The following is a 57,671-nucleotide window of genomic DNA, read 5'->3' on the forward strand; positions in this document are numbered from 1 at the left end:
TGCACCAAGGTCTCGGTGGTCTCATCGAGGTACCACTGCAGATGGCAGATCAGGCGCGAGTGATCGTCGATGACCGCCAGCAGCAGGGGCTTGACCCAGACGCCACCCCGGGTGAGGACGTTGCGCGAGCCATGATGAAAGTCCAGATGCCACAAGGCATGGACATACTGGGCTTCATAGCTGCGCACCTCGCAGGCCTCCAGGCGCCGCGCGGCCTGCTCGGCCCCGGGTGTCTTGCGCGCCGGGACACGCCGGCGGTGCAGGCCCGCGCGCTTCATGAAGCGGCGCACGGTGGCATAGGAGGGCAGCGGCCCCAGGGTTTCATCGCCCGCGCACAAGGCGGCGAGGTTGTCGTAATGCAGCTGCACCGTCCAACCGGGGTAGTCGCGGTATTGCGCCTGTACGGCCTCCATCAGGCGCGGGCTCAGCGCGCGCTGCTCCCCGGCATCGCTGCGCCGGCGCGGGCGCAGTGCGGTCACCGGGTCTTGGGCATCGCGTGCGAGGTAATACCAGCGCTCCAAGGTCCCAAAGCTAAAACTGACCGCCCGCCCAGTCACCGGATGACGCCATGACTTGGCCGCCAGCGCCTTCAGCCGCGCGCCCAGCGCGTTCGCCGGCGCAGGATCAGCCAATAAAGGACCAATAATGGCAAAGCGCAACCGCGCCCAACCATCGGGATCACCGAGGCCGTTGTCATCGGACATTCGTCTTCACCTCCCAGTTGTTTCACACATCACCGGGAGTCTAGAAGGCGCCGCCCAGCGGCGCGATGAGGTCTTCTGCGGGTTGGCGTTGCCCTACAGCAAGCCTGTCGCTGTCGTGCTCGGGGCGATCAATATCAGCAGTTGCACGACGCGCTCGGACAACGCTTTTGCGCTCAATTTTTCCAGCAGGGATCCTGGCAGGTGCTCGGTGGCGATCGGCGGCATCAACAGACCAGCCAAGGATCGAAAGCAGCGGGTTTGCACAAACTGCTCACGCCACCAGTGCTGCCACCGCCGCAGGGTTTGGACGGTGACACCAAGCGTCTTGATCAAGCGCCGGCGACGCGATGCGCTCAGTCCGTCATGCAGGGCCGAAATCAGCACGACGATGACCCCGAGATAGACCTTGCGGCCCAGAAACCGAACGGAAGGCGGGGTGCTGCGCCGCCGGCACCCGTCCGCGGCACAGCAGAAACTCAGACGGCTCTGGTAGCTCTCATCCAAGACGCCACGCACAACACCTCGGGGCTTACGCGGATAACGGGCGCTGTGCAACGCACCACCGCAGTCACAGCCGCCCGCGCGGACTTCCTCGGCAATCGACTCGTCGATCCGGGTGAGCAGTTGGTAAAAGTTCGTGTCGGCAAGAAAGGCGTGACACACTGGGACTGTCTCCTGGTTTTTGGCGAAATTCGGAGACAGCCCTCTCGGACAACTTGCGTCAAGTTGTTTGAGGGGGTTTTTTGTTTTCCCTCACTGAATTTGCTCAGAATCGCGGCCGATTCCCGCAAATAGTCTGCTCAGGCTCAGTGCGAATAACGATAGATCGGAAATGCCAATTGATCATCGGGTCTGCTGGAACAACACTGTCCACATTGGTTCACTAATGGGTACCCGCATGGAATCTCTCAGTGACATCGCGGTTTTTGTACAGGTCGTCCAGTGCGGCAGCTTCACCGCTGCGGCGGACAAGCTGGTGATGTCCAAGTCAGTGGTCAGCAAATACGTCACTCGGTTGGAGGATCGTCTAGGCGCGCGTCTACTCAATCGCACCACGCGCCGGCTCAGCTTGACTGAGGTGGGTCAGGCTCTGTTTGAACGGTCCCGGCGTGCGCTGCTGGAAATAGAAGAGGCGGAGGCTGAGGTTTCCCGGCTACAAGGCGAACCACGCGGAGCCTTGCGTCTGAATTGCCCCATGTCGTTCGGCGTGTTGCACGTGGCGCCTTGGCTGCCCGAGTTTCAGGTCCGCTACCCGGAAGTGAGTCTTGACTTGGTGTTGGACGATAGGCGGGTGAATCTGGTGGAAGAAGGCTTCGATTTGGCCATCCGCATCGGTGAGCTGCCTGATTCATCGCTAGTTGTCAGGCGCCTGGGTCCTTGCCGTCATGTGGTGTGCGCAACGCCTGAGTATCTGGCCCGACATGGTGTTCCCCAGACACCGCAACAGCTTACCAAGCACTTGGCTTTGACTTATCGCTATCAGGACTCGCCGAATGAATGGCGCTTTATCGCGCCGGATGGTGAGTTGTTGCAGATTCCAATGGTCAGTCGATTGCAGATGAACAACAGCCTGGCCTTGCGCCAAGCCGTGCTCAGAGGGGCGGGCATTATACTCACGCCCACCTTCATGGTGGGCGCCGATCTTCGCAAGGGCCGGCTCAAGGCGGTGCTGCCGGAGTATCAGGTGCTGGAGGTGTCGATCTACGCGCTTTACCCACAGCGCAAACACCTGTCGCCCAAGGTGCGGGCGTTCATCGGTTTTCTGGCCGAGCGAATTCAGGATCCTCCTTATTGGGAGACCGAGCCTTGAATCGCCGAAGTCTGGGCAATTCCGACCTCATTCCTCGCGCCGCTGGGCGATGATGGTGACCGCGATGCCCATTGCGATGATCCCCGCGCCGAGCCAGGTCATCAGGCTATATCGCTCGCCCAGAAATACGGTTGCGGCAATCAATCCCACGGCGGCCGCCACATACCCGATCTGGCTGAGCAGCACAGGCCCGCCCTGTTGCTGCAAGCGAAAGAAGGCCGGAAAGGTCATGCCGGCGACCAGCATCTGGATCAAGGCCGCACCGGCGGCTGGGGCGATTTCGGCGAATGGCAGACCGCCCCGAGTCAACAGGAGAAGGAGCAAAAACACCACACTGGAAAAGGCATGACCCCAGAATGCCAGTATGTTTGGCGGCGTTCCCTCTGGCCAGTCCAGGGTGCGATAGACATTGCCCATGGCCAGCGCGACCGGAATCGCCAGGGCTGCCAGCAGCCATTCGATAGGCGGTCCATCCGGTTGCGTTCCCCGGGTCAGGCTGACCAGTGTCGCACCTGCAAGGCCGATTCCGATCCCAGTGCGCCCCAGACGCCCCGGTGTCTTCAGGTGGAACAGCGATGCGAGCAAGAGCGTGAAGACTGGTGACAAGGCGAACAACAGACCCGTGTAGCCAGCTCCAGCATGAGGGATCACCGTGAACAACAACAAATTCGGAGCAACAAAGGACACGAGCGACGAAATCACCGTATAGCGCCAAATACGCGATCCGGGCAGCATCAATCCGCCCGTGGCAGCCATGAGCGGCAACAGAATGGTGCTGGCGCCCAGCGAGATCAAAAACGCCCAAATCAGCGGTGAGACCCCCGCGTCTCCAGCGATTTTGCCAAGCGGAAAATTGAACCCGATCAGGGTACCTGTGATCAGCAACAGCGCGACCGGACTTTGCAGCAGGTCGAACCGAGCACTGTGCCCTGCCAATGCAGTGGAATGCAGACGTGCTTTCATTGGTCTGTTCCTCCGCGCGTCGCCGCTGGTTGACAAGCGAAACGCTCCGGAAAGACGATCTGATTGAGCGGCAGCCGGGAACTGGGCTGCTCTCGCTCGCGCAAGGTTGACGGAAGAGTGGCAGGGTCGGCCTGCCGGCCAATGGCCACGGCGATCTCGACCCGGTAGTCGTCTGGCACGGCCAGCTGCCGGCGGATTTCGTCAAAGCGGATACCGGCCATCGCGTGGGCCTGATAGCCCAAAAGCGTGCTTTGCAATGACAGGTTTGCCCAGGCCGCACCGGCATCGAAGCTATGCGTGTTTGACGGATTGGTTGAATTCTTCTCCTGGGCCGGGCACAAGCGGTTGGAAACCAGAAACACCAGGGCAGAGGCGTTCTTTGCCCAGCTAGCATTGAAGGGGTCGAGTAGGTTCAAGTATTGGTCCCAGTCCCGGTTACTCCGCAGCGCATAAATGAAGCGCCAGGGCTGGATATTGAAGGCGGAAGGCGCCCAGCGGGCTGCCTCGAGAATGGTAAGGAAATCAGTCAATGGCATGGCGAGCGGCACAAAGGCGCGCGGCGACCAGCGTTGCAGGAAGACATCGGCGATCGGGTGCCCAGCTTGACGTGGCGACAGCGATTTCAGGACTTTTTCGCTTTGGTGATTGTTCATGTGAGTGCTCCTCGACTGGCGGTACCCTGTGAACCGCCTCTATCGAGCACTCTAGCCGGCAGTCCAGCGGAGATAATCCGGGTTGGCGGCAAAACACTGTTCGCAAAGCTTGATCAATAAGGCAGCACCGAAGCCAGGGATGATGAATATGTCCGTGAGCTTCACAATTTGTTGAAGCAAGCCTACTTTGCTGAGACTTGGCTGAAGGAAGACCAAAAGGTTAGAAGTACATAGCTTGATGAAAGCGTCGGCGCTAAAATTTGATCGATTCCCCCGTATATCGATATGCGACAGGTCCATAAGACTGGATCGCTAAACGATGCGACCCACTCCTTCTCGAATGTCGGCTGTTGGCCGGCAAGCGCCCTGCGAAGGATTCGGTGCTAATCCAGAAGAATCGCGAGCGCTGCGTCTTGCCTCTGGGGACGGTTGCCGACCCAAAGGAGACATCGAAGCTTCCATCGTTGGTGGCGTCAACCGAAACGGGGTTTTGGCTGACGTTGTCGATGTTCGCAGTCCTCTGCCTGGTTTAGTCATTTCCTCAAGCGCCGACATCGAGCTTTTTGGACCTCTGTTGCCGAAATGCCGAGCGCTGCATCAGCTGCGAGTTACACTGGAGTCCTTACGCAGTCTTCGAACCATCATCGACATCCGCGCCCCCCCAGAACCTAGGGGGCATTGCCCCAGTTGACATTCGATTACTTGGAAATCGATCCCTTTGCCAAGATTGCCGGCTATTGGGTGTGCCACGCATAGGACGAGCCGAGGGGGGCGGGCTCGCTTGTCGGGATTCTCGGGGAGTGCCCAGATAGTGTTGCTGGCGACTCGGCCAGATTGCCCACATTGCTCTCCAATCGCGGGGACAAACGCAGCAATTCCCGTTGAAGAATTATTTGCTTTAAAAACAATGCACTGCATGATTGTGGGAAAAATGTTTTCGTAAACTTTCTCACAGAATCAGGGTATTATCTCGCAAAGCTCAGGTTGCGAGGTAAGAACTGATGAGTGCGCCTTTTGGTCGTCAATCGCTGAGTGCCGCCGGACTGCTGCGCACCGCGCGATCGGTCTTCGGGAAAATCCCGGATGAAGCGGCGAGCGACATCCCGCTGGTCGATCACCTGATGTCCGGTCTGGCGCTGTTCGGACTGAAATACCCCTCCTTGCTGCAATTCGACCAAGACCGCAAGGATGCAACCAAGCGAGCGAATCTGCGCACGCTCTACGGCATTGAGCGCGCCCCGAGCGATACCTGGTTTCGCCAACGTCTCGATGTGATGGACCCCAAGCATCTGCGCCCCTTGTACAAGGCGTTGTTGGCCGCCTTGCAGCGGGGCAAGGGCTTGGAAGGGTTTGCCTATCTGCACGGGCACTACCTGCTCTCGCTCGACGGCACCGGGTACTTCTCCTCACAGAGCATCCATTGCCAGCACTGCGCCGAGAAACACCACCGCGACGGCACCATCACCTACTACCATCAGGCGCTGGCGGCGGTGTTGGTCCACCCCGATCAGCGCGAGGTCTTTCCCTTGGCACCAGAGCCCATTATGCGCGCCGATGGGGCGAAGAAAAACGACTGCGAGCGCAACGCCAGCAAGCGGTTGTTAAGCGATGTGCGTCGCGAGCATCCGCACCTGAAACTCATCGTCATTGAGGATGCCTTGGCGTCCAACGCCCCGCACATCCGCCATCTTCAGGCGTTGAACATGCGCTTCATCCTCGGTGCCAAGGAAAGCGACCATGGCTTTCTGTTCGACTGGGTGGCCAACACCCCAACGACGATCGTGCGCGAGTACAAGGACGAAGACGGCACGCGCCACCGCTTTCGCTCTCTCAACGGTGCCCCATTGAATGAGTCCAATTTTGACCTGGAGGTCAATTTCCTCGAGTACTGGGAGCACGCCCCGGATGGCAAGGTGACCCATTTCTCCTGGGTCACCGACATTCCCATCGACGACACCAACCTGATGACTTTGATGCGAGGAGCCCGCGCCCATACCATTACCCATAACTATCCCTGACGCTGCGGTAAGCCTCCAGCGCCATGACAAAATCGGGGATGCGCTGCAACCCAATCCAGAGCGTCTTCGGTCCCGGGAACCCATCGGATTTGCGGTTGAGAAAGCCGCCCAGGGAGGCGACCATGCGCACCATGGTATCGAGCGAGGGCGGCTGCTCGGGTGGCGCTTGTTTCTGGGTGACCAGATAGACCGCCTTCCATTCCTCCTCGGCAAAGACCGCATCGCAAGGCAACTCCGGGCACTCGCGCCCGAGCATGGTCAGGTACAGCACCCGCCACGCGATGATCATGTACAAAGCGAGCGCCGGCTCCAGGCGCTCGCGCGTCTCGAGCTGCAGCTCCTCGATGCGGCAGCCACTTTTTAAGATCCGGAAAAAAATTTCCACTTGCCACCTGCAAAGATACCAGGAGAGCGTCTCGATGGCCTCTTGGGCGCTCTGCACCGCCAGATTGGTCAGCAACAGCCAGTTGAGTGGCTCCTCGCCGGCGGGCGGATTGACCTCGGTGGCCAGCAAAGCCGTGACCGTGACATCGGGCAAGGTGCGATCCGGGCGCCAGGGTGCCTTCAGGGTCACGCGCACCACCTTGATCTCCTGCGTGACCTGGCGTGCTTTGGCCCCCTTGGTGGCGGGACGCTCGAAGGTGATCTCGGTGAGCACCGGGGCGGCGTCCAGGGCCTCATTGAGCTTTCTGCCATCGGCCAAGCAGCGGTCGCGATGCTGCACCCGTACCAGCCAATCGGCGCTGTTCTCGGGGATGGGCGCTTCAACAAACAGGTCGTAGATGTCGCCCTCGCGATCGGCAACATAGGTCAAGCGCGTGTCGCTCAGTTCCTCGGCCAGCGCATTGACGCGCGCGTAGCCATCGACCCAGCGCACGCTTTCTTTCTCCTCCAGTGGGCGGCGCGAGTCTTTGTCCTGGCCCAGGCTACCGGGCTCGCGCACAAAAGTGTGCAAATCCAGCAGCCCCAGCGCGAGGCGCTCGGGCGTGACCGCCAAGGTGGGATGGATGTACATCCCATAGCGGCTCTCAAAGTTCAGTGGCCCAAGACCGACAATGCCTTTTTTGGTTGTATAGTCCAGCTCGCTGGTATCTTGGATACACAGCACCCGCGGATGCTCGCGCAGACGTTCTTCGGTACAAGCAAAATGGGGTGCGAGGATCTGCTCGGCGGTGACCGTGGGATGATCGAAAAAGCGATAGGCGGCCCGGGTCTCATACCAACCGTTGCAAGCCCCGGGAATACTTTGTGTCGGCTTGGCGCCGAGGGTTTCAAGCACCTGTTGGGCGCGATGATTCAGGCGCTTGTCGCCCAGAGAGATGTCCTGCAGTTCAGAGGCCAGCGCGATCATGCCACCACCCCCAGGGCGGCGCGGAAGTCCGCCGCCAGCGGGTAGACATAGATCGCCTTGCGCGGCAGCGCGGCCCGATGGGTGCGGTCGCACTTGCCGCGCCCGGTGGTTTCGCCCAAGTCGTGCCAGTTGGCGGCACGGTAACAGGTCCCGGCAAAGCGTGGGGTCTCGACAAAGGTCTCCAGCAGCACCAGACGCTCGCCATAGCGGGCGGGAAAGTCGACACTGACTTGCCGCGCGGCCAAGGACAGCACCTTGGAGGCGAGGTGTTTGACCTGCACCCAGGGCAGGATGAGGAAGCGGGCGTTGTTGAGCACCCGTCCCAGGTGTGCTTGGCGCTGCGCGGGCGTCCAGCCAATCCAGCGGTCGCGGGCAGCGACTTTCCAGGCCGCCGCGCCAAAGCCGATGGCGCCGAGCAGACCGCCATCCCACTGGATCAGGTAGCGCAGCTGCGCACCAGGCAGGGGACTGTAGCCGAGGTAGTGGTAGCGCTCGATCAGGCCGTTCCATAATTGCGAGGCCCTTCGATCATCAACGCGCGCCAGGCGCAAGCCGCTGAGCGCGCGCAGCGGGACGGACACTGGGATCGGTTCGGGCCGGGACTCGGGGCGCGGGACGAAGCGCCGCCCATTGCCATTGCCGCAGGTCGGTGGCGGCAGCACAATGAGCCCGGCACGATGCAACCGCAGCAGTCCCACCCGGGCACTCATGAGCTTGGGGCGGCCTTGGATATCGGTCCACTCCAGCGCGCGGCACACCCGCCGAGCGATCTCCGCGCGCAGCGGCGGCTGCGCCAGCGCGATCTCCTGGCGAATGCGCGCTAAGTCGGTCTCGTTGAAAGGGCGCCCACATAAACGGCTTGGAATCGCTTGGTCCATGGTCTCCCGTCCCCTTGCTGAAGATGAAAGGGCATCTCAGCAGAACTCGGGAGCTGTGTCCAGCCCCGGACGACGCTGGGGCGGGGAGATATGGGTAATGGTATGGCCCGCGCCCGCTGGAAAATCGAGAACGAAACCTTTAACACCCTGAAAAATCAAGGCTATCACTTCGAGCACAACTTCGGTCACGGCGATCAACACTTAAGCACCGTGCTGATGCATCTGATGATGCTGGCGTTTCTCATCGACCAGATCCAACAACGCTGTTGTCGGCTGTTTCAAACCGCAATGACAGCGGCGCAGAGCAAGATCCGGTTGTGGGATCAGCTACGCCATCGCTTCAATCTCTGCCTGATCCCAAATTGGGAGGCCCTGTATCGCTCCATCTTCGATCCGCCCAAACTCGTCCTGACCTGGGATACTTCCTAGACGACCGCCGTGACCGAGCGCTCGTGTGATGATGTTCAGGGGATAACCAACAGCCAGCTTGCACCATCACGGCTTACCCGTGAGGTTTTCCTCTGCCCAGGGGTTTCGCAACGCTCGCTCAATCGACGGGCGCGCGACCGAATGGGGAGCAGCGGGAATTGCTGGGACAAACGCGTCATATTCGCTGACAAAGCTCAAAGTGCGCATAATGGTGCGTTTGCCCAAATCGAGCGAACCGCTGCAACCATACTTCTCAGTGGTGCCGTGATAACGAACCAAGGGATATCAATTTGACATCGATCAACGCGATTTTTTCAGAGCGCTCCGGCGCGGAGCGCGCCGCTTGGCTTGACGCCCTCTTCAATCGCGCGCCGATCGGCCTCGTCGTAACGGTCGACCGGGTGTTGACCGAGGTGAACGATTACTTCTGCACCTTGATCGGCTATCAGCGCTCAGAGCTGATCGGCCAGTCGACACGCATCCTGTATCCATCCGATGACGACTACCGCCGCGCTGGCGAGGTGATCTATCAGCAGCTTCGTCATCAGCCGGAGGTGCGCATCGAAACGGCAATGCGCCGCAAGCACGGCCAGATCCTCAATGTCACCTTTTCGGTTACCCTGGTCGACCCTGATCGCCCAGAGCTTGGTGCCATCTCAACGCAGCTCGATGTCACCGAGCAACGACGCTTCGAGCAGTTGCTCCAAGCGCGCATCGCGCTCTCGCTGCACGCCGCCCGAGGTGAGCATCGCGACCTCGTCGCGCGGGTGTTGACCGATGCGCTGGCCTTGACCCAAAGTGCCACCGCGCGGCTTGATGTTTCCAGCCTCGATCAGGCAGCACTGGCCTGTACCGCGCTGGCCACCCAAGGCGAAGGAGGCTACGAGTTCTCCATCGAAGGGCCACCGGGATGCCCTTGGGGCGAGGAGCCATTGCCGCCGGGCAAGACGCGATCAGTCGGCGGTGGCCACTGGACGGCGGGTGTGACCGGAAAGGAACCACCGAATCTCTTGCGCGGCTCGCGTCTGGATTTCAGCGCCCTGAGCCAGACCAGCGGTGCCCCGGACGTGCGTCTCACGGTCAGCGGCAGGGCCGGTTCATTCACACCAACCGACAGGGCCACTCTCGAACAGCTCGCGTCCATGGCCCAGGACGCCATCGGCACCCTGCAAGCACGGTCGGCCCTGCAGATCAGCGAGAGACGCGCCCAACTTGCCTTGGAGGCCGCCCGGGACGGTATGTGGGACTGGGATGTTCCAAGTGGCCGCATCAGCGTCAACGACGCTTACTTCGCCATGCTCGGGGAAGGCAACGCCGGCGGTCACTTAATGATCGCGGAATGGCAATCGCGGATTCATCCGCATGATCAGCCCAAACTGCGGCAGCGGGTCGAGACGCTGGTGAGCGAGGCGGCCTTCATGGAGGCCGAGTACCGCTTGCGTCACGCCGACGGCGGCTGGTGCTGGGTCCAATCGCGGGCCGAGATTGTCGAGCGCGATGCGCAAGGACGCGCGCGCCGGGTCGTCGGCACCCATACCGACATCACCCGGATCAAAGAGGCCGAGCGTGAGGCAGTGCAGGCGCGCATCAAGCTTGAGGCCGCTTTGGCGAGTATGAGCGACGCGGTCTTCATCAGTGATATGCACGGCAACCTGGTCCACATGAACCAGGCGTTCGCGACCTACCATCGCTTTGCCAGCCTGAGCGAATGCGCCGAGCGCCTTGATGCGTATCCGGACATTCTCGAGGTGTCCCGGCTCGACGGAACGCGCGTGCCGTTGTCGCAGTGGGCGGTACCGCGCGCGCTGCGCGGCGAAACCGCAGTCGATCAGCGCTATCGGCTGCGGCGCAAGGATACCGGCGATACCTGGGTGGGGAGCTACAAGCTCGGGCCCATCCGCGATGCCGACGGGCGTGTGGTCGGCGCTGTCGTGACCTGCCGTGACATAACGGAACAGCACGCAGCCGAACAGGCGTTAAGAATTTCTGAAGAACGCCACAGGCTATTCTATAACCCTGTCTTCGGCGGCAGCATCATTCACGATAAAGGACATGTTCTCGATTGCTCAAAAGGCATCACGAATGTCACAGGCTACTCCTATAACGAACTGATCGGCATGAATGGCCTTCTCCTGATCGCGCCGGACTGGCGTGAATTCGTGAAAGAAAAGATCGCGTCTGGGTTTGAAAAAGCGTATGAGGCGGAAAGTATTCGAAAGGACGGCTCAATTTTTCCGGTGCGGCTTCATGCAGCAGCTACCCACTATGATGGAAAGCCGGCTCGAGTCGTCGAATTTCGTGATATTACCGAAACGAAAAAGATCGAACGCGCATTAAAGAAAAGTGAAAATTTATTGCGTAACGTTATCGACTCTTCAGTTGATTACATTTTTGCAAAAGACACGCATTTACGGACAATCTTATGTAATGTCAGGTTCGCTCAATCAGTCAATGCAAAACCGTCTGATTTAGTGGGTAAAACTGATATTGAAAATGGTTGGGATGCTGATCTGGTGAAAGGAAATTCCGACAAAGGGATTAAAGGCTACGAAAAAGACGATCTTGAAGCACTCAACGGAAATATTGTTCGCATCACGGAGACAGCGAGAATTGCCGGTCAAACACTTTTACTGGATACTGTGAAAATCCCTCTGAAAGACGAGAATCATCAAATATTTGGTGTCCTTGGAATAAGCCGAGATGTGACAGCGCAAAAAAGAGCGGAACAATGTCTGAAAGCGAGTGAAGAACAGTTCCGCACACTCGTTAATTCCAGCCCATTCCCGGTTGTTATTGTCGATACGAAGAATGAAAAAATTCAGTATTGGAGTGACAGCGCAGAAGAGCTGTTTGGGCATCGGCCCCAAACGCCTGCCGAATGGTTCGCCCTTGCTTATCCCGATCCCGATTACCGCCAAGCCGTCATCGAGCGCTCGACGCCCTATCTGGAACGCGCGCAACAGACGACAACAGCGGTGAATACCGGCGAGTACGAGATCCGCTGCCGGGATGGGGCCGTCAAGATCTGCGAAATCTACGCGCAATCTATTCCCGGTCATATGGTGTTGATCAATCATGACATCACCGAGCGCAAACAGGCCGAGCGCCAGCAGCGCCTGGCCGCCAGCGTCTTCGCGCACAGCCTCAATGGCGTGGTGATCGCCGATCCCGAGATGCGCATTCTCGACGCCAATCGCACCTACTGCGAGCTGACGGGCTTCACCAAGGCGGAATTGCTCGGCCAGCCCCTGGCCCGTCTGGTCGCGGGGGACGATGATCGGTCCCTGCCCGACACCCTGCGCGCGGATCTCGACGAGCAGGGACACGGTCAAACTGAGATCGACGCGCGCAGCAAGGACGGTGCGCCCTTTCCCGCCATGCTGTCACTCTCCTGCGTCAGCGATGCCGACGGCGAGGTCCAAAACCATATCGCCAGTGTTGCTGATATCAGCGCGCTCAAGGCGCACGCGGCCGACCTCGAGCGTCTCGCGCATCACGATGCCCTCACTGGCCTGCCCAACCGCCGTCTGTTGCTCGATCGGCTCGCGCAGGCCATCGCCCTGGCCGATCGCACCGGCGGGTCGCTCGCGGTCTGCTATCTCGACCTCGATGGCTTCAAGCCGATCAACGACCGCCATGGCCACGAGGTTGGGGATCAATACCTGATCGCGGTCGGCGGGATGCTGCAAGCCAACTTACGCCGGCACGATTCGGTGGCGCGCATCGGCGGTGATGAATTCGTCTTGATGCTCACAGAACTTCAGCGCCCCGAAGAAGACTGCTCCGCGCAGCTTGATCGCATCCTGGCCGCCATCCATGAACCGGTGATTTTGGACGGCATTCGCCATCAGGTCGCTGCCAGCATCGGCGTGACCCTCTATCCCGGCGATCACGCCGACGCCGACGACCTGCTGGACCATGCCGACCAGGCCATGTACCGCGCCAAACAGTCCGGCGGGTGCTGTTATCGGATCTATCAATCGGAGCGGTAATAGGCATTGCGGGCATGCGCCATCTTCGGCGACCGAGTCACAGGGCCGCGCCATTCGACGAGTCGGCCAGAACGACCGAGAAGACCGGGTTGGATGCGCTGAGCTTTAGAGGGTCTAGAGATTGAGCAGTGACCGGCGAGTGGCCCCACTTCCTGAATGTCTGGAGCTGGCCGGTAAGCGACCAGAAACGCTGGCAGCATACATTCGGAAAAATCGCGAGTACTGCTTTTCTTAGGCCTGGGGACGGTTGCCGACCCGGAGGAGACCTCGGCCCTGCAAGCAACGGCGGTGGCAATGCGCTCCAAAGCAGACATTTGCGAGCATCATCGCCTTCGTCACTGATGTCGATCCCATCGAGCGGATTCTTACCCACATCGGTGAGCGGCCATGCCCACTATGGATCACTCCCCTTTTCAGGATTTCGTCCGAACAGCGTCGGAACTCGCAGCGGATAAAGCGACCGCAATTTTCTTTGTGGCACCGCTATCGCAGCAATGATCCAATCCTGCGCTGCCCGCCGTGAATGAGTAGAGAGCGGGCGGTGTCGCCGTGTTTTGTCTTGATGCCCGGATCGGCGCCGCTTGCCAGCAATGCGCTGACGGTGTCCTGCTTGCCTACCCAAGCGGCGAACATCAGCGCTGTCCAGCCATTGTGCGCCTGGGCGTTGATTCCGATGCCCTGTTCCAGCAAAACTCTGAGTAGCCTGGGTGACCTTTTTCCGCTGCATGTGAAGGGCGTAGCGCCTGTCGCGATCGATCTGGTTCAGGCGGGCGCTGCTGGCGATCACCAGCGCCGTCGAGTCATCGCGTCCTTGCATGGCGGCGATCATCAGGGCGCTCCAGCCATATTCGTCCTGAATATTGAAAGGCTGGCTTTTTAGACAGCATCTCAGATCGGCTCCGGCCTCAAGAACCATCTTGACCAGTTCGGCACCCCAAGCGCGGACCTTTCCGGCTGGTTCCAGCTCAGTCCCCACCGGAGCGCAGGCGAATCGCGGCGCGCAGAAAGCCGATCTGCGTTCTGAAATTGCGGCAACCGCTGCACATCATCAGATGGAATCGCAGTGCGACCTGTTCGTGCCACCGCAGTGGACGGTCCAAATCCTCCGACATCAGGTGAGTGGCCTCTTTGCAGTTCATCGTCGATATGGCTCCGGCAGCATCGCTTAGCGGGTAAACCAGGTCTCATCGAGACACAGACGCAGGCTCATCCGCGCGCGGTGCAGGATGACCCAACAGTTGGAGGTGGTGATGGCGAGTTCCTGGCAGATCTCATCGGTCTCCAGTTCCAGGAACTCGCGCATCATGAACACCCGGGATGTGCGTTCGGGCAGATGATCGAGACACAGCTCAAATACACGCCAGAACTGCTTCTGCTCAAGTGAATCATCAGGGTTGGCCCAGCGGTGCGGCTTGTGCTCATTGGCCCAGAAACCGCGCCGATCAAACAAGTCGTTGTGGCCTTCGGTCTCTTCATCGCCGCTTCCGAGTTGCGAGATGGGGACTTCACGCTGGCGCAGGCGCAGTGCATCGATCACCTTGCGCTTGAGGATGGAAAAGACCCAGGTCTTGACGCTGGAACGATTGGCGAACGCATTGTGGCCCTTAAGAACGGCGATCAGCGTCTCCTGCACCACGTCTTCCGCCATGGCGGGATCGCGCAGTTGGATGCTCGCGAAGCGGACCAGGTCGGGGCGGTGCTCCCCGAAAAAGCCCTGAATCTGTTCGGGGACGTCCACAGATGGGTCGGCGGGCGGGTCAGCTTGCGTCATGATGGCATTGAGTTTGGTCACGATCTCGGTGCCTGAACGATAACATCATGGCGCAGCGGTTCGTCCGACTTCGACCAATCGCCGTATCAAGCAGAAAGAGCGGCCGTCGTCAGGGGCAAGCGCCAATCACCAAGCTGGTGTTTTGCCGTGATCGCCGGAATATTCTGAAAGACTGGCTATTTCTGCCAGTGCTGCGCGATTTTTTCACCACCGGAGAATGTCCCCCATGAGAACAAAAATGCAATCAGACCTGACCAACCCCATGCTGCGATTCATCCTGCTACTGCTGTTGTTCGCTCCCCTGGCTGCACTGGCCGGCGACGACACCCTGAGCCGGCGGGTCAGCCCCTATTCGGTCAGCGATACCGTTGATCGACTGGAAGCCGTGTTGCGCGAGAAGGGCGTCACCATCTTTGCCCGCATCGACCACAGCGCCGGGGCCAAGGATGTGGGGTTGACGCTGCGTCCTACCGAACTGCTGATCTTTGGCAATCCCAAGGCCGGCACCCCGCTGATGCAGGCGGCGCCCACCATTGGCCTTGACCTGCCACTGAAAGTGCTGGTCTGGGAGGATGATCAGGGACAGGTTCAAGTGATCTGGAATACGCCGGCATACCTCATCGAAAGGCATGGCTTGGATGCTAGCTATACCAAAAATCTGGCCGCCGTTGACGGGCTGATCGATGCGGCCCTGAAGTAGCTCGAGCCGACTGCGTGGTGCGGATGCTCATGGCGCCGCGCGGTCGGAAGGCGTCTTCAGGTTTGGGACTCGTGCAAACCGGGTCTTGATCCAGGCATCGACCGAGAGGTGCCCCGGCCCGGTGGCCGCCAGATAGAGCAGAATCGTCGCCCAGGTCCCATGCACCGGCCAGGCGTCCGGGTAGACCAGCAACTGAATGACGGCGGTCATTCCCAGCAACGCCAGCGCCGAGAAGCGGGTGCCCAGACCGATGAGCAGCAGCAGCGGAAACAGGTGCTCGGCGGTGGCTGCGGCATAGACGGCCAGCTCGGGCGAGATGAGCGGGAGGCTGTACTGAGCGTAATCACGATAATTGCGGGACCCATTTCCAAGCCATTTGAAGGACATGGAATGCGTGTGGGATCACGGGGGCCGTTACTGGCCGACAGCGGGAAGCCGGAATCGTGAACCACGCTCCCCCCCTGAGGGGGGAGAGACGCAGCGGGTTCAGTTGCCTCTAGCGCTCTGGCGAATGGCGCGAGCGAGGGTGTAGCGGGCATAGCGCTCGGCATCGGCTCCGCGACGCGGGGACGCGCGCTCGAGCAAGCGTTGGTAGACCGTGGTCGGTGCAAGGCCGGCCTCAAGAGCGCCGCAGACCCAGCCCCATTCGCGGGCAGATTCGGACGGATCACCGGTGGATAAGCGCGCCCGTGGAGCGCAGTTGACGACCGGCGGCGGAGCCGGAGCCATCGTTGGCAAGGCCGGAGTTGGATCCCAGACGCGCTCCTGCGGGCTTGGTCGCCGAAGGACATTGACCCACTCCCCGCCACGCTTGGCATTCTTCATCCCGGCGAGCCGACCGAGGTGCTCACCGGAGACCGAGCCCGGATCGGCGCCAACGCGCGGGATCAGCCAACGCTGCACATCACAGCGCTGCGCCTCATCGAGCGCGCGGGTCAGCCGTAGCCACAGGTGGCAGCCCCCGAGCGTCGAAGTCTGCACCACCAGGGCCGCATAGTGCCGAGCGATGCGCTGCGCCATCGGCCGTGCGACATCATCGAGAAACACCATTGGCCAGGGATAGCCGCGGGCTGGACGGATATAAATATCGGCCTGTTGGACATTGCGCGCTCTGGCCAGCCCCAACGGAAGCTGATCCAAAGAGCGATCATGGAACCACAGCATCGTCGCCTTGGCGGTGCGCACCGCCAAATCGGCACGCACGATGCCAGCGTCGTGCCATGCCTCAAGCATCACGGCGGTGTGTCTTGCCGCTGTCATGGCCTGGTGCGGGCGCTCAGCGCTCAAGCGGCTCATCAGGCGCCCGCCCTGGCACTCGGGCGTTGGCGGGCGTTGCCCGCCGCTGAACCAAACACCTCAAGGTAGAGTTGTTCATCGAGCTGCGCGCGTTCGAGCCGAGCAGCCTGCGCCAGCAATTCTGCCGCCATGGTCGTAAGCACGCGATAATTGCCCAACGCATGCTCAGCGAGCGTCTTCATCAGCCCTGCGCTCATCAGACTCGCATTGCCGGCACTGTGTTGTAAATGCTCCAGGCAGGCGACCAGCGCCTCGCGACTGGCATACTCCATACTCAGGCGCGTACGGATACGACTGCCCAGCGGCAGCAACTCCTCACGGCGCAGCTTGGTCGCCAGGCGGCCATCGCCGGCCAGGATCACGCTCAACAACGTGCGCGAATCGAACTGCATGGAGGTCAGCAGACGCAGCTCATTGAGCACCGTCGGATGCATCTCCTGCGCCTCGTCGATGAGCAACACCGGGCGCAACAGCGTCGTCTCCAGATGCGCCAGCCAGCGCTCGCGCAGGATCTTGAAGCCACCCCAGCGGTTATGGGGCTTGAGGTCAACGGCGAACAGATCGCCCATCTCGCGGTAGAAGTCCGCCACCTTCGAGCTGGGATGCGTGAGCGCCCCAACGCTGATATCGGGCAGCTGGCGCAGACGCTCATCGAGCAGGCGCAGTACCGCACTCTTGCCGGTACCCGGATCACCTTGAATGAGCGCAAAACCGCCTTCGCGGATCAGGCTCTGCTCGATGCGCCAGCAAAACTGCTCCACCGGCGCGCTGCGATGCAGTGCCGCCGTCGGCAGCTCCGGGGAGAACGGATTGAACTTCAGTCCATAGAGGGCCAGCAGGGTCTTGTTCATCGACTGGATTCCAGGTCATCGTGTTTTGGCAGATAGGCCGGCGGCAGACCGGTGGCGGCATACTCGGCGAGCAAGTCGCGCAGCAACGGTGGCAGCGTCGTGGCGCGTTGTGATGGCGGTGGCGGTGCGCCGGCGGGCTCAAGGCGCCGACGCTGCCCGGAGGCATTGGCGGCTTTATCGAGGGGATAGAGGCGGCAGAGGATGGCGCCCGAGTGGGGATCAACCACGTCCACAGCACTCAGATCCCAGCGGGCATAAGCGATATGCAGTTGCTCAAGGTGACGCAAGCGCGCCGGCACCTCGAAGCGCTTGCCCGCCAGGCTGAGCGTCCCATCGCTGCGGCGCTGACGGCGTTGGACGCGACAACGAAAAGCGGCGCGGACCTGCTCGCTGTCCGGACAGGGGCGCCCCACGTTGGGCGCATCGAGAAGACGCGCAAGCGGCGTGGCGGCGGTCTCACTGTGGACCTTGCGGTGGTACTCCTGCTCCACCCACGCCTGAGTGAGGGTGTTGAGCCGCTGCAGGCTCAGCTCCTCCAGCCCCTTAAGCATCGCCATCAGGCGGCCTTCCAGCGTGGCCCAGAAGCGCTCCTGCTTGGCGTTCTGATACGGGCTGTACGGCAGGGTCGGCTCATGGAGGATGCCCAGGGCGTGCAATCCGGCGGTGAACTCCTCGGCCTGCATTGCCGCGCCGTTATCGCTCATCAAGGCGCGCGGCAGCCCGCGCTTGTGCAACGCCTGCCCCAGGCCATGGACCAAGGTCTCGGTGGTCTCATCGAGGTACCACTGCAGATGGCAGATCAGGCGGGAGTGATCGTCAATGACCGCCAGCAGCAGGGGCTTGACCCAGACGCCACCCCGGGTGAGGACTTTGCGCGAGCCATGATGAAAGTCCAGATGCCACAAGGCATGGACATACTGGGCTTCATAGCTGCGCACCTCGCAGGCCTCCAGGCGCCGCGCGGCCTGTTCAGCGCCCGGCGTCTTGCGCGCCGGGACACGCCGGCGGTGCAAGCCCGCGCGCTTCATGAAGCGGCGCACGGTGGCATAGGAGGGCAGCGGCCCCAGGGTCTGATCGCCCGCGCACAAGGCGGCGAGGTTGTCGTAATGCAGCTGCACCGTCCAACCGGGGTAGTCGCGGTACTGGGCTTGCACCGCATCCATCAGGCGCGGACTCAGCGCGCGCTGCTCCCCGGCATCGCTGCGCCGGCGCGGGCGCAGTGCCGCCACCGGGTCTTGGGCATCGCGTGCGAGGTAATACCAACGCTCCAAGGTGCCAAAGCTAAAACTGACCGCCCGCCCAGTCACCGGATGGCGCCATGACTTGGCCGCTAGCGCCTTCAGCCGCGCGCCCAGCGCGTTCGCCGGCGCAGGATCAGCCAATAAAGGACCAATAATGGCAAAGCGCAACCGCGCCCAACCATCGGGATCACCGAGGCCGTTGTCATCGGACATTCGTCTTCACCTCCCAGTTGTTTCACACATCACCGGGAGTCTAGAAGGCGCCGCCCAGCGGCGCGATGAGGTCTTCTGCGGGTTGGCGTTGCCCTACAGCGAGCCTGTCGCTGTCGTGCTCGGGGCGATCAATATCAGCAGTTGCACGACGCGCTCGGACAACGCTTTTGCGCTCAATTTTTCCAGCAGGGATCCTGGCAGGTGCTCGGTGGCGATCGGCGGCATCAACAGACCAGCCAAGGATCGAAAGCAGCGGGTTTGCACAAACTGCTCACGCCACCAGTGCTGCCACCGCCGCAGGGTTTGGACGGTGACACCGAGCGTCTTGATCAAGCGCTGGCGACGCGATGCGCTCAGCCCGCAATGCAGGGCGGAAATCAGCACGACGATGACCCCGAGATAGACCTTGCGGCCCAGAAACCGAACGGAAGGCGGGGTGCTGCGCCGCCGGCACCCGTCCGCGGCACAGCAGAAACTCAGACGGCTCTGGTAGCTCTCATCCAAGACGCCACGCACAACACCTCGGGGCTTACGCGGATAACGGGCGCTGTGCAACGCACCACCGCAGTCACAGCCGCCCGCGCGGACTTCCTCGGCAATCGACTCGTCGATCCGGGTGAGCAGGTGGTAAAAGTTCGTGTCGGCAAGAAAGGCGTGACACACTGGGACTGTCTCCTGGTTTTTGGCGAAATTCGGAGACAGCCCTCTCGGGCAACTTGCGTCAAGTTGTTTGAGGGGGTTTTTTGTTTTCCCTCACTGAATTTGCTCAGAATCGCGGCCGATTCCCGCAAATAGTCTGCTCAGGCTCACTGTACTCCTCGCGAAAGAGGAAGACCGCTGAATCCGATAGGCGCGGCCAACCCAGCTCGAAGGTGCCTGTCGTGATATCGATGGAGAGCCCCTCGATCTTGGTTTGGCCGGATCGCCAGAACACCCCAGCAATGGAGAAGCGCCCGAGCAAGGCGATCAGGCTGTGCGGAATGCGCTCCAGCAGCGGGATAGACACGGTGACGGCGGTGGCCAGACGGCTCGGGTGGGGCAGGGTATCAGCGTTCATGGGCAGGTCCTCAGGTCGTAGCCGTGGAGTGGAAGCCGGTCAAGACCTGCTCGCGCAGCAGGACCGCCAGACAGCGAGTGAGATCAAAGTCGGCCTGGGTTGACGCCGTCTCGGCCGCCTCGCCCAGGGTGAGGCCGGCGCGCAAGGCGGCGATAAAGCGGACATCGCCAACCGCCATCGGCAGCACCCGCACCGAGCGTTCGTGGCGCAGCACCCAGGCGCTCTCGGGCACGCCGGGATCTGCGATTTCAGCGTTTTCCTCGCCTTGGTGCGCCGCCCAGATCGAGACGACCGCATAGGTGCAGCAAATGCCGCTCAGGCATGGGTGCAGCTCCAAACGCAGGCTGGCCAGTTGTTCTGGCGCAGCCATCAGCGGCGTCAAGGTGCCGGGATCGATGGGGGCGGCATCGGCAGCGTGGAGCGCATCCAGGCAGGCCAGCTCCAGCCGTGCCAAGTCGGACAGATAAGGCCAGTCCTCGGCCAGTTGGTTTGTGGCGATGAAGTCCGCGAAGCTCGCTCCGTAACGTGCCAGAATTGGCGAGCGGGGCGGATGGGCGCGTACGAAGGCGCGCGCCAGCTCGCGAAAGCGCGCCGCACCGACCACGGCCTGACAGATCGGGAAGGTATCGGCGATGGCGCCCATGAGCGACAGGGTGACGTTGTTGCGGTAGACGGCGAATCGCTGCGCGGGATCGGACCCGTTCCAGGTGGTCAGCCCCGCCGGAATCGCTCGCTCCGGGTCCAGCAGTGCGCCGCACCAGGCATTTTGTTCGCTCATGCGGCCAGCTCTCGCGCGGTATCCGCGTGTGTCAGATGCGCTTGGGCGCGCGCAGCCTCCTCGAACAGGCGCCCAAAGTCAGGGACATCGTTATCCCACTCGATCAGCGTCGGTTGCGGGCCGATGCGCTCGAGTGTCCAGGCATAGAGCGACCAGACCGCTGCGTCCACGGCGCTGCCGTGGTCATCGATCAGCAGCGGATCACCGACGCTGTCGGTTTCGCGATGGAACCCGGCCAGATGGATCTCGCCGACCTGCGCGAGCGGCAGCGCCGCAAGATAGGCCAGCACATCGCGCCCGTGATTGGTGCAGGAAACATAGGCATTGTTGACATCGAGCAGCAGGCCGCAGCCGGTGCGCGCGACCAGCTCGCTGATGAAGTCGGACTCGCTCAGCGTAGAACCAGCAAACTCCAGATAGGTCGCCGGATTCTCCAGCAGGATGCGTCGGCCCAGAGAGTCCTGGACCTGATCGATGTGGGCGCGGACTCGGTTTAGGGTCGGGCGATCATAGGGAACCGGCAGCAGGTCGTTCCAGAAGACGCCGCCGTGGGTTGACCAGGCGAGATGTTCCGAGAACATCGCTGGTTGATAGCGATCAAGCAATGCGCGCAGTGCGCGAAGATGGTCAAGATCAAGCGGATCTTCCCCGCCGATCGACAGCCCTATGCCATGAACCGAGAGCGGGTAGCGCTCGGCGATGCAGGCCAGGTCGGCGTGCATCGGACCGCCGTCTATCAAGTAATTTTCGGCATGGACCTCAAGAAACCCGAGGTCTGGTTGCCCTTGCAGGATCTCCGGCACATGCTGCGGTTTGAGACCCACGCCGACCCCGAGGGGCAGGCCGGCGTGGCGCCCGGACCGGAGAGCGCCAGCCGGCGCCCCTGAGCTTGAATGGCTGATTGGACACATGGCTGGCACTCCCCCACTGGCCCCTAGGACGCTTCCTTGAAGGCCGCGAGCTGGCCGTTGCCGGTTGGGGAAGTTGGCGAGGCGGTGGTCTCGCAACTGTCCTTGGGCACCAGCTTCCAGGCGTTGCCCTGATAGTCCTCGGTGGAAGTTCCCGCGCAGGTGGTGCCCGGCCCAGCGGCACAGTCGTTCTTCCCCTTCAACGCGACGCCGAAGCACTTTTCCTTGGCCCCGGAATCGGCTGCGCCCGCCGGAGCGGTGGCCATGGTCATGGCAGCCCCAAGGGCCAAGGCAAGAGCGGCGGTGGTGGCTTTCTGGTTGGTGGTCGTAGTCATGGTTAGCTCCAATTTGGGATACGCGAATCAGTGTTGTTGAGCCCCGAAGCCAGGTTGCTCCGCAAGGGTCTCGGGTGAATAGTCGGTGGAGGGAGCGAATCCTTACAGCCGAATCGCGTTAACTTATGTTTGACATGTGGAGATATAGTTATCCGTATAATCAGATGGATAAGTTAATGCAGATGTATTTATTCGGCTGGCTGGATCACGCGTGTCGCTGAGATCGACAGGGCCGATACCCGATTGCACCAACGTTTCGGTCCCTCGCTGATGCTGGTGGGCGGGAAGATGCCTGGCGGGATATTGAGCCAATCTGGACCGCAATCGCCGCAAACCAGGCAACTGAAGGCTTTATGGGCATCAGCGCCGATTTTGGGTCGTGGTCGATCCGATTGGGCGTGACGGGCCGATGGCCGTTCCTATGACGCTGCGGCGACCACCTGGTCCAGCGCCTCGTTCAGGGCCTGGATGTCGATCGGTTTGGACAAGTAGTCATTCATCCCCGCAGCCAGATACTTCTCCCGGTCCCCGGCAAGCGCGCGGGCGGTCAGCGCGATGATGGGGATCGACTGATTCAAGTCGCCTGTGGTGTTCTCCCGGATTTGACGGGTGGCCTCGACGCCATCCATCTCGGGCATTTGCACGTCCATGAGCACCAGATCGAACATTTGGCTTCCGAGCAACACCAATGCCTTGCGACCGTTGCTCGCTATCTGTACTTGATGGCCCAGCTTTTCCAGCAATTTCTGCACGACTTTGGCGTTGGTCGGTTCGTCCTCGGCCACCAGTATGCGCAGGGCCTTGGTCGGTGGCTCTGCCACCTTGAGATCTGTCGCTCCCAGCTCGTTCATGGCGGTCTCTTCAGCCGATTCGGTTCCCACCATGATCGTGAATTGGACGTGGGTTCCCTCGCCCAGGGTGCTGTCCATCTCGACCTGGCCGCCCATCAGGCCCACCAGTCGCTTGACGATGGACAGGCCCAGACCGGTGCCCTGAAAGCGGCGCGTGGGGGAACCGTCGGCCTGGGTGAAGGGCTCGAACAGGAAGTCGATCATGTTCTCCGCGACGCCAATGCCGGTGTCGCGAATGGAGCAGCGCAGGCGGACGTGTTCGGCATCGATCTGCTCCAGCACATCGGCTTCGACGATCACCTCTCCATGCTCGGTGAACTTAACCGCGTTACCCACCAGATTGAACAGCACTTGGCGCAGCCGCGCCGGGTCTCCGATCAGGATGGTGGGAATCGTGGGGGCAATGCGCGCATGCAGGGCGATCCCTTTGGCAGCGGCTTGATGGGCCAAGGCGGCCATGACCGGTTCCAACTGGGCGGCGAGTGCGAAGGGTTCTTCCAGGAGGCCCATGCGGTTGGCTTCGAGCTTGGAGAAATCAAGGATGTCGTTGATCACCCGCAGCAGGAGTTGGGAGGACTGCATGGCCAGATCGACGCACTCGGCCTGTTCCGGCTCGAGTTCCGACATCTCAAGGAGCTGGAGAAAGCCCTGGACCCCATTGAGCGGCGTGCGCAGTTCGTGGCTCATGTTGGCCAGGAATTCGGATTTGGCCCGACTGGCGGCCTCGGCTTGTTCCTTGGCCACGATGAGTTGCGCCTGAACCTGTTTGATAGCAGTCAGGTCCAGGGTCTGGGCCACGGAGTACAAGAACTGTCCGTCCGCGTCCCTGACCTTGGAGACGGTGACCAATCCCCAGCGGATTTCACCGTCCTTGCGCAGATAGCGCTTTTCCAGCTCGTAGCTGTCCTGGTCGCCATTGAGGTAGTGCTGATACAGCGCTTTGGAACTCTTTAGATCCTCAGGGTAGGTAATGTCCTTGAAGGTCCTGGCGAGCAGCTCCTGCCGGCTGTATCCATACAGCTGACAGGCCTTGTCGTTGACTTCCAAGAAATGTCCGCCCGGGCTGACCAGGGCCATGCCCACGCCGCTGTTGTGGAAGGCGCGGACGAAACGCGCCTCGTTCTCCTTGCGGGCGGCCTCGATCCTCTTGCGCTGTGAGATGTCGCGCAGGATCAGGACGTGCCGGTCGGGCAGATAATTGGCCAGAGCGCTGTATTCCGCGATGACCCGGACGCCGTTCTTGCGGAACAGGGTGCATTCACCCGTTGCCTGAGGGCCAAATCCTTGTGGTGCGAGATCCGATGGCGCGAGGGCGCAGAATTCCTCGCGCCGATAGCCGGTCAGATCGCAGGCCGCCTGATTGACATTGAGGAAACGCCCTTGTGCGTCGGTGATGAAGATGGCTTCCTGGATATTCTCGAACAGGGTTCGGTACTTGACTTCGCTCTGGCGCAGGGACTGCTCGGCCTGCTTGAGTTCAGTGACATCCAGGATCGAGCCGTGAAGGCGGATTACCTGGCCATCGGCATTCCGATCCGCCAAGCCTTTGGCCTGTAGGTGCCGTTCCCGCCCATCAGGATGGGGTCGTCGTAACGCCAAGTTGTAGGGGGTGCCGTCCTCCAGGGTGCGCATCACCGCCTGGTGCAGCTTCTCCGCATCCTCGGGGTTGTAGAGAGCCAGTTGCCCCTGAAGGCCAGGTGGCGGCTGGGACGGATCCAGGCCCAAAATGCCATAAAGGTTCTCAGACCAAGTGATGATGCCGCTGTGAACCTCCCAGTCCCAGTCGCCCAAGCCTCCGACACGTTGGGCTTCTTTCAGACGCTGTTCCGAGCGTTTGAGCGCCTCCTCCGAGCGTTTGCGTTCGGTGATATCTTTGAAAACGACATAGTGCTGTCCGGTTTCCTGATTTCGCGTGATGGTGACCAAAACCGGGACGAAATGTCCCTTGACGTGTCGATAGCGGCGTTCCAGATGTGCCACGCCTTGCTGTTGGAACGCCAAGGTGTCCGGCGGCAGACCATCCTTTGTGAGATCGTCGGGATGGACATGCTCCCTGGCGTTCAAACCGACCATCTGCTGCGGCGAGTCATAGCCGAGAATGGCGGCAGCGGCCGGATTGGCTTCCCGAATGATGGAATCGGCTTGGCCCAGAAAAATACCCTCGCCAACATGCTCAAACACATGACGGAACTTCGCCTCGCTCTCCCGAAGCGCCACGGCCTGCCGATGCTCGGTGAGGTCCACGCCCAAGCCGGTCAGTTCCAATGGATAGCCTTGGTCGTTTAGGGTCAGCACATTGGCCCAGGAAACATTCCGTCGCTCACCGCAGCGGGTCAGGATCTCGTTTTCATAGGTCACAATGCCTTGATCCGGTTTCCGGGCCATGAGCGCGTTGAAGACTTCGCGAATCTCGGCGCGGATGTTCTTGGGGATGAACAGTTCGAACCAGTCCTGCCCAAGCACTTCCTCGCGATTCCAGCCGGTCAGGCGCAGCAAATAGTTGTTGGCAAAGGTGATCTGGCCTTGACGGTCGAGGGTTACGCTGATTTGCGGCGCGTTGACCAGGATGTCCCGCCATTTCCGCTCGGATTCGTTTAGGGCCGCTTCGGCCGCTGTTGGCTCGGAGAGATCATGGACCAAGCCCATCAGCTCCTGCTTGGTCTTGTGCTGGTCGCCAGACATGGTGTTCAGTCTCTTTCGGAGAACAGGAGCGCGCTTGCAATTAACAACAGATGGATGGGCGAGTCGTACAGACTTTTAACCCACCACTGGCAATCACCCGATCCAGCACCATCCGCAGGGCCTTCGCGTCAATAGGCTTGGTCAGGTAGTCGTCCATGCCCGCAGCGAGGTATTTCTCCCGATCGCCCTTCAGGGCATGGGCGGTCATGGCGACGATGGTGACCGACGGATCCAGGTCGCCGTTGTGGTTCTCCCGGATGTGTCGGGTGGCCTCGATGCCATCCATCTCCGGCATCTGCACGTCCATGAACACCAGGTTGAATGCCTGACCCGACAAGGCTTCCAGCGCCTGGCGGCCATTGAAGACTGAGCAGACGCGATGCCCCCAGCGCTCCAGCAGCATCGTCATGACCCGCAAGCTGTTCGGGTCGTCCTCGACGACCAGGATGCGCAGACCCTTGGCCGACGAGGGTTTCGCGGTCTGGCACTCTGCCGGGGTCGTCTCGGCGGCGACCATGCCCACCCTGATATCGAACCGCACGGTGGTTCCCCGGCCCAGGGTGCTTTCAATGGCGACCTGCCCGTCCATCAGGCCGACCAGTCGTTTGACAATGGACAGACCTAGGCCGGTGCCCTGGAAACGCCGACTGGAGGAGCTATCGACTTGGGTGAAGGGCTCGAACAGCTCGTCGATCCGGTCCGCGGGGATGCCGGCACCCGTGTCGGCCACCGAAAATCGCAGACGTTGGTGCCCGGCATCGATCGGCTCCAGCACCTGGACGTCCACGCGAACCTCTCCCCGGTCGGTGAACTTGACGGCGTTGCCAACCAGGTTGAATAGCACCTGGCGCAGCCGCGCGGCGTCGCCGATCAATTCCGCGGGCACCTCGGGGGCGATGTGTGAGTGCAGCGCGATGCCTTTGGCCGCGACCTGCGGCCGAAAGGCCGCTTTGATCTGTTCCAAGAGGGCGCCCAAGGTAAAAGGTTCGCACGCGATGGACAACATGCCGGCCTCGATCTTGGAAAAGTCGAGGATGTCGTTGATTACGGTCAGCAAGCTCTGGGAGGACGCCTTCGCCGATTTCACATATTCGGCCATTTCCTCATCCAGATCCGACATCTCCATGAGCTGGAGATAGCCCATCACACCATTGAGGGGCGTGCGGACTTCGTGGCTCATGTTGGCCAGGAACTCGGACTTGGCCCGACTGGAGGCCTCGGCCCGCTCCTTGGCGTCGATCAGCTCCGCTTGTGTCTGGCTGCGCGCTGCCTCGGCCTGATAGCGCAGCTCGATATCGATCAAGGCGCCCAGCTTGCTCGCCGATGCCAGTTCCTCGTCGCTCCAGCGCCAGCTATGCAAATGCACCGTCTGCGTCCAGGCCGCGAATGACTTGCGCGGACTAATGCGACCATCCGTCTCGATGGTGACCGGCTTGTTGGGATCGCCGCCCCAACTGACGTGGCGCACCTGCTCGGCGCGAAACCAGAGCAGCGCGAGATCCGGCGCCGAGGTCAAACGCAGGAAGACCAGGCCGGCCGCCGTGGCCCCCAGGTCTTGGGTGTCTGGGAGGTGATCACTGAGGCAATCGGTGGCGAAGACTGAGGCGCTGTCAACGCCGGTCCACGCGGGTAACTCGGCGACCAGCGCGGCGATGCGCGCGGTATCCGGTGTCGCGCCGCCGATTCGAACCTCCCCGCCATCGATCAGCGCGACACCTTCGGCCCCAACGGCGCCGAGCAGGTCGGGCCGATAGGGATCCTCAAGCAAGGCGGGAAGCCGCACCCCCTGGCGCATGGCGGCAATCACCCGCTCGCGGCAGGCTTTCAAGTCATGCTCATGGCGGCGGTGTTGAGCGTCTTCGGCGAGCTGGATCTGCGTCTCCATGTCTTGCGCCATCCAGTCCATCACCCGGCGGACTCGCTCCGGAACCTGATAGGGCGCACCATGGTGGCAGCCGATCAGTCCCCACAGCCGCTCCTCGCGGTAGAGCGACAGCGTCAGAGAAGCACGCACGCCCATGTTGCGCATGTACTCGACATGCACCGGTGAGACGCTGCGCAGCAGGCTGTGCGAGAGGTCGAGCGGCTGGCCGCTGACGGGATTGAGCGCCGGCGTGAGCGGCACTGGGACATAGTCGATATCGACGATCACCCGGGTGCGGTTGATCAAATACAGCTGCCGGGCCTGCACCGGAATGTCGGAGGCCGGATAGTGTAGCCCCAGAAAGGGCTCCAGGGCGTCCCGACGCGATTCGGCGACCACCTCGCCATGCCAATCCACCGGGTCGAGACGGTAGATCATCACCCGGTCGTAGCCGGTCAGATCACGCAACAAGGCGGCGGCGTTGTGCAGCTTTGCCGTCAGGTCTTTTTGCGCGCGGATCGGGTTGAGCCCGCGCACGGCCATGGCGAGCAGATCGCCTGGGACGGCGCCGGCGGGCGGTTCCGGCTCCAATTCCAGCAACACCAGCCCGTCGGACTCGTGCACATAGCCGGTCAGGGCGCGCGCATCCAGAGGGGATGGCCACGGAAACGAATAGGGGGCGCTGGGTTGTGCCTGGTAAGCCGCCAAGGCGTCTCGCACGGCGCTGACCAGCACGGCGCCCAGGGCCTGTTCCAGCGTCCGCTCGAGCAGATCCTCGGCGGCGATGCCGAGCAGTTCGCGGCCGGTGGCGGTGGCCTGGACAATCCGCCAATCCGGCCCGTGCAGGGCGAGCAGCACCCCGTGCGGCTGAATGGCGCCCGAGAAATGAATCGGTTCGGCGTCGCATTGGCTGAGGTCGGGAAGCTCAGGCGTGGCGTCAGGATTGGCTGCCATAACAAACCTTTGAGTATTGAGCCCTGAGATCGACGGCCAGGGAATCGAAGTCTACCACGGCAGCAAAATCAAGCGTTCCGACGCGCCCTGGTCATGCTCCGCGAAGCCGTTCGATGGCGTTCACTCCTGAACGGGGTCACCCCGCGAGTTCCCTTTGCCCATTACTCTGTGCAGCGCGTCGTGCAGGGCTTGGACGACGATGGGCTTGGACAAGTAGTCGTCCATGCCGGCGGCGAGGAACCTTTCCCGGTCTCCCTTCATGGCGTGGGCAGTCAGGGCGACGATCGGGACCGACGGATTCAAGTCGCCGTCCTGATTGTCCCGGATGTGTCGGGTGGCCTCAAGACCGTCCATCTCGGGCATGGATGCATCCATGAACACCAGGTCGAACGCCTGGCTTCTGAGTCTGTCCAGAGCCTGGCGGCCGTTCGCGGCTGTCTGCACCTGGTGACCCAGCTTATTGAGCATCATGCTTAGGACCTTGGTGTTGGTTGGTTCGTCATCGACCACTAGGACCTGCAACGCCTTGGTCGGTGCCAGCCCTGTCCGCAGCCCCGCCCGGACCGGCTCGTGGGGAGCCAGCTCGTCTTCGGCAGCGGTTTCCACCCTGATGTCAAACCGGACCTCAGTACCCTGGCCCAGGGTACTTGCGATGGTCACCTGGCCGTCCATCAGACCGACCAGTCGCCTGACAATCGCCAGACCCAGGCCGGAGCCCTGGAAGCGCCGGGTGTTGGAGCTGTCCACCTGGGTGAAGGACTCGAAGATGTCGGCGAGCCGGTCCTCGGGGATGCCGATGCCGGTGTCGCTGATCGCGAACTCCAGGCGCATCCGCGCCGGATCCTTTCCGGACAGAACACGGGTGTCCAGGCGGACCTCGCCGCGCTCGGTGAACTTGATGGCGTTGCCGAGCAGATTGAACAGCACCTGGCGCAGTCGGGCGGCGTCGCCGAGCACCCGCGCGGGCAGGTCAGGGGCCAAACCGGAGTGCAGGGCTACGCCCTTGTTTGCTGCCTGCTGGCGAAAAGCCGCGATGACCGATGGCAGCAGGGCATTGAGGTTGAAGGGTTCGTGGGCGATGGACAACTTGCCCGCTTCAATTTTCGAGAAGTCGAGAATGTCGTTAATCACGGTGAGCAGGGTCTGGGATGAGCCCATGGCGATGCTCACGGCTTCTTTGAACTGCGGCTCCAGCTCGGCATCGTCGAGCACCTGGAGCATGCCCATCACCCCGTTGAGTGGCGTGCGGATCTCATGGCTCATGTTGGCCAGGAACTCAGATCTGGCCTGGCTGGCGGCCTCGGCCCGCTCTTTGGCCTCGATCAGTTCTTGCTCGAGCGCTTTCTGATTGGTGATATCGATATGCGAGCCGATGATCCGGATGGGCTTTCCCGTGGGATCTTGGTGGATGAAGGCTTGGGCCAGCACCCAGATGTAATGGCCGTCCTTGTGGCGAAAGCGGAAAACGAGCTCATATCGGTCGGCCTTTGTGTTGATTGCCTGATCGAAATGCGCGAGGGCCTTGTCCAAATCATCCGGATGAACGCGGCTTTGCCATTCCTCGAAAGCATCGCCGATCTCGTCGTCGGCGTAGCCGATTTGTCCTTTCCATTCCTCGGAATAGTGGACTTTGTTGGTGATGAAATCCCAGTCCCACAGGCCAACATTGGCGAATCGAACCGCTTGCTCCAAGTCGTCTTTGGTCTCTTGGAGCGCGAGTTCGGCCTGTTTTCGCGCGGTGACGTCCTGAAAGGCGCCGGTGAGCTTGACCACTTCACCGTCTTTCAGGACTGGCTTGCCGATGGAGCGAGTCCACAGTGCCTGGCCCTTGGCCGTGATAAAGCGGACTTCGATGTCGTAGGGCTGAGCCTGCTCCAAGGCCGCCTGGACAACCGCCGCAATCTTGGGCCGATCTTCGGGGTGATAGAAATCGATGGCCTCTTGGACGGAGGGCATCTGGCCGACGGGAAGCTCATGAATCGCGTACGTCTGCTCGGTCCAGGTCATCTCCAGAGTGCGGGCGTCGAGCTCCCAGCCGCCGACCTTCGCCATGGCTCCGGTCTGCTGGAGCAAGGTCTTTAGTTGCTCCTCGGCCAGCGCTTGGCCGGTCATGTCGCGGGCAAGGTTCACCAAGCCGGTGACCCGGCCCTCTGGGTCGCGCAGCGGCTGATAGGTGACATCCATGTGCCGCCGGCCCAGGACAGGGAACTCGAACCAGCCTGAATACCTGACGACCTCCCCGGCCAAGCAGCGGTCGAGGCGGTCTTTGAGCTGGCTGGAAAAAAACGCTTCTCCAAAAAGATCGGTCACGGAGCGGCCGATAATTTCTTCCTTGGACAGGCCCCAGAAGCGCTCGTAAGCCGGGTTGACGCGCTGGTAGACGTAACTTTTGTCCAACACCCCCAGTGCATCCTCGGTGAGCTGCGCCAGCGGGGAACACCAGCGCAATTCTTCCAGCCGCAGCCACTCATCGCCCCCCTCGCTGACACCCCCGCATCTCTCCAGCTCAGCGATACGCCGGCGAGCTTGGTTCAGCTCGTCGATAAGCGCCTGCTTGGTCTTGTACTGATCGGAAGACATGGCGTTTGCTTCCCAGGAGCGGTGGTCGCTTCATGCGGATTGGTAAGGTGCCGAGTTTACAGGGAAAGCTAGCGGATGAGCCAAAAAAAGGGGCAGTGAAATATGCCGGATGATGTTGCCGCGAATTCGCGAATGCCGAGGTTGTCATCTGGTAGGTCATCGAGGCTAATCAAGCAGCCCGAGGATTGCGCTCAGAGGCGTTGCCAACGGACAGCACAGCAGCGCGCTTGGGATCTTCCAATAATTGGCAGGCGACCAGGTAGCCCGCCGCGCTCCAGGTCTGTTGCCGACGCGCCTGCTGGCCCACCAGGCGGCCGCGACGTCCGTCGTAATATTCCGGCCAGTCGTCGCGGCTCAGGCGGAGCTCGGCGGCCTCGAGCGCGCGTTCGGCCAGCGCCTCAGTGCCGGTTTGCAGGCCGACCAGGGTCAACAGCCACAGCAGCATCGGCCAATGTCCCCCGTTGTGATAGGACCAGGGGCGGTTCTTGCGGTCGCAGCCGGTGAGGATGCGCCAGTCGTGATCGGCCAGGGCCGGGAAGCAGAGCTTGAGCGGCACCTCACCGATCAGATCCTCAGCACGCTCGCTGAGTAGCTGCATGATGGCGCCGGTTTGCTCCTGGCTGGCCAGTCCGGCGGCGCAGGCAAGCAGATTGCCCTGTGCGAACCACCGGTAGTCAATTCGCCCGGGGCCGAGATTGCCGGCCAGATAACCGCCGCGCTCCGGCAGCCAGTCCATCAGCCATTCAGGAATGGTGTCGGGGTGGATGTTGAACTTGTTGATCGAGGTCGGGCCGTATTCCTCCACGCCATAGCGGTAGATCTGATTCAGTTGTGGCAGATCGAGCCAGTAGTAGGTGCGCACATGATGGGCGAGGTTGGACAGGCGTTGATCGAGCACCGGTCGATAGGCTTCGCTGGCCGGGTCCTTGGCGTCGAGCAGATCCGTGGCGGCGCGCAGAGCGGCGAAGAACTGCGCTTGAATATCGAGCGGATAGCCATAAACACCCATGCGGCGGTCGATCATGAATGAGCCGTCGGGCACCAGCATGGTCGGGAACATATCGAAGCGGCTGATCAGGCACAGATCCAGGATCAGACGAATGGCCTGTTGCACCTCGGGCCGCTCAGAAAACGCGCGGTCTGCGCTCGTGCGCACATAGGCGTGCAGGATCAACAGCCACCAGAAGCCAGAATCCACCGGCGCCACTTGGGCGATGGAGTATTCGCCGAAATCTGCGATTAACTGCTCGTCGGGCCCGTGGCAGGCCACTTTGAAGCTGGCCGGCATCAGCCCTTCGCCGGGTTTGAAGCAGTCGAGCTGCTGCTCCTGGCTCTGCAGGCGCAGGGTCGTTGCGAGAAAGTTGCGCACGATCTCCGGGCGACCGTCGAGCAGAAAGGCGAAGGCCGAGACGGCAAAGTCCCGGGTGAACACCTGATCGTAATTCAGCGGCGCAGTCTCGGCATCCTGTGCCGCCACGGTCCCGACCGCTTGGCCCTGGTAGGTCACCACGGAGGATTCGAGCAGCTGCCAGGCCTGTTGGATTGCCTTTGAGTTCATATCGCGGTCTCTTTCGGCGATGTTTAGCGCTTGAACCGCGACACCGTCTTAGTCAGCGCCTTGGTCAGCTGGTTCGCGCTTTGATTTGTTGACCGAAATGTCCGTTCGAGTGGCGGATTTCTTTCAGCGATTCAAGCCTTCCTGTGCGGATAGATCGGCCAATGCGGCAAGAATGTCCGCCGGCTCGGCACGCTGACGGTAATCGGTCTCGGCAAAGGCGTAGCGCACGACACCGTCGCGGTCGATCACAAAGGTCGCCGGGACCGGCAGCACAAAGCGGCCATCGCCGTTGTAGTCGGCGAGATCCAGCCCGAGTCCCCGTTGGTAGATCGCGCGCAGGGACTCCGGTACAGAGAAGGCAAGCCGGTAGGCCCGCATGGTTGTATCCTCGAGGTCGCTTAAAATCTCGAAGGGATAGCCGTCCTGTTCGATCTGCGCGAGGGAGCGATCCGGTTGCTGTGGTGTGACGGCGATCAGCTGTGCTTGATAGCGCGCGAAATGCGCCAGGCTTTGATGCAATCCGCGCAGTTGCAGATTGCAATAGGGGCACCAGGCACCGCGATAGAAAGTCAGAACCACCGGCCCATCGCGCAGACGTGCGGAGAGTCGCACTGTCTCGCCTCTGGCGTTGGGCAAGGCGAAGTCTGGCGCGGTCTCGCCAACCCGCAGCCCGGGCTCGGGCATGGCTGCGGCCAGCGCGGCCGCGGCTTGCTCCATCTGGTCGCGTTCATCGGCGTTGAAGGGGGATGGGTTGTTGGCTTTCTTGGCCTGAAAGGCCTGAAGTTCAGCCTGGTAACTCGGCAGTTTCGTTTCGTCGGCTGCGGTTGCGTTGCCGATGGGTGCGGCGGCCATGGTCATTGCAACAGCCAACGCGAAACCTCGATGGCGTCGCCTCGGCCAGGTATCACCGATCAATGAAAAGTCTCGGGTGACGGCTGTAACTTGCGTTGGCGATACTGTGCGCATGGCGTTCGCTCCTCTGCGACGGGGTGTTGGAATGAAACAGTTAATGAAGGCGTTAGCTTTCAATAAGGGATATAGCGAGGGTAGCATGATCGTAGGGTTGCTAATGTTACTTCTGCCGGTACTAGTTTACTTGGCGACGTTCCCGGTCTCTCGCAGACTGAGGCCGTCTATAAGGCTTGTGTACCGAATACTGGGCGGAATTCTCGTATTTGTTGGCAGTGCAACCTCGTTGTACTTTGCTGCATATACTGGAGATCAAGGAGGTATTGCCGCGTTCTTTTTTCAAATCGTTGTAATCTCGACGTATGTGCTGTTTTCGATAGTTTTAGTGGTCGCAAATTGGCTGATGCGAAAGCAAGAAAAGAAGTAGAACGCGGTCAACGTGAACGCGGGCGCGAAACGCGCCCGCTTGGGACGAAATGCCAGTTGGGAAGCTGCGTCAAGACGCTTGGCAAGCCTGAACCAGCTTACGTCCTCAGCTTACCTCGCCGTTACCGTGAACAACGAAATAGAGTGCTGTGAGCAGCAAGCTGACCTGAAACTCCATTCCGCCCATGGGATGGCTTTCAGTGGCCACGAAGCTCCACTGGCCCCAGTGGACCATCGCGATGGCACCGATGAGCACCGGAACCGTCGCTAGCGCGGCCAGGCGCGTGATCCAATCCCGGCGAAAAATTGGGCCCGCGAGCAGCCCCAGACCGCCAGCCACCTCAGCGACGGCAACGGCCAGCGCAATCGGCAAAGCCAGCCCCATCATGTCGGCAAATTGAGCCGGCGCAAGCAGCTTGCCGATGCCATGGAAAAGAAAGACCGCGGCGAAGCCGATCCGCAGTAGCCAGTGAGCATGAGGTGCCAAGTCCGCGAGTTGCAGCGTGGGGGATGAGATGGTATTCGTCGAGATAGCTGTTGCCATGATGATCTCCTTAGATCAGCCGAAAATTGATGTTGGACGCAGTATGTTGACCCGACCCGTCGTCGGGCGGCGCGCGGCCGCCCGACGGGCCTTGTCCAGGTCTGATTCTGCTCTGCGATGAGATCAGTACGCCAGATCAGGACTGCCGCCGAAGGCCCCGTAAATGTCCGGGCGTGCATGCGTGGGCGAACGGCCTTCACCAACATTCAGCAAATCCGGGTTGCCTTGGGCGACACCTTGATAGCGATCCAAGGTGTTCCCGGTGCCCGGCGAGACCGGTCCCGATGCTTGGAAAGCCCCGACGCGATGATCGCTGTCAGGATTGCCGCTGATAAAATCTTGCAGGCTGTCGGCGGCCTGCACGGACGTGGCGAGCAGAAGACCGGCGGTGGTAGTAAGGATCTTGTTCATGGGAAGACTCCGATAATTGGTTGGTTGATCAGATACCGGGTGTCGCAAGTCGCGGTCCCGGAGGCGGGTGCGGTGCCGGAATATCCGGCAGAGCATCGCGCCCTCACTGACCGAGTCGCTGGCAGACCCCGAAGGGTTACAGCGCAAGTGAAAAAATTTCTTGCTGCGGATTGTTGTTTGGGTTGTAACCTTTAATGCCGCACGCACGACTCACCAAATTGAGATGACCAAGCACCCAGGCGAAAGCACCGCAACCGCGCTCGACGACTTCGAAGCCACCCTGCGGCCGTTGTGGGATCGCGGACAAGAGGGCGACGAGGCCGCCTATCGACAAGCGCTGGAGCAGATTGCCAAGCGCTTGCGCGGCTGGTTTCGCCGGCGCATGCAAACCTTGCCGGATGATGTCGAGGATCTGGTGCAGGAGACGCTGCTGGCGATTCATCTGCAACGCGGCACCTACGACCCGAAGGTCCCGGTCAGCCGCTGGGTGTTCGCCATTGCCCGTCACAAGCTGATTGATCTGTGGCGCCGGCGCGGTCGCCGGGAGGCACGTCATCTGGTATTGGACGATCTCGCCGAAGGGGCGCTGCCAACAGTGAACGAGGAGTTCCCCGTTCAGCGCGATCTGGCGACCCTCCTTGGAACGCTGCCCCAGACCCAGCGCGCGGCGATTACGATGACCAAACTAGAGGGCTTGACCATGGATGAGGCCTCACAACGCAGCGGCACCTCGGTATCGGCGCTCAAGGTGCAGGTGCACCGCGGATTGAAACGGCTCTCGGAACTTGCGAGGAAGACCCTATGAAAACCAGTAATTTGATCGACTTGCTCGCCACCGAAGCCGGCCCCGCGCCGCGTGCGGTGGTGGCCCGGCGCTTCACCCCGGTCGTGCCGTTTGGATTACTGGCAAGCATCGCCGCGACCCTGGTGCTGCTCGGCCCGATTCCGGCGAACCTCTGGGCCGAGCCCGCACCCTGGATCAAGCTCGCCTATGCTGGCGGGCTTGCCACCGGCGCGCTCTGGCTCACAACGCGACTCGCCCGGCCGGTTGCACGCACCGACGGGCCCGTCATCAGCGTCACGGTGGTTGTGGTCCTCATGGCATTGCTGGCCTTGGCGACGCTTGTGGCTCTACCCGCGTCCGAGCGTCTGGCGGCACTGCTTGGGCACTCCTGGACGCGCTGCCCGGTCAATGTCCTTTTGTTGTCCCTGCCGACGCTGGCCGGAGCGGTCTGGGCGCTGCGCGGGCTGGCGCCGACCAAAGCGCGCGCGGCTGGCATGGCTGCCGGACTGCTGGCTGGGGCCGTCGGTGCCTTTGCCTATGCCCTGTCTTGTACCGAACTGTCAGCGGCTTTCGTGGCTGTTTGGTACAGTCTTGGCATTGCGTTGGCCGGCGGGCTTGGTGCCCTGATCGGCCCACGGATGCTGCGTTGGTAATGCGGCAGTTTTCCTCGAGCACTCTGAGCCAGCCCTCCGCTGCGGAGGCCGTTGCCGATCCGGTGCGGACCCTAGTTTGGCAAACAGCGACGGCAGCAATGCATCCCAATGAGGGCGCTGAGAGACCATGCTTCGGATGGAGAACGGCCACGATCACCGCCGCCCAGGAAGGGACCACCGGTTGGGATGTTTGGCCCCGAGCCGATACGACGCATCTCGCCCTCGCGAGCCTCCTGTCTCAAGCCGCACCTAAACTCGTAAGGGTTGCTTGGTTTTCCTGTCCATATAATCTGACTGACAAATCTCCAGAAAGAATCTCCCGGAGCACCCTATGACCGAGTTCCGCACCGAAACCGACAGCCTTGGGGAGGTCCAGGTTCCTGCCGACAAGCTCTGGGGCGCTCAGACCCAGCGCTCGCTTGAGCATTTCAGCATCGGCGACGACCTCATGCCGCGGGAGATGATCGGCGCCTATGCCACGCTGAAGAAGGCCGCGGCAACGGTCAATCACGCCGGCGGGCGACTAGGCGAGCCGCAGCATGCGCTCATCGTGCAGGTCTGCGACGAGATCTTGGTCGGTCAGCACCATGACCAATTCCCTTTGCATGTCTGGATGACCGGCAGCGGCACCCAGTTCAACATGAATGTGAACGAGGTGATCTCCAACCGCTGCTGCCAGATCGCCGGCAGCCCGCTCGGGGCCAAGACCCCGGTGCACCCCAACGATCACGTCAACATGTCGCAGTCGTCGAACGATTCCTTTCCCTCGGCGATGGCTATCGCCGCAGCAGTGGCGACGACCGCAAAGCTTCTGCCCTCTGTGCGCGCGCTGCGTGACGCGCTCGACGCCAAGTCCAAAGCATGGGACGGACTCGTCAAGATCGGCCGCACCCACATGCAGGACGCCACGCCGCTGACGCTGGGCCAAGAGGTTTCCGGCTACGTTGGCATGTTGGATGAAGCCGCCGGATGGATCGAGCAGGCGCTGTCGGGCGTCTACCGCCTCGCCCTCGGGGGGACCGCAGTGGGCACCGGCCTCAACGCGGCACCCAACTTCGACACCGAGGCCGCCACGGAGATCGCCAAGCTGACTGGCCTGCCGTTCGTGACCGCGCCGAACAAGTTCACGGTGCAGGGCGCCCACGACGCCCTCGTGCAGTTGCACGGCAGCTTCAAGACGCTGGCCGTATCGTTGTTCAAGATCGCCAACGACATCCGGCTGCTGTCCTGCGGACCGCGTTGCGGACTCGGGGAGCTCAATATTCCCGCCAACGAGCCGGGCTCCTCCATCATGCCGGGCAAGGTCAACCCGACCCAGTGCGAGGCGCTGGCGATGCTGGCTGCCCAGGTCATGGGCAACGATGTGGCGGTCGGTATCGGCGGAGCCAGCGGCTATCTCGAGATGAACGTCTATAAGCCGCTGATCATCTTTAACGTCGCCAAATCCGCGCGGCTGATCGCCGATGGCTGTCACAACTTCCGCGTCTTCCTAGTCGAGGGCACCGAGCCCAACGAGAAGCGGATCGCAGACTATGTCGAGCGCTCGCTGATGCTGGTGACGGCCCTGAGCCCAGTGATCGGTTACGACAAGGCATCGCAGGTCGCCCACTATGCCCTGGACCATGACATGACCCTGCGCGAGGCCGCATTGAAGCTCGGCTTCGTCGCTGCAGACGAATTTGACCGGGTGGTGGACCCGGCGAAGATGACCCATTCCTACATCGCCTAAGCCACCGACGAGGTCAGCGGCATCAGTTAAACGCGCCGCCGATTTTGATGCTCGTTGTCGGCCCCTCGGCTCCGTTCGCTCCTATCAACACGAGAGAGACAGACCATGCCCATGACGACCATCTCCAAGCGCGGTTCAGAGCTGCTTCAAGATCCCTCCTTGAACAAATCCACCGCCTTCACCGAGGCCGAAAGGCAGGCCCTGGGCCTTGTGGGTCTGGTACCCGATGTGACCGAGACCGAGGATCTGCAACTGCGCCGGGTGATGCTGCAGCTCAGCCATAAGCACACCGACCTCGATCGCTACATCTTTCTGGTCAATCTGCTCGACCACGATGAAACCCTGTTTTACCGGACCATCATGTCCGACCCGGCCCGCTTCCTGCCGATCATCTACGACCCGACAATCGGCGAGGTCTGTCTCAAGTTCGGTCACATTTACCGCCAAACCCGGGGTATGTATGTTTCGATCGAGCGGCGCGGGCAGGTTCGGGACATCCTTGGAAACTGGCCCCAGAAGGACATCCGCTTCATCTGCGTAACCGACGGTGGACGCATCCTCGGCCTCGGTGACCTCGGTGCCAACGGCATGGGCATCCCGATTGGTAAGCTCCAGCTCTACACTGCTGCGGCCGGGGTGCCCCCTCAGTACCTACTCCCGATGTATCTGGACGCGGGCACCAACAACGAGCAATACCGCAATGACCCGCTCTATCTCGGGCTGCGCAAGGCGCGTCCGCCGACGGACGAGCTTTTTTCGTTCGTCGACGAGCTGGTTGAGGCGGTGCAGGAGGTGTTTCCGCGTTGCTGCATCCATTTCGAGGACTGGACGGGGGTAGATGCGGTGCATTTGCTCGAGCGCTACCGCGACCGATACTGCGTCTACAACGACGATGTTCAGGGTACAGCCGGTATCACCCTGGCCGGGATGATCAACGCCGTGAAGCTCAAGGGCACCCAGCTCAAGGACGAGAGCTACCTCTTCCTCGGCGCCGGATCGGCGGGCATTGGCCTTGCCAACCTGCTGTGTTCGGCGCTGGTCGCCCAAGGCATGTCGCTCGCCGACGCGCAGGCCAAGGTGCACATGTTTGACGTCAAAGGCCTGCTGGAGCCGAGCCGCACGGACCTAGTCGACTTCCAGCGACCCTATGCGCACCCGAACGAGCCCTGCACGGACTTCGCCGCTGCGATCAAGCACCTGAAGCCGACGACGCTTATCGGGGTCAGCACGGTCGGCGGCGCCTTCACCCAAGAGGTCGTCGAGGCGATGTCGCAGGTGAACGAGCGCCCGGTGATCCTCGCCCTGTCGAACCCGACCGATCACGCAGAATGCACCGCAGAGCAGGCCTACACCTGGTCCAAGGGCAAGGTGATCTATGCCGCAGGTGTCCAGTTCGATCCGGTCCATTATGAGGGGCAGGTCTTCCTGCCGGGACAAGCCAACAATTTTTACATCTTCCCGGCGGTGGGCATGGCGATTTACGCGACCCAGGCCAGTCGCGTCAACGACGAAATGTTCATCGAGGCAGCAGCGGCGGTCGCGGATCAGGTGCCGCCCGAGATGCTCAAGCAGGGGCTGCTTTATCCGCCTCAGTCGAACATCTTGGAGACCGAAATCCAAACCGCCGCTCGGGTCGCGCAACTCGTTTTCGACCTGGGCCTCGCGCGCGTTGATCGTCCGACTGATATGGTCGATTTCATTCGCGCCCATGTCTATCGGCCCGAATATCCGACGCTCGTCTGAGCCGTGCAGAGCAGCCACCGCCTATGGGCGTGAGGTCACGGATAATGCGAACGTTCGCGCCGACCCGACCGAACACCAACCGGCGCCGGCTCCGAGCGCTCGATCCCCGGTCCGCTACCCTTCGGCCAACTCAGGGTAGGGCTCTGGGCCATGCTCTTAGCGCGGCTGTTCAAGTCCCTGCCGCTGACCCGCCAGAACTACGGCACGGACATGCGGATCATCGCCTGTATCACCGATGCCGCGCCCGTCGAGAAGATTCTCGGGCAAATCGGCGAGCCTGGTCGACTGCTTCGCTCCGTTATTCGCGGCAGTGAAAAGCCGAAGATAGACGCTTGCGCGCTTAACCATTCAATGTCCGGTTTGTCGAAATTGCCACCAATGGCAGCCGAAGGCGCGACTGTCTGCTCCTGGCCGCTATGTGAAGCTTCACATAGCGGCCAAAAGCCGACGCACGGGTGAGCCCTACTTCACCTATCGTCTGGTGGAGTCGGTTCGCGAAGCCGGGCGCGTGCGCCAACGCACGGTGGTGAATCTCGGCCGCCACTTCGAGGTCCCGCGCGAGCAATGGCCGGCCTTGGCACGGCGCATTGAGGCATTGGTTGGCGGGCAGTCGGAGCTGTTCTCGCAACTGGATGCCCGTTGGGGCGGAGAAGAGTTCGCTGTGATCCTGCCAAACTGCAGGCTCAGCGATGCGGCACTACTGGCCGAAAAGCTTCGCGCCCTGATTGCCGATGAAGCCTTCGCCCACGTGGGGCAAGTCACCTCCAGCTTCGGTGTCGCCGAGTGGGCACCGCAAGAGAGCCTTGATCAGTGGATCAAGCATGCCGATAATGCCTTATACGCGGCCAAGGCAGCCGGACGCAACTCTGCTTTTGTGCATAAGGGTCAACCGAATGGAGCACATTAACCTAAATCCGGCAGCTCGGGAGCCTGAAATTCTCTAAGCCCATGTTTTGTAAGTAGGCCACTCAACTGCAGAGCAGTTGGAATGGTCACTAAACGAGTGACTTGCAACTTCCAACAATGTCGCATGGTTTCAGGCTGATATGATCAGAAAGCTAGCCCAACTGCCGGTTTTAAGATTAAGGCAGCTCCCCGCAACGAAGTAAGCAGTGATTTCTGATAACCACCGCCGACCTGAATAGTCACCCGATGCATCAATGACATGCCATTTTTCCAGGACTTGACAGTTAGAAAATTACAGAAAGGCCAAACAAGCGGAATCGACTTATACGATGGAACAGGGATCTAACAGCCACAGCGGTTGCAACGAGCCCGAACATCTATCGTCCGCGCCGCGCGCCCTGTGGTCGAACGAACGGGAACAGATGCTATCCCACGCTGCGCGCATGGCCCAGGTGGGCGGCTGGACGCTAGAGCCAAACAGCAGTCGATTCCGACCGACCGTTCACTGGTGCCATATCCACGGCGTCGAGCCGGGTGAATCGACCCTGGACAGCCTATTGCGAATCCTCCATCCCGATGACCGCGCGGGGATGCTGGCGGCCATCCAGCGCGCCTTGGAAGAAAAAACGCCCTACGTTCATCAGCACCGCATTATCCGTCCGGACGACCAAAGAACTCGCTTCATTCAGGACTATGGCGAGTTCCTGTATGACGCCAATGGCAAGCCCACGACTTTGTGCGGCGCCGCGCAGGACATTACTGAGCGGATTCGGATGCAAGACGCAATCCGGGATACCGAGGAACATTTGTATCTGGCGTTGCAACTTTCAAAAACGGCGATCTGGGAGTGGCATACAGACACCGACCAAGTGACATGGTCTGAGGACATGGCTTCAATGTGGGGCCTTGCTCCGAGACTGTTTCGTGGCACCTTCGAGGAGATCGCCTCGCGCATCCACCCCGATGATCTTGCGCACTGGCGCAAGAGCATGCAGGCCTGTGTTGAGGATGGCGCCGAACTCAACCTCGAGTTTCGTGTCCTCTGGCCCGACGGGTCAAGTCACTGGTTGGCCACCGATGGCGACGCGATTCGCGGCGCAAACGGTCGAGCCATCCGCCTGGCAGGTGTGGCCCGCGACATCACCGAACGTAAAACGAGCGAGCAGGATTTGCTCGAAAGCCAGATACGGCTGGAACAGTTGGCCTATTACGATCATCTCACCGGACTCGCCAACCGACGACTGCTGTTGGATCGACTGAGCCAAGCGATCGCCGTCGCCGACCGTGAGAACTCTCGGCTGGCCGTCTGCTATCTGGACCTGGACGATTTCAAGCCTGTCAACGATCAGTGCGGACACCAAGTAGGGGATATTCTTCTGCAAGCCGTTGCAGCACGCCTGGTTTCCTGTGTCCGCCCAAGCGATACCATTGCCCGCTGGGGTGGCGATGAGTTCGCGCTACTGTTTTCCGATGTCGCCGACCGGAACGCATGCATTCAGATTCTTGACCGTATTCTGCATGGCCTGAACGAACGCCTGATCAAAGAGCAACCACAACCCGTTTCGGCCAGTATCGGTGTGACCCTGTATCCAGAAGATCATGGCGATGCCGACAGCCTGTTGCGACATGCCGATCACGCCATGTACCTGGCAAAGCAGTGCGGACGCAACAACTATCAGTTCTTCGACCCCGAGAAGGATCCTCTCGGCATCGCCAGCCGCGAACGTCTGCGCGACATCCAGCAGGCGATCAACGCCGGCGAGCTAAGACTCCTATATCAACCGATCGTCAACATGCGCAGCGAGTCCACTGCGGCGGTCGAGTCCGTGGAGGCGCTGGTGCGCTGGCAGCATCCGCGGCGCGGCCTCCTGGCGCCGGGCGAATTTCTACCCGCCATCGAGGGCAGCGACCTGATCCGCCAACTCGATCGCTGGGTGCTGCGCGAGGCCTTGGCCCAGCAAGAAGCCTGGGTCGGTCAAGGGCTGCACCTGCGCCTGCATATCAATGTCTCAGCCTATTCGCTGCTGACACCCGATTTCATGGTGGATGTTTCAGGATTCATCGGCCAGCACCCAGGTGTCCAGCCCGGTGGTATTGAACTCGAAATCCTGGAAACCGCAGCGCTCAATGACCTGGATCTGGTCAGCGCGGTGATCCACCAGGGTACCCTGCTCGGGTTGTCCTTCTCACTCGATGACTTCGGAACCGGCTATTCGTCGCTGACCTACATCCGTCGACTCTCCGCCCGGACGCTCAAAATCGATCAAACCTTTGTGCGAAACATGATCAAGGATCATGAAGACCGCGCCATCGTCGAAGGGGTCATCGGACTGGCCCGCGCCTTTAATCTTGCGGTCATTGCCGAAGGCGTGGAAACCCTGGAGCACGGTTGTCTGCTGATGCGCCTGGGTTGTGATCGCGTTCAAGGCTATGGCATCGCCCGCCCCATGAATGCCGAACGACTCACCGAATGGGCGACCGCTTATCGGCAGCCCGCGCTCTGGGCTGAGCTGACGGAATATCTGGCAGAAGACTTGGCGCCGGCATAGCACAACCAGGCTGCTTCCGCGTTCATCCGGGCTGTCTCGCAAGCTGTGCGCTATACATTCTTAGAGTCAGCGTCCACGCCATCCAAGAGTGGCACGAGGGTTGCTGCCAGATTGGCGAAATCCTGAGCGCCACGACACTTTGGCGCATAGCTACGAACCGGCTTGCCAACACTGAAGGCTTCAGCCAAACGAATGTCGGAGCGAATGCCGGCCAGAACCCTCGGCGCGCCGAATTGACGCGCGACCTCGCCGGTCACCAGACGATGCTGGCGGATGTGCGCCGCCGACATGGTCGGCACAAAGCCGAGGATTTTCAGTTGCGGATTGGCGCCGCCCGAGATGATCTTGAAAAGCACCCGCATCAGTTGCCGCACCCCTTCCAGGGAGAGATGGTGCGGAACATAGGGCACCAGCACCCAATGCGCCGCCGTCAGTGCGTTGAACAACAGATGGTCCAAAGAAGGGGGCGTGTCGAGAATCACCAAATCGAAAGCCGAGGCGATGTCTTGGTGCGCGAGCGCTTCAGCTAACCGCCCTTGCCCCCCCACACCGCTACCATGCTCGAATCGTTGGTCGGCCGGACATAGGGAGAGATTCGCAAAGGCGCTCGGGTAGACGGCAGCCGAGAGTTTTGCCAGAGGGTCGAGAAAGATGCTATGGGCCGTGGGCGCATCCCGGTCCAATTTCAGGCCCAGCCCGGCGGCACAATGGCCCTGTGAGTCGAGATCAACCAGAAGAACCCGGCGCCCGAGCGCGGCCAGTTCGGCAGCGAGATTGACTGCCACCGTGGTCTTGCCGGTGCCACCCTTGCGGTTGGAGACGGCAATGATCCGGGGCATGGCTAGACCGCACCCATCAAAACAGCTCGATCTGGGGCCGCTCGTCAGTCGCCGCCCCGGCACCGACCACTGCGGCGTGGGCATTACGCTGACTGGACATCACATAGCGATCAAGATGTCCATCCAAGCGCTTCTTGAGGCTTGGCTGCACCGAGCCGTCCCATGCAGCATCGCCAAAACGATCCATGAGCGACTGCAAATGTTCGCCCAACTCGCCAAGAGCGATTCCGACCTGTTCCAGACGTTGGCGGACCACATCCTGAAACTGAATATATCCCAGTGCGCCGGACAGGCGTGTGACGATTTCCTGATTCCCCGTCTCCACCCCTTGAATCACCTCCAGCAGCAAGGCGCTCCCCTCGGCGAAACGCGCCTCCATGGCGCTGATGTCGGTGATAATCCGATGAATATGGTCGCTGTATTGCTTGCGGTCCCTGGCCTCGCGTGCCACGATAAGCTCTTTTTCCGTGCTCTTTGTCGCTGTATTGATCTTGTTGGCAATATCCTCGGCTGCGCGGGCGGTTTGGGTGGAGAGGGTTCGCACCTCATCCGCCACCACAGCAAAACCGCGTCCTGTCTCCCCCGCACGCGCCGCCTCGATGGCCGCATTGAGCGCCAGAAGATTGATCTGTCTGGCGATATCGGAAATTACCCCAACCAGCGGAGACAGCGCATCCACCTGCCCGGAGAGGTGTTCGATGCGCTCCAGGTTGCTGTCGAGCTCCGTCATCTGCTCGTTGAGATGATCGCTCAGAACGGCTATGACCTCTTTGTTATTGGCCACCTGCTGTTCCATGACCTCCGCCAGTTCCATGCCGTTCGCCATGGAATGCCCGATCCGATCCATCTGCGCACGGGAGAGTCCATGCACCTGATTGATCTGCTCGATCACCGACATGACTCCCTGTTCGGTCTCTTGGACGGTACCTTCCATCTGTTTCCTCATGATGTCGAGGTAAGGTGAAACATGGCCGATTTCGTCCTTGACCAGGGCTTCCTGAATGGACACGCTTTCAAGTTGAGAGTGGCCTTCGTGAAGCAAGCGAATAAAGGCTTTCAGGTCCTGGCGCAGAAACACCCAGGCCAGGACTCCGCTCAATGCCAACACGGACACCGTGGATAAGAAGGTAGTGAGGGCGATCTCAGTGGCATAGCTCATGCCCAGCGGGATGAGAAAGAGATCGCGCAGCCAGGGCGAGATCACCCAAGCAACCATTACGTTGATAGCAAGCGCTACCGCGGCGGCCACCATAAGCCTGGAACGCGCGCCGCGCAATGGCAGTTGAGCATCCACCGTTTGCATTCCGATGCCCACCTAGGCGCCCGGCAGCACTTGCTTGATCACCTTGACAAGGGCGGGGCCGTCGACGGGTTTCACCAGCCAGCCGGTGGCGCCCAGTTTCTTGCCCTCGTCGCGCTTGTCCGCCTGACTCTCGGTGGTCAGGGTCAGGATGGGCGTGAAGCGGAACCCAGGAAGCGCGCGCACGTTCTTGATGAGCTCGAATCCACCCATGTTGGGCATGTTGATATCGGTAATGATGAGGTCGGGCTTCACGCCACCCTTAAGCTTGGCCAGTGCCTGCACGCCGTCTCCGGCCGTCTCGACATCGAAGCCGTTCATCTCCAGGGTCGTCTTGACGCTATAGACCATGGTGGCGGAGTCGTCCACAATCAGGATTTTCTTGGGCATTCTTGTTTTCCTTCAGGCTACTCGAGCAAGGCGGATTCGAGCCAACTACGTAATCCAGCATCCTTGGGCCAAGCTTTGATGACAGGCTTGGCTGCCATCAAGACTTGCAGATTGGCAGGATGCAGATGGACGCAATCGGCCAAATTCACCTTGGCAGTCGGCTTCTTCTGCAACCATTCCAATAAAGTTTCGGCTTCCTCAACGGTCACAATGTCAAGAAACATGGCATGATTGCCTTTGAACTCAATGGGCATCACAGAATCTCCTTGACATTGAGCACCATCAGCACCGAGCCATCGCCCATCAGCGCGGAACCGGAATAGGCAGACAGACTCGCCAGAACACCAGTCATGGGCTTGAGGATGATATCGACGGTCTCGCGGAAATCGTCCACCAAAAGGCCCAGGGTTTCATCGCCCAGTCGCACCACTAGCACCGCCAACTCGTCATCAGCGTTGGCCTTGTGCTGCGCCTGAATCCCGAGCAGGGTGTTGATCGACTTCAGCGGCACAATACGCCCGCGCAAGACCGTGGCCAGACTGCGTTTGATAGTGCGAATCGCAGACTGGGGCACTCGCACAGTTTCCACCACAGTGTCCATCGGGACACCGAAGGACTGATCATCGGAGACCACGATCATGACGTTGGTCACGGCCATCGACAAAGGCACCGACAGCCGCAGTTGGGTCCCCTGCCCCAGAACACTGGTCAAGGTCATAGCGCCGTTGACCTTCTCCACAGCTGAGCGGACCACATCCATCCCCACCCCGCGTCCAGAGAGGTCCGACACCGTCTCTGCGGTCGATAAACCAGCGGCAAAGACCAGATTCACAGCCTCCTGGTCGCTGATGCGCTCCAGCGTGGCCTCGTCGATGAGTCCCTTGGTATAGGCCTTGTGCTTGATGACATCGGGGTCGATGCCCTTGCCGTCGTCCTTGATCTCAATCACCACACGGTCGGATTCCTGGGTGGCACGCAGCGTCAGGGTGCCAGCCACTGGTTTGCCGGCAGCGGCGCGCACCTCGGGCGACTCGAACCCATGATCAAGACTGTTGCGCACGATATGCACCAACGGATCACCCAATGCCTCGATGATGTTCTTATCGGCCTCGGTGTCCTCCCCTTCCATGACCAGGTGCACATCCTTGCCGAGCTTGCGCGAGATGTCGCGCACCAGACGCGGGAAGCGCTGGAAAACAAAGGAAACGGGCATCATGCGCACCTGCATGATAGCGTCCTGCATCTCCTCGGCGATGCGATTGATCACCGCGTAATGGCCCTTGATGTCGCGCGAGAGCTCACGCACCCCAAACACATCCTCAGCCCGTCCCGCCAAGTACGGCAGGCCATTCTTAGCCACAACCATCTCGCCGATCAGGTTCATCAGGCGGTCGATTTTGGTCTGATCGACCTTGAGGCTCTTGGGGCCGGCGATGGCATCCTCGGCGCGGCGACCGAATTTGACCCCGCCGCTCTCCCCTTCTGGCGCCGGTGTTGCCTGAGCAGCGGCTGGTGGAGCTTCGCTGGGCGCTGGAGCACTTTCTGTGGGAAGCTGAGGCGATACCGACGGATGCTCTGCGCCGGCTTCGGCAAGCACCGGAGCCATGGCGGGAAAGCGCGCATCCAGCCAGGCCAGAAGGGCCGCGCCGCTGTTTGCCTCCAAGGCATCTCCGGTTGCCGCATCAAGCCCCGGCAGCGCCGCACTGTCGCCGCAGACGCGCAGGCAGCCGGACAGTGCGGCAGCGACGGACTGAATCCGACCAGGCAGCCAATCGGGATTGTCTGTCTGACTCAGAATGGTCCGTTGCGTGGCGACGACAGCCTCCAGCGCCTCAGCCTCCTCCGCAGACAAGGTGGCGACATCGTCGCGTTGAGTGCTGCCCTCTGCTGCGACAGCCCCGACGCCATCCCAAGCGGGCGGCTCGAAGGTACGCAATGACTCCAGGAGTGCGTCGAGAACGGCCGGGCTCTCTGGCTCGGTCTCCGGCTCAGTTTCCAGTACCAGCCGCAGCCAGCGCAGGGCCGAGGCGATCCAAAGATCGGGGTTGGAGAGTTCGAGCATGGTGCCGGCATTGCGAGCCAGGCCGTCAAGATCGCCGGCTCGCAACAGCTCCAATGCATCAGAGAGGAAGTCATCGTAGACCGGCCCACCATTGGTGTCGCCCTGGGGCAGAACCAGCGCGAGCCGGGCAACCGGTATAAGCCTTATCTGGTCCGCCACATAGCGATAGTGTTCCTCCAGCGCGGCACGGGGTGCGGCGGTCAGCAGACTGAAATCCAGCAGGCAGGCATAGGCGTCCAGCTCGGCCAAGGGCGACCATGGGTCGCGTGCCTCAATGCCGCCCCACAGTAGTTCGGGGGTTTGGCGCACCAGAAAGAAGGGATCATCGCCCTGGTAAAAACATTGCTCCGACGGGGTGTAGACGAGCCAGTGCAGCGGATCACCCGCGCGGGCACGCCGATAAGCCTCCATGCGCGCGGTCTCGGGAATAGCGGCGAGCGGCAGTTGCGCGGATGCCTCGGGGTCCGGTTCTTTGCTCTCCACAGCCGTTGCGACATCGGGCGCGCCGGGCTTGCCTGGAGCCTGGCCGGAAGCCTGGTCAGGAGCCTGGCCGTCATCGGCTTGCATCAGCTCGCGCAGCGAGGCTCCCAGGCGTGCGGCATCCGTCCCGTGGGTTTTGCCCATGACACCGTCCGACTCAACTTCATCGCACAGCATGCCGACGAAATCCATCGCATCCAGGAGACGATCAGCCAGGAGCTGCGAGTAAGCCACCCGGCCGTTGCGCACCACATCCATCAGGTCTTCGCCGGCGTGCAGCACCCGGGTCATTTCGGGAAAATCGAACAGACCACTGTTGCCCTTGAGGGTATGCACCAGACGAAACAGCTCATTCATCATGGCCGCGTCGCCGGGGGCGTTTTCCAACTCCATCAGCTTTTCGCTGATGCCTTGCAGAAAATCGCGCGCCTCCGACAGAAACTGTTCGAGCAATGGATTCATTGCGCCACCTCCCCCAAGAGCACCCGGACCTGGGCCAAGAGCTGATCGGGCTTGACCGGTTTGATCACATAGAGGTTGGCGCCGGCGGCATAGGCGCGTTGCTCATCGGCAGGCTGTGCCTCGGTGGAGATCATGATGGCCGGCACCTGCGGCAGATCGCCGCTGCGCAGTTCGTGCAGAAAACCATAGCCATCCAATTTAGGCATGTTAATGTCCACCAGATAGAGATCGAAGCTCGACTGCAAGGCTTTTTCCAGTGCCTCAATGCCGTTCATCGCCTCCTCCACGGCGAAATTCGCCGTTTCGAGAATCCGGCGGTGATACAAGCGCACTGTCGCCGCATCATCGATAATCAGAATGCGCTTCATGACGTCTCCAGTGGCCTTTGATAGACGATGGCCTCAGGGAATTTCCGCACCTTGTAAAGTGACGAACTGCGGCTCATGGATTCCGAATGACCAAGACAAACAAAGCCGCCTGGCTTCAAAGCGTCATAAAAGGTCTCAGTCGCCGTTTTGCGTGAGACATCGTCGAAATAGATCAGCAGGTTGCGGCAGAAGATCACGTCAAAGTCGCGATAACCCCGGGTATCGCCGCGCTCGGAGACATTGACCCGAGTGAACTCCACCGACTCACGCAGATCATCACAAATCTGATAGCCGTCAGCCTGGCGGCGAAAATACCGCTGCAGGTATTTGGCCGGCAAATGCTGCACCGAGCGGATTGAATAAAGCCCCTCACGGGCGCGAGCGAGAATTCGGGTATCAATGTCGGACGCAACGATTTCGACATCCCAGTGATTGATTCCTGGCCAGCGCTCCAAAAGATAAATAGCAATGGAATAAGGTTCCTCGCCGGAGGAAGATGGAACCACCCAGATACGGATGGCGCGCTGATCGCGTTTGCGCGCGACGATCTCCGGCAGCAGTGAATCGACCAAACACTGAAACTGATACTCTTCACGGAAAAAATAGGTTTCATTGACCGTCATCAGATTGGTCAATAACTGCACTTCATCGCTGCTCGCCTGAAAGCGCAGCAAGGTGAAATAACTGCGAAAGGTGCCGCTGTCCGTGGCTTCAATGCGCTCCACTAACCGCTTATCGACGAAATAGCGCTTGGATGCATCAAACTGGATGCCGGTCTTGCGATAGAAAAACTCCCGAAACTTCTGGAAATCCTCGTCGCTGATCCGGATATTGGCCGGCGCCGGATCAGGCTTCACGAAGACGCCCTAGCGCCAGGTCGGTCGCAAAGCGGATGTATGGCTCGTCGGCAAAGCGCACCTGAAGGCGCAACAGGCTCTCGCGGGCTGACACCGTCCCGACCTCACCGAGCAGATCCACTGCCGTGCCGCAAACATTGACATGGGAGTCGCGATCAATGACCTCGATCAGCCAGGTCTCCACCTCCGGATGACAGAGGGATTCCAGAATATTGACCGCGAAGATCCGGACATCCGGATCGGAGTCGGCGAGCAATCCACGCATCATGGGCGCCACCGCGTCCGGCAGTTTCTGCATGGCCTCAATGGCCTCGTTGCGCAGCGCCGGTTCCTCGCTGCGCAGGCAGTCGACGAGACCCGCTACCGCTGTGGCGTCGCCCAGGCTGGTCAGGGTCGTAAGAATGACTTCCCGAACGGAAACATCCGCTTCTTGTTTGAGACGCGCCACCAACGCAGGCGCGGCATCCGGGCAATCGACCAGATCACGCGCCGCCCAACGCCGGGCGGTCGGGTCAGACGCCGCCAGCTGCACCATCAGACTCGCGCAATCACGGCCCGCCTGACGTGCATCGACGGTGATAGGCTCGTCTGTTTGGGTTTTGACGAGAGCCATGATCGAAGCCTCAACGCCCCGCCCAGGTATTAACCTGCGCGGCGATCTTCTCCGCATGCAGCACCAGGCTGGCACCACCGCGCGCGATCAGTTCCGCTGGCATCCCAAAGACCACAGAAGATTCCTCGGATTCGGCGATGGTGCGCCCGCCGCGCGCTTTTATCTCGGCGAAGGCATCGGCGCCGTCATAGCCCATGCCTGTCAGTAGGATGCCGATGACCCGCGCGGGGTCGCAATGCTCCAGCACCGAGCGACCCAAGAGCTCGACCGAGGGGTGCCAGAGAAAGTCGTGATTCTCGGGCTTGGAGAGGACTGTCAGGCACCCGCCGCGCTGACCCACCACCATGTCGGCGCCGCCCTTGCCGATGTAGATGGTGCCCGGCTCGACCGGCATGGGACGCGCGACCTCCACGACATTCAGGGTGCAGAGCCCGTTCATGCGCTGAGCGAAGGGGAGCGTGAAGGACGCGGGCATGTGTTGAGACACCAGAACCGGCCAAGGGAAATCTGCCGGCAAGCGCGGCAGGATGTCCTCCAGAGTGCGCGGGCCGCCGGTCGAGACGCCAATCACCACCAGCCCCTCGCCCGCCACGCCGCGACGCACGGCAAGCGGTCGCGGGGCCGGTTTCGCCTGCTCCTGACGCAAGCGGTTACTGACCGTCCGAGCTGTCCTGGATTTGAGTCGGGCACCTGCCGCAGCGCGCACTTTAGCCACCAGTTCAGCGCTGATCTCGTCGATAGAGAGCGAAATGGTGCCGCCCGGTTTGGCCAGATAGTCCACGGCCCCTAGATTGAGCGCCTCGAAGGTCGCCAGCGCCCCCTGCTCGGTGAGCGAGGACACCATGACCACCGGCACCGGCCGCTCTGCCATTATCAGCGATAGTGCTGTGATGCCGTCCATCTCCGGCATGTTGATATCGAGCGTCACCACGTCCGGCTCGAAGGCGCGATTCTCCTCGACCGCCTCCTGGCCGTTGCGCGCCTGACGAATCTCAAAGTCTCCCTCTGCCTGGAAGACATTGGCCAACTGACGGCGCATCAGCGCCGAATCGTCAACAAGCAGCAGCTTAATCATGCGGACAAGGCCGCCAGGTCGGCCAGCTCAGGTCCCCGCACCAACTGCGTGGGATCAATCAACTGCACCAGACGCTGCTGCTTTTCAAGGTTCGCCATGCGCGCGAGGAGTTGTGATTGCTCGCTGGACAATTGCGGCGCCGGTTCGATGGCGGTTTTGGGAATCTTGAGCACCTCAGCCACCGAATCCACAATGAAGCCGGTGCGCGCGCCTTCGATCAGAAACACCATGACACGTTGGCGGTCCGTGCGCTCCACGCTCTGCAAGCCCAGGCGTCGGCGCAGATCGATCACCGGAAGGACAGTCCCGCGCAGGTTGATGACCCCCTCGACGAAGGCCGGCGCCTTGGGCACATGAGTCAATTCATCTGGGACACGCACGATCTCCTGCACGCTCTCAATCGGCACACCGAACTCCTCCTTGTCGAGGCGGAACACCACGACCTGCTCATCATCGTCGGCGCTTTCCTCGTCAGAATCCTCAACATCGGCTCGCTCGTCCTCAGTCATGCTATCCACGGTGGTCAAGGCCTCCTTGATGGCTGAATGACGGAAAAGGTTGTCGGTGGAGATGATCGAGACCAGGCGCTTGCCGCCGTCGAGCCGACAGATATCGGAGATGTCGGCCATATCCCCGTCGCGCGCCAAGAGACCAGGCATGGCCTCGACCTCGGCCTTGGCGACTCGCAGGACTTCGTTGACGCTGTCCATCACCAGGCCGACCGAGGTCCCGCCCAGCGACACCACCACGATGCGGCTATGTTCGTCCGCCTCCTGCGGCGGCAGCGCGAACATCCGGCGCAGACTCACCAGGGGCAGCAGCCGATTGCGGAGGCTCATGACACCCAACACATGTTGCTCCGAGCGCGGCACCTGCACGATATGCTCGGGCACCTGCACGATCTCCTGAACATTCTCGATGGCGATGGCGTACTCCTGCCCGGCGACATCGAAGCTCACCAGTTGCAGCTCGTCGCTGTCCTCTTCCTCTTCGGTTTCGGCCTGCCTGGAAAGCCCCGCCGTCATTCCTGCGGACTTGGCCAGCTTGGCGATGTCCGCGAACTCCCGGCTAATGAGTTGAGCGAAGTCCAGCACCATAATCATGGCGTGACCGCCCACGTCCTTGATGAGACCGGACAGCAGTTGGGTATCCACAGTGCTGCTGATGGAGCCGACCGCCTCGATTTTGGCCGGCTCCACGCCTATCACGCTGGCAACCCGGTCGACCACAAAGCCTAGGGGCTGGCCAATGTCGATCACCAAGGCGCGGGTGGTGTCATCATGCTCTCGCTCAGGCAGTCCGAACAGATGGCGCAGCGCGATGATCGGCAACACCTTGCCACGCAGGTTGGCCAAGCCTTGCAGACTGGGTGGAGCCAATGGCACCCGGACCACCTCCGGTACGCGGATGATCTCTTGCACCGGGGCCATGTCGACGGCGAAGACCTCCTCGCCGACGACGAAGGTGACGAACTGGCGGATGTCGCTGACCTGCTCATCGAGGTCATCATCCAGTGGCACCCCATCGCGTCCTTGCTTGCTTTGCCCTTGGCTGCTTTGCCCTTGCCTGCTTTTAGGGGGGGAGTCCTTGGGGTTTTCCGTCAGGGTCTCTGGTCCAATTTGTTCTGGTCCAATTTTTTTTTCTGGGCGAATCTCTGGAGGGGGAGTCTCTATCGTCATGATCGCACCCCTAGGCGCTTTGCAGTTCGTCGGCGAGGGAGGCGATCTCCTCGACGGCGGACGCCAGTTCCTCAGCCCCTTGCGACTGCTGCTGGGAAGCGGACGCCGCCTCGGTCGCGGCCTTATCGGCCTGCTGAGCGGCAGCGGAGATCTGCTCGATGCCAGTCTTCACCTGGGTGACAGCCGCGACAATCTCACCAGCGGCGGCAAGAATTTCCTGCGTTCCTTCCTCCACGGTGACGATATCCGTCTCGATGGTTGTCAGATTGGCTGTGGTCGCCTTGGCCTTTTCCACCTCAGTGAGCGCAGAGGAGACAATCTCCTCCAGATCGCGCCCGACGATGCCGATCTGATCCTGCACTGCCTTGACCAGATCCTTGATGTTGTCGGCGTTTTCGGCCGAGTCATGGGCCAGGTTGCGAATGTCGGTGGCCACCACCACAAAGCCCTTGCCGAATTCACCCGCCCGCGCTGCTTCAATCGAACCATTCACAGCCAACATATTGGTCTGGATGGAAACCGTAGTGATGGCGTCGACGATCTTGTCAATGCGCCGGGAAACTAGCTCCAGGTCATTGATCTGTTTGATGCTCGAGCGCGAGGCATCCGCCGCAGTCGAGACCCCGCTAACCAGGCCGTCGACGGTGGTCTTGTTCTCGGCCAACAGGGCCTTGATCGCTTCCACCTTCTCGGCGCCGGCGGTGGCGCGCGCCTGGGCCAGCTCCAGCCCCCGCTCGATCTGGGTCACAGCAGCGGCCGACTCCTCGGTGCTCGCAGACTGCACCTCGGCACCCTTGCGGATCTGGTCGATAGCGACCTCGATCTGGGTGCTGGAACGATTGATCTCAGCGACGGCGGATGACAGTTCCTCAGCGGCGGAGGCCACCTCCTCGGCACTCTTGGCGACATCGGTCGATGTCTTGAGGTCCTCGGCCAGCTCCGAGAGCGCCTGGGCCGCCTGCTCGCACTCGGCCAACGCCTGCGACTGTTCAGCCACCGTCTTGGCGGCTTCCTCGGCAGCAGCGGACTGCTCCTCGGCAGCGGCGGCAATATCCTCCGAGCCCTTGAGCGCCTGCTTGGCGGCGGTGCTCGACTGCTGGGCGCCGGTGGCGATCTCCTGCACGCCCTTGACGATCTCGGCCGCATCCTGACGGATCTGCTCCAGTTGGGTAATGATGGACTTACCCTTTGCCGCCTCCGCCCCCACGGTTTTGGCCGATGTGCCGATGCCCTGGGCGATGGTCTTCACCTCGCCTTGGATCTGCCCCACCAGGTCTTGGATCTGCTTGGCGCTCTTCTCCGAGGTCTCGGCCAGGGTGCGCACCTCGTCAGCCACCACCGCGAATCCCTTGCCGTGCTTGCCGGCGCGGGCCGCCTCGATGGCAGCATTGAGCGCCAGCAGGTTGGTTTGGTCAGCGATGCGCGCCACTGCCTTGACGATATCGCCGATGTTGGCCGCCTGTTTCTCCAGTTCGGCCACGCGCTCGACCGAGGCCGATTGACGCTGGGCCGAGAGACCGACATTCGTAACCAGAGCGTCGATCTCAGCGCTGGCCTTAGCCACCAAGGTCTGAGTGGCATCACTCTTCTCTTGACTGGTATTCGCGCTACGCAATTGGCGCCCGATGGCCACCTCGACCTGTTTGAAGGCCGTGAGTGACTCCTGGGCCGCACCGGACGCCTCCTCGGCGCCGGCGGCAATCTGATCGACCGCGCGCTTGAGTTCCTCAGCCGCGGAGGCTGCCTCATTGACGCCCGAGGACAACTCGCCGGTGGCGGCGGCGATGCGCTCGGCCGCCTGCTGCTGCTTGGCCAGGGTGCGCGCGCGCTTGCGCTGCGCCTCCGCCTCGCGGGCGGCCGCCGCCGATGTCTTGCCTTCAGCCGCATTGGCGCTAGCGGCGGTTGAGGAATGTTTCACGAGGGCCATGCGGTGTCTCCTGAGGTTCGCACTGAAAGGTCTGACCAGCTTATTCAAGTCTAGCCGATATCCGCAACGTCAAGACCAAACAAATCAATTATTCTTTCACCGGTGTCCGGTTCAAATTTCCACCATGACGCATAATTCCACCATACAGAAGCGCCATGCAGTCCTGTGCAAGCGTGTTGCAGTTGGAATGCGTTTTTTGTCTCGTTGGACAGGGCCGCTGTAGCGGTCCGCGAAATAGAAAACCGCTGGGAAAAACTGAAAAAAAGACTTGACAAGCACATTGAGTGTTCGCAACACGTGGGTGTCTCAAAGATACCACACTGGAGTGCTCCTCATGATCCCCAACCGACTCGATGCCCTGATGAATGGCCTGCTTAATGACACCGTTTTCGCCGACCTGGTGGCGCCCGTGCAGCGCGCACTGGCGTTTGTGCGCCGGGCAGCCTCGGTGGGGCGGGTGTTGAGCATGGAGCGCTTTATTGCCTTGGGCGTGTGGCGGCAGTTGCAGGGGATGGGGGTGCTGCGCGAGCAGGTGCAAGCACTCGATCATCTGCGTGATCAGCTGGCCCCGCAGGCAGAGTCGGTGGTGCCCTTGGCGCGCTCGACCTGGTCCGATGCCTTGGCCTCCACTGAACGCCGCGCATTGCTGCAAGCGATGATTCCGGTGCTGATGCGCGAGGTGGGGGCGGTGCTGCCTGATCGTCTGGCGGGAGTTCCTGGACTGGATGGCCGCCCGGTGCGGGCGATGGATGGCACCTATCAGGAAGAAAGTGCGCATTATCGCCGCTGCACGCCCAAGCAAGGCGGGGAGGATAATCCCAAGGGACATGGCGAGTTGGTGTTCTACAACCTGCGCCTGGGGTTGGCCGAGGATGCGTTGGTGGAGACGCGTAGCCGCCATGAGATCAACCTATTGCGGGACTACGATGCGCGCCCGGGCGCGCTGACACAGGAGGCGCGAACGCTGTGGGTGGTTGATCGCGCCTTCATTGATGCCGCCTTCTGGGACCGGAAGAAACGCACCCAGGGCAGTACCCTGATCACGCGCATGAAGTCAAATCTGGTGGTGGGCTCGCGTGCCGCCATGCCCATTGCCAAGACGCCGGAGAACGCCGTGGTGCTGCGCGATGAGCGCCGGGCCTTGTTGAGTTCTTCTCAGGAATGGCGGTTGATCACCTTGCGCACCCGCCAGGGTCGGCGCTTGGAGTTTCTGACCAATGATTTCAGTCTCTTGCCCGGTGTTGTCGCGTTTCTTTATGCCCGCAGATGGGACGAGGAGGTGTACTTCAAGGAAGCCAAGCAGTCTCTGGGCTTGCTCTGGGAGCAAACCGAGACCTTTGCCTCGCATCTGGCCCCGATCCACTTAACCGCCGTGCGCTATTGCCTGCTGGCGTTCGCCCAGATCCAAGGCGCCGGGACGCGGGTCTGCGAAGTCCGCACGGCCGTAGGCGCGCAGCTCAGTGAGCTCGATTTCGCCAAACGCCTGTGGGGCTTTTTCCGCGCCTTGATCGCCGAGGCCGTCGACGGACTCCAGAAGACGTTCGGGCCAGCCGGCACGCTGGTGATGAGTGCCATCGATGAGCGGGTGCAGCGCTTCTTTGTCCAGGCATTGCAACTCGATGAGTTTACCCTTCGGTTAGAAGGCGTGGAGCACGGTTCTATCGAGGCTTGAGCCGGCCAGTATGGCTTTTTTGAACTCCGAAACGTGAGTAATAATCAGCAGGCTGAAGAAGAGCGCCGGGCCGACCTCGGCGGCGGCTTCGCCGATCACCCTCCAATGGTCCTCGCCGCGCGGGCGCTCGCCATGCGCGGCTTGCCAACGCTCAAGATGCTTATGGGCGTTCTCGATCATCACAATGGCCGCGTCCACCATGGCACCGATGGCAATGGCGATGCCGCCTAAGGACATGATGTTGGCGTTGATGCCCTGGTGTTGCATGATGACGAAGGCCGCCAGAATGCCGAGCGGCAGGCTGATGATGACCACCAACGCCGAGCGCAGATGGAACAGGAAGGCGATGCACACCAGAGCGACGACGATGAATTCCTCAATCAGCTTGGTCTTGAGGTTGTCCACCGCATCCAGAATCAGCCCGGAACGGTCGTAGGTCTCGACGATCTCGACCCCATCGGGCAAGCTCGCGCGCAGGGCCTCGAGCCGATTCTTGACCGCATCTATAGTGGCAAGCGCATTCTCGCCCGAGCGCATCACGATAATGCCGCCGGTGATCTCGCCTTCGCCGTCGAGGTCCGCCACCACCCGGCGCATCTCGGGGCCGATCTGCACCCGCGCGATGTCGCGCAGCAGCACCGGGGTGCCTTCAGGACTGGTGCGCACCGGGATCAACTCGATATCCTCAAGCGAGCGCAGATAACCGCGCGTGCGCACCATGTATTCGGCCTCGGCCAATTCCAACACCGAGCCGCCGACATCGCGGTTGGCGTTCTGCACCGCTGTGATGACCTGCCGCAGCGGGATGCCGAACCCGCGCAGCTTCTCCGGGTCGACCACAATTTGATACTGGCGC

The 57,671-nt window shown here is 61.2% G+C and carries 49 protein-coding genes and 3 pseudogenes (2 of these 52 only partly in view); 15 read left to right on the forward strand and 37 right to left on the reverse strand.

Features of this window, described 5'->3' with window-relative positions:
• Positions 1-704: the beginning of a DDE-type integrase/transposase/recombinase gene (locus Thiosp_RS10370; protein ID WP_323696457.1), read on the reverse strand. The gene continues 754 nt to the left of window position 1, outside the view; only the first 704 of its 1,458 coding nucleotides appear in the window; its start codon is at positions 702-704; its stop codon lies off the left edge, out of view.
• A 93-nt stretch (positions 705-797) separates the two neighbouring features.
• A complete protein-coding gene (locus Thiosp_RS10375) occupies positions 798-1,367 on the reverse strand; it encodes a hypothetical protein (RefSeq protein WP_323696458.1) in 570 nt (189 codons plus the stop codon).
• 169 nt (positions 1,368-1,536) lie between these two features.
• Here Thiosp_RS10375 and Thiosp_RS10380 point away from each other — a divergent pair, with 169 nt between their 5' ends.
• Positions 1,537-2,514 carry a LysR family transcriptional regulator gene (locus Thiosp_RS10380; RefSeq protein ID WP_323696986.1) on the forward strand — a complete coding sequence of 326 codons (978 nt, stop codon included), beginning with the start codon at positions 1,537-1,539 and terminating at the stop codon, positions 2,512-2,514.
• 27 nt (positions 2,515-2,541) lie between these two features.
• Here Thiosp_RS10380 and Thiosp_RS10385 read toward each other — a convergent pair whose 3' ends face one another.
• Positions 2,542-3,477 carry a DMT family transporter gene (locus tag Thiosp_RS10385; protein ID WP_201067116.1) on the reverse strand — a complete coding sequence of 312 codons (936 nt, stop codon included), beginning with the start codon at positions 3,475-3,477 and terminating at the stop codon, positions 2,542-2,544.
• Positions 3,474-4,130: a nitroreductase family protein gene (locus tag Thiosp_RS10390; RefSeq protein ID WP_201067114.1), complete on the reverse strand. Its 657-nt coding sequence runs from the start codon at positions 4,128-4,130 to the stop codon at positions 3,474-3,476. Before Thiosp_RS10390 ends, Thiosp_RS10385 begins: the two co-directional genes overlap by 4 nt.
• Positions 4,131-5,131: 1,001 nt before the next feature.
• Between Thiosp_RS10390 and Thiosp_RS10395 the strand changes: the two genes are divergently transcribed.
• A complete protein-coding gene (locus Thiosp_RS10395; RefSeq protein ID WP_323697031.1) occupies positions 5,132-6,148 on the forward strand; it encodes a hypothetical protein in 1,017 nt (338 codons plus the stop codon).
• Here the strand turns inward: Thiosp_RS10395 and Thiosp_RS10400 are convergent.
• On the reverse strand, positions 6,129-7,499 hold the full coding sequence (locus Thiosp_RS10400; protein WP_323696488.1) for an IS4 family transposase: 1,371 nt from the start codon (positions 7,497-7,499) through the stop codon (positions 6,129-6,131). The two genes, Thiosp_RS10395 and Thiosp_RS10400, sit on opposite strands and share 20 nt — an antisense overlap.
• Positions 7,496-8,377, reverse strand: coding sequence for a DUF4338 domain-containing protein (locus Thiosp_RS10405; protein WP_323696489.1), 882 nt, complete (start codon positions 8,375-8,377; stop codon positions 7,496-7,498). Before Thiosp_RS10405 ends, Thiosp_RS10400 begins: the two co-directional genes overlap by 4 nt.
• Positions 8,378-8,467: 90 nt before the next feature.
• Here Thiosp_RS10405 and Thiosp_RS24680 point away from each other — a divergent pair, with 90 nt between their 5' ends.
• From Thiosp_RS24680 to Thiosp_RS10415, 3 genes and pseudogenes are all read left to right on the forward strand, one after another.
• Positions 8,468-8,806 carry a hypothetical protein gene (locus tag Thiosp_RS24680; protein WP_407702812.1) on the forward strand — a complete coding sequence of 113 codons (339 nt, stop codon included), beginning with the start codon at positions 8,468-8,470 and terminating at the stop codon, positions 8,804-8,806.
• Positions 8,807-9,096: 290 nt separating this feature from the next.
• Positions 9,097-9,447 (forward strand): annotated as a pseudogene (locus Thiosp_RS24685) (PAS domain S-box protein); the annotation flags it as partial.
• A gap of 57 nt (positions 9,448-9,504) precedes the next feature.
• Positions 9,505-12,798 carry a PAS domain S-box protein gene (locus Thiosp_RS10415; protein WP_323697032.1) on the forward strand — a complete coding sequence of 1,098 codons (3,294 nt, stop codon included), beginning with the start codon at positions 9,505-9,507 and terminating at the stop codon, positions 12,796-12,798.
• A gap of 394 nt (positions 12,799-13,192) precedes the next feature.
• On the opposite strand, the gene Thiosp_RS24940 is transcribed toward Thiosp_RS10415, so the two are convergent.
• The 3 genes from Thiosp_RS24940 to Thiosp_RS10430 are packed head-to-tail and all read right to left on the reverse strand — an operon-like array spanning position 13,193 to position 14,590.
• Entirely contained in the window at positions 13,193-13,714 is a 522-nt protein-coding gene (locus Thiosp_RS24940) for an ankyrin repeat domain-containing protein (RefSeq protein WP_242518811.1), read from the reverse strand.
• A 49-nt stretch (positions 13,715-13,763) separates the two neighbouring features.
• Positions 13,764-13,937, reverse strand: coding sequence for a zf-HC2 domain-containing protein (locus Thiosp_RS10425; protein WP_201068241.1), 174 nt, complete (start codon positions 13,935-13,937; stop codon positions 13,764-13,766).
• Between the two features lie 26 nt (positions 13,938-13,963).
• Entirely contained in the window at positions 13,964-14,590 is a 627-nt protein-coding gene (locus Thiosp_RS10430; RefSeq protein ID WP_201068242.1) for a sigma-70 family RNA polymerase sigma factor, read from the reverse strand.
• 205 nt (positions 14,591-14,795) lie between these two features.
• Here Thiosp_RS10430 and Thiosp_RS10435 point away from each other — a divergent pair, with 205 nt between their 5' ends.
• Complete coding sequence (locus Thiosp_RS10435) at positions 14,796-15,269, forward strand: DUF302 domain-containing protein (RefSeq protein WP_201068243.1); 474 nt, start codon at positions 14,796-14,798, stop codon at positions 15,267-15,269.
• Between the two features lie 27 nt (positions 15,270-15,296).
• Here Thiosp_RS10435 and Thiosp_RS10440 read toward each other — a convergent pair whose 3' ends face one another.
• From Thiosp_RS10440 to Thiosp_RS10515, 16 genes are all read right to left on the reverse strand, one after another.
• Complete coding sequence (locus Thiosp_RS10440) at positions 15,297-15,656, reverse strand: DoxX family protein (RefSeq protein ID WP_201068244.1); 360 nt, start codon at positions 15,654-15,656, stop codon at positions 15,297-15,299.
• Positions 15,657-15,755: 99 nt separating this feature from the next.
• Entirely contained in the window at positions 15,756-16,565 is an 810-nt protein-coding gene (locus Thiosp_RS10445; protein ID WP_323696455.1) for a DNA-primase RepB domain-containing protein, read from the reverse strand.
• On the reverse strand, positions 16,565-17,416 hold the full coding sequence (locus Thiosp_RS10450; RefSeq protein ID WP_323696456.1) for an ExeA family protein: 852 nt from the start codon (positions 17,414-17,416) through the stop codon (positions 16,565-16,567). Before Thiosp_RS10450 ends, Thiosp_RS10445 begins: the two co-directional genes overlap by 1 nt.
• The gene (locus Thiosp_RS10455; protein ID WP_323697016.1) at positions 17,413-18,870 is read right to left on the reverse strand and encodes a DDE-type integrase/transposase/recombinase; all 1,458 of its coding nucleotides are present in this window, start codon (positions 18,868-18,870) and stop codon (positions 17,413-17,415) included. The genes Thiosp_RS10450 and Thiosp_RS10455 overlap by 4 nt, the downstream gene beginning before the upstream one ends.
• Positions 18,871-18,963: 93 nt before the next feature.
• Positions 18,964-19,533 carry a hypothetical protein gene (locus Thiosp_RS10460; RefSeq protein WP_323696484.1) on the reverse strand — a complete coding sequence of 190 codons (570 nt, stop codon included), beginning with the start codon at positions 19,531-19,533 and terminating at the stop codon, positions 18,964-18,966.
• Positions 19,534-19,636: 103 nt separating this feature from the next.
• Positions 19,637-19,927, reverse strand: a complete 291-nt coding sequence (locus tag Thiosp_RS10465; protein WP_201066709.1) for a hypothetical protein — start codon at positions 19,925-19,927, stop codon at positions 19,637-19,639.
• Between the two features lie 10 nt (positions 19,928-19,937).
• Entirely contained in the window at positions 19,938-20,705 is a 768-nt protein-coding gene (locus Thiosp_RS10470) for an HvfC/BufC N-terminal domain-containing protein (RefSeq protein WP_201066707.1), read from the reverse strand.
• Complete coding sequence (gene bufB / locus Thiosp_RS10475; RefSeq protein ID WP_201066705.1) at positions 20,702-21,616, reverse strand: MNIO family bufferin maturase; 915 nt, start codon at positions 21,614-21,616, stop codon at positions 20,702-20,704. The genes Thiosp_RS10470 and bufB overlap by 4 nt, the downstream gene beginning before the upstream one ends.
• Before the next feature lie 23 nt (positions 21,617-21,639).
• Positions 21,640-21,948, reverse strand: coding sequence for a BufA1 family periplasmic bufferin-type metallophore (locus Thiosp_RS10480; protein ID WP_201066703.1), 309 nt, complete (start codon positions 21,946-21,948; stop codon positions 21,640-21,642).
• 419 nt (positions 21,949-22,367) lie between these two features.
• On the reverse strand, positions 22,368-25,481 hold the full coding sequence (locus tag Thiosp_RS10485; protein WP_201066701.1) for a PAS domain-containing hybrid sensor histidine kinase/response regulator: 3,114 nt from the start codon (positions 25,479-25,481) through the stop codon (positions 22,368-22,370).
• 40 nt (positions 25,482-25,521) lie between these two features.
• On the reverse strand, positions 25,522-28,299 hold the full coding sequence (locus tag Thiosp_RS10490; protein ID WP_323697033.1) for an ATP-binding protein: 2,778 nt from the start codon (positions 28,297-28,299) through the stop codon (positions 25,522-25,524).
• 120 nt (positions 28,300-28,419) lie between these two features.
• Positions 28,420-30,879, reverse strand: coding sequence for a PAS domain-containing sensor histidine kinase (locus Thiosp_RS10495; protein ID WP_201067341.1), 2,460 nt, complete (start codon positions 30,877-30,879; stop codon positions 28,420-28,422).
• Positions 30,880-31,048: 169 nt separating this feature from the next.
• The gene (locus Thiosp_RS10500) at positions 31,049-32,437 is read right to left on the reverse strand and encodes a glycoside hydrolase 100 family protein (protein WP_201067343.1); all 1,389 of its coding nucleotides are present in this window, start codon (positions 32,435-32,437) and stop codon (positions 31,049-31,051) included.
• 123 nt (positions 32,438-32,560) lie between these two features.
• Positions 32,561-33,295, reverse strand: coding sequence for a peroxiredoxin-like family protein (locus tag Thiosp_RS10505; protein ID WP_201067345.1), 735 nt, complete (start codon positions 33,293-33,295; stop codon positions 32,561-32,563).
• Between the two features lie 583 nt (positions 33,296-33,878).
• Positions 33,879-34,316, reverse strand: a complete 438-nt coding sequence (locus tag Thiosp_RS10510; protein ID WP_201067348.1) for a DoxX family protein — start codon at positions 34,314-34,316, stop codon at positions 33,879-33,881.
• A 123-nt stretch (positions 34,317-34,439) separates the two neighbouring features.
• Entirely contained in the window at positions 34,440-34,727 is a 288-nt protein-coding gene (locus tag Thiosp_RS10515; RefSeq protein ID WP_201067350.1) for a hypothetical protein, read from the reverse strand.
• Positions 34,728-34,950: 223 nt separating this feature from the next.
• On the opposite strand from Thiosp_RS10515, the gene Thiosp_RS10520 reads away from it, so the two are divergent.
• The 8 genes and pseudogenes from Thiosp_RS10520 (at position 34,951) to Thiosp_RS10550 (ending at position 43,091) form a co-directional block, all read left to right on the forward strand.
• Positions 34,951-35,532: a sigma-70 family RNA polymerase sigma factor gene (locus Thiosp_RS10520; protein ID WP_201067352.1), complete on the forward strand. Its 582-nt coding sequence runs from the start codon at positions 34,951-34,953 to the stop codon at positions 35,530-35,532.
• Positions 35,529-36,164, forward strand: coding sequence for a DUF1109 domain-containing protein (locus Thiosp_RS10525; protein ID WP_201067354.1), 636 nt, complete (start codon positions 35,529-35,531; stop codon positions 36,162-36,164). The genes Thiosp_RS10520 and Thiosp_RS10525 overlap by 4 nt, the downstream gene beginning before the upstream one ends.
• A 331-nt stretch (positions 36,165-36,495) precedes the next feature.
• Positions 36,496-37,893: a class II fumarate hydratase gene (gene fumC, locus Thiosp_RS10530; RefSeq protein ID WP_201067356.1), complete on the forward strand. Its 1,398-nt coding sequence runs from the start codon at positions 36,496-36,498 to the stop codon at positions 37,891-37,893.
• A 105-nt stretch (positions 37,894-37,998) separates the two neighbouring features.
• On the forward strand, positions 37,999-39,636 hold the full coding sequence (locus tag Thiosp_RS10535; protein ID WP_201067358.1) for an NAD-dependent malic enzyme: 1,638 nt from the start codon (positions 37,999-38,001) through the stop codon (positions 39,634-39,636).
• 150 nt (positions 39,637-39,786) lie between these two features.
• Positions 39,787-40,095, forward strand: a complete 309-nt coding sequence (locus Thiosp_RS10540) for a hypothetical protein (protein WP_201067360.1) — start codon at positions 39,787-39,789, stop codon at positions 40,093-40,095.
• A pseudogene (locus Thiosp_RS24945) lies at positions 40,055-40,279 on the forward strand (IS1634 family transposase); the annotation flags it as partial. The gene Thiosp_RS10540 and the pseudogene Thiosp_RS24945, both read left to right, overlap by 41 nt.
• An 18-nt stretch (positions 40,280-40,297) precedes the next feature.
• Positions 40,298-40,543, forward strand: a complete 246-nt coding sequence (locus Thiosp_RS24950; RefSeq protein ID WP_456129273.1) for a diguanylate cyclase — start codon at positions 40,298-40,300, stop codon at positions 40,541-40,543.
• 421 nt (positions 40,544-40,964) lie between these two features.
• Positions 40,965-43,091: a putative bifunctional diguanylate cyclase/phosphodiesterase gene (locus Thiosp_RS10550; RefSeq protein ID WP_201067362.1), complete on the forward strand. Its 2,127-nt coding sequence runs from the start codon at positions 40,965-40,967 to the stop codon at positions 43,089-43,091.
• Between the two features lie 50 nt (positions 43,092-43,141).
• Here Thiosp_RS10550 and Thiosp_RS10555 read toward each other — a convergent pair whose 3' ends face one another.
• The 11 genes from Thiosp_RS10555 to Thiosp_RS10605 all read right to left on the reverse strand — a co-directional run bounded on the left by Thiosp_RS10555 (position 43,142) and on the right by Thiosp_RS10605 (position 55,143).
• On the reverse strand, positions 43,142-43,930 hold the full coding sequence (locus tag Thiosp_RS10555; RefSeq protein WP_323697034.1) for a ParA family protein: 789 nt from the start codon (positions 43,928-43,930) through the stop codon (positions 43,142-43,144).
• A gap of 16 nt (positions 43,931-43,946) precedes the next feature.
• Positions 43,947-45,233, reverse strand: coding sequence for a methyl-accepting chemotaxis protein (locus Thiosp_RS10560; RefSeq protein ID WP_323697035.1), 1,287 nt, complete (start codon positions 45,231-45,233; stop codon positions 43,947-43,949).
• A gap of 12 nt (positions 45,234-45,245) precedes the next feature.
• Complete coding sequence (locus Thiosp_RS10565; RefSeq protein ID WP_323696960.1) at positions 45,246-45,620, reverse strand: response regulator; 375 nt, start codon at positions 45,618-45,620, stop codon at positions 45,246-45,248.
• 17 nt (positions 45,621-45,637) lie between these two features.
• Complete coding sequence (locus tag Thiosp_RS10570; protein WP_323697036.1) at positions 45,638-45,874, reverse strand: hypothetical protein; 237 nt, start codon at positions 45,872-45,874, stop codon at positions 45,638-45,640.
• On the reverse strand, positions 45,874-48,624 hold the full coding sequence (locus tag Thiosp_RS10575) for a chemotaxis protein CheA (RefSeq protein WP_323697037.1): 2,751 nt from the start codon (positions 48,622-48,624) through the stop codon (positions 45,874-45,876). The genes Thiosp_RS10570 and Thiosp_RS10575 overlap by 1 nt, the downstream gene beginning before the upstream one ends.
• Positions 48,621-48,992: a response regulator gene (locus tag Thiosp_RS10580; protein WP_323697038.1), complete on the reverse strand. Its 372-nt coding sequence runs from the start codon at positions 48,990-48,992 to the stop codon at positions 48,621-48,623. The genes Thiosp_RS10575 and Thiosp_RS10580 overlap by 4 nt, the downstream gene beginning before the upstream one ends.
• Positions 48,989-49,849, reverse strand: coding sequence for a CheR family methyltransferase (locus Thiosp_RS10585; RefSeq protein WP_323697039.1), 861 nt, complete (start codon positions 49,847-49,849; stop codon positions 48,989-48,991). The genes Thiosp_RS10580 and Thiosp_RS10585 overlap by 4 nt, the downstream gene beginning before the upstream one ends.
• Positions 49,839-50,462: a HEAT repeat domain-containing protein gene (locus Thiosp_RS10590; protein WP_323697040.1), complete on the reverse strand. Its 624-nt coding sequence runs from the start codon at positions 50,460-50,462 to the stop codon at positions 49,839-49,841. Before Thiosp_RS10590 ends, Thiosp_RS10585 begins: the two co-directional genes overlap by 11 nt.
• 10 nt (positions 50,463-50,472) lie before the next feature.
• Positions 50,473-51,537: a chemotaxis-specific protein-glutamate methyltransferase CheB gene (gene cheB, locus Thiosp_RS10595; RefSeq protein WP_323696957.1), complete on the reverse strand. Its 1,065-nt coding sequence runs from the start codon at positions 51,535-51,537 to the stop codon at positions 50,473-50,475.
• A complete protein-coding gene (locus tag Thiosp_RS10600) occupies positions 51,534-53,057 on the reverse strand; it encodes a chemotaxis protein CheW (protein ID WP_323697041.1) in 1,524 nt (507 codons plus the stop codon). The genes cheB and Thiosp_RS10600 overlap by 4 nt, the downstream gene beginning before the upstream one ends.
• A gap of 169 nt (positions 53,058-53,226) precedes the next feature.
• The gene (locus Thiosp_RS10605; RefSeq protein WP_201068098.1) at positions 53,227-55,143 is read right to left on the reverse strand and encodes a methyl-accepting chemotaxis protein; all 1,917 of its coding nucleotides are present in this window, start codon (positions 55,141-55,143) and stop codon (positions 53,227-53,229) included.
• 334 nt (positions 55,144-55,477) lie between these two features.
• Between Thiosp_RS10605 and Thiosp_RS10610 the strand changes: the two genes are divergently transcribed.
• Positions 55,478-56,815: a transposase gene (locus tag Thiosp_RS10610; protein ID WP_323697042.1), complete on the forward strand. Its 1,338-nt coding sequence runs from the start codon at positions 55,478-55,480 to the stop codon at positions 56,813-56,815.
• A gap of 36 nt (positions 56,816-56,851) precedes the next feature.
• Here the strand turns inward: Thiosp_RS10610 and Thiosp_RS10615 are convergent.
• Positions 56,852-57,671: pseudogene (locus Thiosp_RS10615) on the reverse strand (efflux RND transporter permease subunit) (its annotated part continues 548 nt past the right edge of the window); the annotation flags it as partial.

It is taken from the genome of Thiorhodovibrio litoralis, from assembly GCF_033954455.1.
Classification (GTDB): domain Bacteria; phylum Pseudomonadota; class Gammaproteobacteria; order Chromatiales; family Chromatiaceae; genus Thiorhodovibrio; species Thiorhodovibrio litoralis.

What these genes read in the sequence shown, in the direction of transcription:
- Thiosp_RS10605 (WP_201068098.1), bottom strand. Translation starts at nt 55,143, where the DNA reads ATGGCCCTCGTGAAACATTCCTCAACCGCCGCTAGCGCCAATGCGGCT.
- Thiosp_RS10480 (WP_201066703.1), bottom strand. Translation starts at nt 21,948, where the DNA reads ATGACTACGACCACCAACCAGAAAGCCACCACCGCCGCTCTTGCCTTG.
- Thiosp_RS10560 (WP_323697035.1), bottom strand. Translation starts at nt 45,233, where the DNA reads ATGCAAACGGTGGATGCTCAACTGCCATTGCGCGGCGCGCGTTCCAGG.
- Thiosp_RS10565 (WP_323696960.1), bottom strand. Translation starts at nt 45,620, where the DNA reads ATGCCCAAGAAAATCCTGATTGTGGACGACTCCGCCACCATGGTCTAT.
- Thiosp_RS10525 (WP_201067354.1), top strand. Translation starts at nt 35,529, where the DNA reads ATGAAAACCAGTAATTTGATCGACTTGCTCGCCACCGAAGCCGGCCCC.
- Thiosp_RS10590 (WP_323697040.1), bottom strand. Translation starts at nt 50,462, where the DNA reads ATGGCTCTCGTCAAAACCCAAACAGACGAGCCTATCACCGTCGATGCA.
- Thiosp_RS10610 (WP_323697042.1), top strand. Translation starts at nt 55,478, where the DNA reads ATGATCCCCAACCGACTCGATGCCCTGATGAATGGCCTGCTTAATGAC.
- Thiosp_RS10470 (WP_201066707.1), bottom strand. Translation starts at nt 20,705, where the DNA reads ATGAGCGAACAAAATGCCTGGTGCGGCGCACTGCTGGACCCGGAGCGA.
- Thiosp_RS24680 (WP_407702812.1), top strand. Translation starts at nt 8,468, where the DNA reads ATGGGTAATGGTATGGCCCGCGCCCGCTGGAAAATCGAGAACGAAACC.
- Thiosp_RS10390 (WP_201067114.1), bottom strand. Translation starts at nt 4,130, where the DNA reads ATGAACAATCACCAAAGCGAAAAAGTCCTGAAATCGCTGTCGCCACGT.
- Thiosp_RS24940 (WP_242518811.1), bottom strand. Translation starts at nt 13,714, where the DNA reads ATGGTTCTTGAGGCCGGAGCCGATCTGAGATGCTGTCTAAAAAGCCAG.
- Thiosp_RS10550 (WP_201067362.1), top strand. Translation starts at nt 40,965, where the DNA reads ATGCTATCCCACGCTGCGCGCATGGCCCAGGTGGGCGGCTGGACGCTA.
- Thiosp_RS10435 (WP_201068243.1), top strand. Translation starts at nt 14,796, where the DNA reads ATGAGAACAAAAATGCAATCAGACCTGACCAACCCCATGCTGCGATTC.
- Thiosp_RS10570 (WP_323697036.1), bottom strand. Translation starts at nt 45,874, where the DNA reads ATGCCCATTGAGTTCAAAGGCAATCATGCCATGTTTCTTGACATTGTG.
- fumC (WP_201067356.1), top strand. Translation starts at nt 36,496, where the DNA reads ATGACCGAGTTCCGCACCGAAACCGACAGCCTTGGGGAGGTCCAGGTT.
- Thiosp_RS10520 (WP_201067352.1), top strand. Translation starts at nt 34,951, where the DNA reads ATGACCAAGCACCCAGGCGAAAGCACCGCAACCGCGCTCGACGACTTC.
- Thiosp_RS10555 (WP_323697034.1), bottom strand. Translation starts at nt 43,930, where the DNA reads ATGCCCCGGATCATTGCCGTCTCCAACCGCAAGGGTGGCACCGGCAAG.
- Thiosp_RS10505 (WP_201067345.1), bottom strand. Translation starts at nt 33,295, where the DNA reads ATGACCATGGCCGCCGCACCCATCGGCAACGCAACCGCAGCCGACGAA.
- cheB (WP_323696957.1), bottom strand. Translation starts at nt 51,537, where the DNA reads ATGATTAAGCTGCTGCTTGTTGACGATTCGGCGCTGATGCGCCGTCAG.
- Thiosp_RS10445 (WP_323696455.1), bottom strand. Translation starts at nt 16,565, where the DNA reads ATGAGCCGCTTGAGCGCTGAGCGCCCGCACCAGGCCATGACAGCGGCA.
- Thiosp_RS10575 (WP_323697037.1), bottom strand. Translation starts at nt 48,624, where the DNA reads ATGAATCCATTGCTCGAACAGTTTCTGTCGGAGGCGCGCGATTTTCTG.
- Thiosp_RS10515 (WP_201067350.1), bottom strand. Translation starts at nt 34,727, where the DNA reads ATGAACAAGATCCTTACTACCACCGCCGGTCTTCTGCTCGCCACGTCC.
- Thiosp_RS10405 (WP_323696489.1), bottom strand. Translation starts at nt 8,377, where the DNA reads ATGGACCAAGCGATTCCAAGCCGTTTATGTGGGCGCCCTTTCAACGAG.
- Thiosp_RS10485 (WP_201066701.1), bottom strand. Translation starts at nt 25,481, where the DNA reads ATGTCTGGCGACCAGCACAAGACCAAGCAGGAGCTGATGGGCTTGGTC.
- Thiosp_RS10440 (WP_201068244.1), bottom strand. Translation starts at nt 15,656, where the DNA reads ATGTCCTTCAAATGGCTTGGAAATGGGTCCCGCAATTATCGTGATTAC.
- Thiosp_RS10535 (WP_201067358.1), top strand. Translation starts at nt 37,999, where the DNA reads ATGCCCATGACGACCATCTCCAAGCGCGGTTCAGAGCTGCTTCAAGAT.
- Thiosp_RS10450 (WP_323696456.1), bottom strand. Translation starts at nt 17,416, where the DNA reads ATGAACAAGACCCTGCTGGCCCTCTATGGACTGAAGTTCAATCCGTTC.
- bufB (WP_201066705.1), bottom strand. Translation starts at nt 21,616, where the DNA reads ATGTGTCCAATCAGCCATTCAAGCTCAGGGGCGCCGGCTGGCGCTCTC.
- Thiosp_RS10400 (WP_323696488.1), bottom strand. Translation starts at nt 7,499, where the DNA reads ATGATCGCGCTGGCCTCTGAACTGCAGGACATCTCTCTGGGCGACAAG.
- Thiosp_RS10495 (WP_201067341.1), bottom strand. Translation starts at nt 30,879, where the DNA reads ATGTCTTCCGATCAGTACAAGACCAAGCAGGCGCTTATCGACGAGCTG.
- Thiosp_RS10465 (WP_201066709.1), bottom strand. Translation starts at nt 19,927, where the DNA reads ATGAACGCTGATACCCTGCCCCACCCGAGCCGTCTGGCCACCGCCGTC.
- Thiosp_RS10510 (WP_201067348.1), bottom strand. Translation starts at nt 34,316, where the DNA reads ATGGCAACAGCTATCTCGACGAATACCATCTCATCCCCCACGCTGCAA.
- Thiosp_RS10580 (WP_323697038.1), bottom strand. Translation starts at nt 48,992, where the DNA reads ATGAAGCGCATTCTGATTATCGATGATGCGGCGACAGTGCGCTTGTAT.
- Thiosp_RS10380 (WP_323696986.1), top strand. Translation starts at nt 1,537, where the DNA reads ATGCCAATTGATCATCGGGTCTGCTGGAACAACACTGTCCACATTGGT.
- Thiosp_RS10395 (WP_323697031.1), top strand. Translation starts at nt 5,132, where the DNA reads ATGAGTGCGCCTTTTGGTCGTCAATCGCTGAGTGCCGCCGGACTGCTG.
- Thiosp_RS10455 (WP_323697016.1), bottom strand. Translation starts at nt 18,870, where the DNA reads ATGTCCGATGACAACGGCCTCGGTGATCCCGATGGTTGGGCGCGGTTG.
- Thiosp_RS10425 (WP_201068241.1), bottom strand. Translation starts at nt 13,937, where the DNA reads ATGAACTGCAAAGAGGCCACTCACCTGATGTCGGAGGATTTGGACCGT.
- Thiosp_RS10540 (WP_201067360.1), top strand. Translation starts at nt 39,787, where the DNA reads ATGCTCTTAGCGCGGCTGTTCAAGTCCCTGCCGCTGACCCGCCAGAAC.
- Thiosp_RS10500 (WP_201067343.1), bottom strand. Translation starts at nt 32,437, where the DNA reads ATGAACTCAAAGGCAATCCAACAGGCCTGGCAGCTGCTCGAATCCTCC.
- Thiosp_RS10385 (WP_201067116.1), bottom strand. Translation starts at nt 3,477, where the DNA reads ATGAAAGCACGTCTGCATTCCACTGCATTGGCAGGGCACAGTGCTCGG.
- Thiosp_RS10490 (WP_323697033.1), bottom strand. Translation starts at nt 28,299, where the DNA reads ATGGCAGCCAATCCTGACGCCACGCCTGAGCTTCCCGACCTCAGCCAA.